Source organism: Microbacterium sp. (assembly GCF_003248605.1).
In the GTDB taxonomy this organism is placed as follows: domain Bacteria; phylum Actinomycetota; class Actinomycetes; order Actinomycetales; family Microbacteriaceae; genus Microbacterium.
Window position 1 is genome coordinate 1 of record NZ_QFPF01000007.1, and the last position, 55,533, is coordinate 55,533.

At 71.3% G+C, this 55,533-nt stretch carries 58 protein-coding genes; 41 read left to right on the forward strand and 17 right to left on the reverse strand.

Annotated features, from left to right (window positions below; all coding sequences use genetic code 11):
- The 5 genes from DI573_RS01980 to DI573_RS02000 all read right to left on the reverse strand — a co-directional run.
- Nucleotides 1-1,307: aminomethyl transferase family protein (locus DI573_RS01980; protein ID WP_292810079.1), on the reverse strand; the 1,307-nt coding region annotated here is incomplete at its 3' end.
- Between the two features lie 24 nt (nt 1,308-1,331).
- Nucleotides 1,332-2,204 (reverse strand): formyltetrahydrofolate deformylase, encoded by an 873-nt coding sequence (purU, locus tag DI573_RS01985; protein ID WP_292810082.1) that lies wholly within the window; start codon nt 2,202-2,204, stop codon nt 1,332-1,334.
- Nucleotides 2,205-2,214: 10 nt separating this feature from the next.
- Complete coding sequence (locus DI573_RS01990; RefSeq protein ID WP_292810191.1) at nt 2,215-3,021, reverse strand: methylenetetrahydrofolate reductase; 807 nt, start codon at nt 3,019-3,021, stop codon at nt 2,215-2,217.
- Nucleotides 3,022-3,266: 245 nt separating this feature from the next.
- Complete coding sequence (locus tag DI573_RS01995) at nt 3,267-3,818, reverse strand: MarR family winged helix-turn-helix transcriptional regulator (RefSeq protein ID WP_292810084.1); 552 nt, start codon at nt 3,816-3,818, stop codon at nt 3,267-3,269.
- A 97-nt stretch (nt 3,819-3,915) separates the two neighbouring features.
- On the reverse strand, nt 3,916-5,412 hold the full coding sequence (locus DI573_RS02000) for an aldehyde dehydrogenase family protein (protein WP_292810086.1): 1,497 nt from the start codon (nt 5,410-5,412) through the stop codon (nt 3,916-3,918).
- A 318-nt stretch (nt 5,413-5,730) separates the two neighbouring features.
- Here DI573_RS02000 and DI573_RS02005 point away from each other — a divergent pair, with 318 nt between their 5' ends.
- From DI573_RS02005 to DI573_RS02050, 10 genes are all read left to right on the forward strand, one after another.
- Complete coding sequence (locus DI573_RS02005; protein WP_292810087.1) at nt 5,731-6,606, forward strand: transketolase; 876 nt, start codon at nt 5,731-5,733, stop codon at nt 6,604-6,606.
- Nucleotides 6,606-7,565, forward strand: coding sequence for a transketolase C-terminal domain-containing protein (locus tag DI573_RS02010; protein ID WP_292810089.1), 960 nt, complete (start codon nt 6,606-6,608; stop codon nt 7,563-7,565). The genes DI573_RS02005 and DI573_RS02010 overlap by 1 nt, the downstream gene beginning before the upstream one ends.
- 31 nt (nt 7,566-7,596) lie before the next feature.
- Entirely contained in the window at nt 7,597-8,043 is a 447-nt protein-coding gene (locus DI573_RS02015; protein ID WP_292810091.1) for an alcohol dehydrogenase catalytic domain-containing protein, read from the forward strand.
- Nucleotides 8,043-8,600 carry a zinc-binding dehydrogenase gene (locus DI573_RS02020; RefSeq protein WP_292810093.1) on the forward strand — a complete coding sequence of 186 codons (558 nt, stop codon included), beginning with the start codon at nt 8,043-8,045 and terminating at the stop codon, nt 8,598-8,600. Before DI573_RS02015 ends, DI573_RS02020 begins: the two co-directional genes overlap by 1 nt.
- Nucleotides 8,597-10,129: a sugar ABC transporter ATP-binding protein gene (locus DI573_RS02025; protein ID WP_292810095.1), complete on the forward strand. Its 1,533-nt coding sequence runs from the start codon at nt 8,597-8,599 to the stop codon at nt 10,127-10,129. Before DI573_RS02020 ends, DI573_RS02025 begins: the two co-directional genes overlap by 4 nt.
- The gene (locus DI573_RS02030) at nt 10,126-11,001 is read left to right on the forward strand and encodes an ABC transporter permease (protein WP_292810097.1); all 876 of its coding nucleotides are present in this window, start codon (nt 10,126-10,128) and stop codon (nt 10,999-11,001) included. Before DI573_RS02025 ends, DI573_RS02030 begins: the two co-directional genes overlap by 4 nt.
- 84 nt (nt 11,002-11,085) lie before the next feature.
- Nucleotides 11,086-12,072, forward strand: coding sequence for a sugar ABC transporter substrate-binding protein (locus DI573_RS02035; protein WP_292810099.1), 987 nt, complete (start codon nt 11,086-11,088; stop codon nt 12,070-12,072).
- An 81-nt stretch (nt 12,073-12,153) separates the two neighbouring features.
- Nucleotides 12,154-12,933, forward strand: a complete 780-nt coding sequence (locus tag DI573_RS02040; RefSeq protein ID WP_292810101.1) for an SDR family oxidoreductase — start codon at nt 12,154-12,156, stop codon at nt 12,931-12,933.
- 9 nt (nt 12,934-12,942) lie between these two features.
- On the forward strand, nt 12,943-13,866 hold the full coding sequence (locus tag DI573_RS02045) for a sugar phosphate isomerase/epimerase family protein (protein ID WP_292810103.1): 924 nt from the start codon (nt 12,943-12,945) through the stop codon (nt 13,864-13,866).
- Nucleotides 13,867-13,926: 60 nt separating this feature from the next.
- The gene (locus DI573_RS02050; RefSeq protein WP_292810105.1) at nt 13,927-14,331 is read left to right on the forward strand and encodes a glucose-6-phosphate dehydrogenase; all 405 of its coding nucleotides are present in this window, start codon (nt 13,927-13,929) and stop codon (nt 14,329-14,331) included.
- Nucleotides 14,332-14,348: 17 nt separating this feature from the next.
- On the opposite strand, the gene DI573_RS02055 is transcribed toward DI573_RS02050, so the two are convergent.
- The gene (locus DI573_RS02055) at nt 14,349-15,560 is read right to left on the reverse strand and encodes an MFS transporter (RefSeq protein WP_292810107.1); all 1,212 of its coding nucleotides are present in this window, start codon (nt 15,558-15,560) and stop codon (nt 14,349-14,351) included.
- Between the two features lie 159 nt (nt 15,561-15,719).
- Here DI573_RS02055 and DI573_RS02060 point away from each other — a divergent pair, with 159 nt between their 5' ends.
- From DI573_RS02060 to DI573_RS02125, 14 genes are all read left to right on the forward strand, one after another.
- On the forward strand, nt 15,720-16,490 hold the full coding sequence (locus tag DI573_RS02060; RefSeq protein ID WP_292810109.1) for an IclR family transcriptional regulator: 771 nt from the start codon (nt 15,720-15,722) through the stop codon (nt 16,488-16,490).
- 81 nt (nt 16,491-16,571) lie between these two features.
- Nucleotides 16,572-17,435, forward strand: a complete 864-nt coding sequence (gene pcaH / locus DI573_RS02065) for a protocatechuate 3,4-dioxygenase subunit beta (RefSeq protein WP_292810111.1) — start codon at nt 16,572-16,574, stop codon at nt 17,433-17,435.
- Nucleotides 17,435-18,007, forward strand: coding sequence for a protocatechuate 3,4-dioxygenase subunit alpha (pcaG, locus tag DI573_RS02070; protein ID WP_292810113.1), 573 nt, complete (start codon nt 17,435-17,437; stop codon nt 18,005-18,007). The genes pcaH and pcaG overlap by 1 nt, the downstream gene beginning before the upstream one ends.
- Complete coding sequence (locus DI573_RS02075; protein WP_292810115.1) at nt 17,997-19,334, forward strand: lyase family protein; 1,338 nt, start codon at nt 17,997-17,999, stop codon at nt 19,332-19,334. The genes pcaG and DI573_RS02075 overlap by 11 nt, the downstream gene beginning before the upstream one ends.
- Entirely contained in the window at nt 19,331-20,119 is a 789-nt protein-coding gene (locus DI573_RS02080; RefSeq protein WP_292810117.1) for an alpha/beta fold hydrolase, read from the forward strand. The genes DI573_RS02075 and DI573_RS02080 overlap by 4 nt, the downstream gene beginning before the upstream one ends.
- Nucleotides 20,116-20,514, forward strand: a complete 399-nt coding sequence (gene pcaC / locus DI573_RS02085; RefSeq protein WP_292810119.1) for a 4-carboxymuconolactone decarboxylase — start codon at nt 20,116-20,118, stop codon at nt 20,512-20,514. The genes DI573_RS02080 and pcaC overlap by 4 nt, the downstream gene beginning before the upstream one ends.
- 14 nt (nt 20,515-20,528) lie before the next feature.
- Nucleotides 20,529-20,765, forward strand: a complete 237-nt coding sequence (locus DI573_RS02090) for a prevent-host-death protein (RefSeq protein ID WP_292810121.1) — start codon at nt 20,529-20,531, stop codon at nt 20,763-20,765.
- The gene (locus tag DI573_RS02095) at nt 20,762-21,151 is read left to right on the forward strand and encodes a type II toxin-antitoxin system VapC family toxin (RefSeq protein WP_292810123.1); all 390 of its coding nucleotides are present in this window, start codon (nt 20,762-20,764) and stop codon (nt 21,149-21,151) included. The genes DI573_RS02090 and DI573_RS02095 overlap by 4 nt, the downstream gene beginning before the upstream one ends.
- 47 nt (nt 21,152-21,198) lie before the next feature.
- Complete coding sequence (locus DI573_RS02100) at nt 21,199-22,242, forward strand: acyl-CoA thioesterase (RefSeq protein WP_292810125.1); 1,044 nt, start codon at nt 21,199-21,201, stop codon at nt 22,240-22,242.
- 126 nt (nt 22,243-22,368) lie between these two features.
- Nucleotides 22,369-23,130 carry a 3-oxoacid CoA-transferase subunit A gene (locus DI573_RS02105; protein ID WP_292810127.1) on the forward strand — a complete coding sequence of 254 codons (762 nt, stop codon included), beginning with the start codon at nt 22,369-22,371 and terminating at the stop codon, nt 23,128-23,130.
- Nucleotides 23,127-23,774 (forward strand): 3-oxoacid CoA-transferase subunit B, encoded by a 648-nt coding sequence (locus tag DI573_RS02110; RefSeq protein ID WP_292810129.1) that lies wholly within the window; start codon nt 23,127-23,129, stop codon nt 23,772-23,774. Before DI573_RS02105 ends, DI573_RS02110 begins: the two co-directional genes overlap by 4 nt.
- Before the next feature lie 19 nt (nt 23,775-23,793).
- Entirely contained in the window at nt 23,794-24,963 is a 1,170-nt protein-coding gene (locus DI573_RS02115; RefSeq protein WP_292810131.1) for a thiolase family protein, read from the forward strand.
- A gap of 112 nt (nt 24,964-25,075) precedes the next feature.
- Nucleotides 25,076-25,867, forward strand: a complete 792-nt coding sequence (locus DI573_RS02120) for an IclR family transcriptional regulator C-terminal domain-containing protein (RefSeq protein WP_292810133.1) — start codon at nt 25,076-25,078, stop codon at nt 25,865-25,867.
- A 192-nt stretch (nt 25,868-26,059) separates the two neighbouring features.
- On the forward strand, nt 26,060-27,067 hold the full coding sequence (locus DI573_RS02125; RefSeq protein ID WP_292810135.1) for a sugar phosphate isomerase/epimerase: 1,008 nt from the start codon (nt 26,060-26,062) through the stop codon (nt 27,065-27,067).
- A 15-nt stretch (nt 27,068-27,082) separates the two neighbouring features.
- On the opposite strand, the gene DI573_RS02130 is transcribed toward DI573_RS02125, so the two are convergent.
- Nucleotides 27,083-28,522 (reverse strand): MFS transporter, encoded by a 1,440-nt coding sequence (locus tag DI573_RS02130; protein ID WP_292810137.1) that lies wholly within the window; start codon nt 28,520-28,522, stop codon nt 27,083-27,085.
- 98 nt (nt 28,523-28,620) lie between these two features.
- Complete coding sequence (locus DI573_RS02135; RefSeq protein ID WP_292810139.1) at nt 28,621-29,946, reverse strand: peptide synthetase; 1,326 nt, start codon at nt 29,944-29,946, stop codon at nt 28,621-28,623.
- A gap of 55 nt (nt 29,947-30,001) precedes the next feature.
- Between DI573_RS02135 and DI573_RS02140 the strand changes: the two genes are divergently transcribed.
- From DI573_RS02140 to menC, 3 genes are read left to right on the forward strand one after another with little or no spacing between them, the layout of a single operon-like run.
- On the forward strand, nt 30,002-30,781 hold the full coding sequence (locus DI573_RS02140; protein ID WP_292810141.1) for an alpha/beta hydrolase: 780 nt from the start codon (nt 30,002-30,004) through the stop codon (nt 30,779-30,781).
- 57 nt (nt 30,782-30,838) lie between these two features.
- Nucleotides 30,839-31,534: a GNAT family N-acetyltransferase gene (locus tag DI573_RS02145; RefSeq protein WP_292810143.1), complete on the forward strand. Its 696-nt coding sequence runs from the start codon at nt 30,839-30,841 to the stop codon at nt 31,532-31,534.
- A 4-nt stretch (nt 31,535-31,538) separates the two neighbouring features.
- Nucleotides 31,539-32,675 carry an o-succinylbenzoate synthase gene (gene menC / locus DI573_RS02150; protein ID WP_292810145.1) on the forward strand — a complete coding sequence of 379 codons (1,137 nt, stop codon included), beginning with the start codon at nt 31,539-31,541 and terminating at the stop codon, nt 32,673-32,675.
- 24 nt (nt 32,676-32,699) lie between these two features.
- Here menC and DI573_RS02155 read toward each other — a convergent pair whose 3' ends face one another.
- Nucleotides 32,700-34,151, reverse strand: a complete 1,452-nt coding sequence (locus tag DI573_RS02155) for an NAD(P)/FAD-dependent oxidoreductase (protein WP_292810147.1) — start codon at nt 34,149-34,151, stop codon at nt 32,700-32,702.
- Nucleotides 34,152-34,273: 122 nt separating this feature from the next.
- Between DI573_RS02155 and DI573_RS02160 the strand changes: the two genes are divergently transcribed.
- Nucleotides 34,274-35,659: a glycine--tRNA ligase gene (locus DI573_RS02160; RefSeq protein ID WP_292810149.1), complete on the forward strand. Its 1,386-nt coding sequence runs from the start codon at nt 34,274-34,276 to the stop codon at nt 35,657-35,659.
- A 304-nt stretch (nt 35,660-35,963) separates the two neighbouring features.
- Here DI573_RS02160 and DI573_RS02165 read toward each other — a convergent pair whose 3' ends face one another.
- The 3 genes from DI573_RS02165 to DI573_RS02175 form a co-directional block, all read right to left on the reverse strand.
- Nucleotides 35,964-36,389: a DUF1801 domain-containing protein gene (locus DI573_RS02165; protein WP_292810151.1), complete on the reverse strand. Its 426-nt coding sequence runs from the start codon at nt 36,387-36,389 to the stop codon at nt 35,964-35,966.
- Nucleotides 36,390-36,393: 4 nt separating this feature from the next.
- Nucleotides 36,394-36,966 (reverse strand): HhH-GPD-type base excision DNA repair protein, encoded by a 573-nt coding sequence (locus DI573_RS02170; RefSeq protein ID WP_292810153.1) that lies wholly within the window; start codon nt 36,964-36,966, stop codon nt 36,394-36,396.
- Nucleotides 36,967-37,241: 275 nt separating this feature from the next.
- Nucleotides 37,242-38,588 carry a glutamyl-tRNA reductase gene (locus tag DI573_RS02175; protein WP_292810155.1) on the reverse strand — a complete coding sequence of 449 codons (1,347 nt, stop codon included), beginning with the start codon at nt 38,586-38,588 and terminating at the stop codon, nt 37,242-37,244.
- Between the two features lie 102 nt (nt 38,589-38,690).
- Here DI573_RS02175 and hemE point away from each other — a divergent pair, with 102 nt between their 5' ends.
- The 11 genes from hemE (at nt 38,691) to cofD (ending at nt 48,599) form a co-directional block, all read left to right on the forward strand.
- The gene (gene hemE, locus DI573_RS02180; RefSeq protein ID WP_292810157.1) at nt 38,691-39,731 is read left to right on the forward strand and encodes a uroporphyrinogen decarboxylase; all 1,041 of its coding nucleotides are present in this window, start codon (nt 38,691-38,693) and stop codon (nt 39,729-39,731) included.
- Nucleotides 39,728-41,242 (forward strand): protoporphyrinogen oxidase, encoded by a 1,515-nt coding sequence (gene hemG / locus DI573_RS02185; RefSeq protein ID WP_292810158.1) that lies wholly within the window; start codon nt 39,728-39,730, stop codon nt 41,240-41,242. The genes hemE and hemG overlap by 4 nt, the downstream gene beginning before the upstream one ends.
- A 115-nt stretch (nt 41,243-41,357) precedes the next feature.
- On the forward strand, nt 41,358-41,747 hold the full coding sequence (locus DI573_RS02190; RefSeq protein WP_292810160.1) for a hypothetical protein: 390 nt from the start codon (nt 41,358-41,360) through the stop codon (nt 41,745-41,747).
- Complete coding sequence (locus tag DI573_RS02195; protein ID WP_363331326.1) at nt 41,740-42,159, forward strand: phage holin family protein; 420 nt, start codon at nt 41,740-41,742, stop codon at nt 42,157-42,159. Before DI573_RS02190 ends, DI573_RS02195 begins: the two co-directional genes overlap by 8 nt.
- Complete coding sequence (locus DI573_RS02200) at nt 42,149-42,451, forward strand: hypothetical protein (protein WP_292810162.1); 303 nt, start codon at nt 42,149-42,151, stop codon at nt 42,449-42,451. Before DI573_RS02195 ends, DI573_RS02200 begins: the two co-directional genes overlap by 11 nt.
- Nucleotides 42,452-42,513: 62 nt before the next feature.
- Nucleotides 42,514-43,233, forward strand: coding sequence for a hydrogen peroxide-dependent heme synthase (gene hemQ, locus DI573_RS02205; protein ID WP_292810164.1), 720 nt, complete (start codon nt 42,514-42,516; stop codon nt 43,231-43,233).
- 19 nt (nt 43,234-43,252) lie between these two features.
- Nucleotides 43,253-44,284, forward strand: a complete 1,032-nt coding sequence (hemC, locus tag DI573_RS02210) for a hydroxymethylbilane synthase (RefSeq protein ID WP_292810166.1) — start codon at nt 43,253-43,255, stop codon at nt 44,282-44,284.
- A complete protein-coding gene (locus tag DI573_RS02215; protein ID WP_292810168.1) occupies nt 44,281-45,081 on the forward strand; it encodes a uroporphyrinogen-III synthase in 801 nt (266 codons plus the stop codon). Before hemC ends, DI573_RS02215 begins: the two co-directional genes overlap by 4 nt.
- Nucleotides 45,078-46,061 carry a porphobilinogen synthase gene (hemB, locus tag DI573_RS02220; protein WP_292810170.1) on the forward strand — a complete coding sequence of 328 codons (984 nt, stop codon included), beginning with the start codon at nt 45,078-45,080 and terminating at the stop codon, nt 46,059-46,061. Before DI573_RS02215 ends, hemB begins: the two co-directional genes overlap by 4 nt.
- A 223-nt stretch (nt 46,062-46,284) precedes the next feature.
- Nucleotides 46,285-47,616 (forward strand): glutamate-1-semialdehyde 2,1-aminomutase, encoded by a 1,332-nt coding sequence (gene hemL / locus DI573_RS02225; protein WP_292810173.1) that lies wholly within the window; start codon nt 46,285-46,287, stop codon nt 47,614-47,616.
- A complete protein-coding gene (gene cofD, locus DI573_RS02230) occupies nt 47,613-48,599 on the forward strand; it encodes a 2-phospho-L-lactate transferase (RefSeq protein ID WP_292810175.1) in 987 nt (328 codons plus the stop codon). The genes hemL and cofD overlap by 4 nt, the downstream gene beginning before the upstream one ends.
- 198 nt (nt 48,600-48,797) lie before the next feature.
- Here the strand turns inward: cofD and cofC are convergent, their stop codons facing one another.
- Genes cofC through cofG form a run of 4 tightly spaced genes read right to left on the reverse strand, consistent with a single transcriptional unit; the run spans nt 48,798 to nt 53,630 of the window.
- On the reverse strand, nt 48,798-49,451 hold the full coding sequence (cofC, locus tag DI573_RS02235; RefSeq protein ID WP_292810177.1) for a 2-phospho-L-lactate guanylyltransferase: 654 nt from the start codon (nt 49,449-49,451) through the stop codon (nt 48,798-48,800).
- Nucleotides 49,448-50,461 (reverse strand): glucose-6-phosphate dehydrogenase (coenzyme-F420), encoded by a 1,014-nt coding sequence (fgd, locus tag DI573_RS02240; RefSeq protein ID WP_292810179.1) that lies wholly within the window; start codon nt 50,459-50,461, stop codon nt 49,448-49,450. Before fgd ends, cofC begins: the two co-directional genes overlap by 4 nt.
- Nucleotides 50,458-51,948 carry an NAD(P)/FAD-dependent oxidoreductase gene (locus DI573_RS02245; protein ID WP_292810181.1) on the reverse strand — a complete coding sequence of 497 codons (1,491 nt, stop codon included), beginning with the start codon at nt 51,946-51,948 and terminating at the stop codon, nt 50,458-50,460. The genes fgd and DI573_RS02245 overlap by 4 nt, the downstream gene beginning before the upstream one ends.
- Nucleotides 51,945-53,630 carry a 7,8-didemethyl-8-hydroxy-5-deazariboflavin synthase CofG gene (cofG, locus tag DI573_RS02250; protein ID WP_292810183.1) on the reverse strand — a complete coding sequence of 562 codons (1,686 nt, stop codon included), beginning with the start codon at nt 53,628-53,630 and terminating at the stop codon, nt 51,945-51,947. The genes DI573_RS02245 and cofG overlap by 4 nt, the downstream gene beginning before the upstream one ends.
- 115 nt (nt 53,631-53,745) lie before the next feature.
- Here cofG and DI573_RS02255 point away from each other — a divergent pair, with 115 nt between their 5' ends.
- Complete coding sequence (locus tag DI573_RS02255; RefSeq protein WP_292810185.1) at nt 53,746-54,168, forward strand: hypothetical protein; 423 nt, start codon at nt 53,746-53,748, stop codon at nt 54,166-54,168.
- 17 nt (nt 54,169-54,185) lie between these two features.
- Here the strand turns inward: DI573_RS02255 and DI573_RS02260 are convergent, their stop codons facing one another.
- Nucleotides 54,186-55,004: a coenzyme F420-0:L-glutamate ligase gene (locus DI573_RS02260; protein ID WP_292810187.1), complete on the reverse strand. Its 819-nt coding sequence runs from the start codon at nt 55,002-55,004 to the stop codon at nt 54,186-54,188.
- A gap of 89 nt (nt 55,005-55,093) precedes the next feature.
- Between DI573_RS02260 and DI573_RS02265 the strand changes: the two genes are divergently transcribed.
- Nucleotides 55,094-55,533 (forward strand): hypothetical protein (locus DI573_RS02265; protein WP_292810189.1); only part of this gene is annotated, 440 nt, incomplete at its 3' end.

Sequence of the window (55,533 nt, forward strand, 5' to 3'; positions counted from 1 at the left end):
GGCTCGACGGACGCCTTCGAGGTGCCGCCGTTCGGCTCGCCCCAGACGACCTTGAGCTCGGTGCCCTCGGGCACGTCATGGTCGACGACGCCGAGCGACAGGCCGCGACGCTCGTTCGCGCTGTAGCCGGTGAACATCGAGAGTCCGACGACGGTGCCGTCCGCATCCACGACCGAGTCGTAGTTCGCGGAGCCGTAGTTGGCCAGCGGCAGGTCGAAGAACTTGTAGTTCGGGCCATCGACGTTCAGCAGCGACGTCCACACCTTGCCGAGGTCCTCGGCATCCCACGCGAGCGTGACCTTCTTGCGCTGCGAGGACGGGTCCACCTTCTCGAGTGCGTCGCGGCCGATGAAGTCGTGGTCGAACTTCACGAACGAGCCGTAGCCGAGCTCCCACGGGGTGAGGTAGTAGTCCTCGATGTTGTCTGACACGAACGAGCCGGCGAGAGTGCCGGTCGCCTCGTAGCTGTCGGCGGGCAGCCACTCGCGGTAGGCCTGCTCTTCGGCGCCGGTGTAGATGGCGGGCAGCGGCGAGGGGATCCAGCCCGACTCGAGGGTGTTCGACGGGTAGGCCCGGGACCCCACCGGCACCAGGCCGAACTCGACGCCCGCCTCGACGATGAGGTCGCGGATCCGGTGGTGGTCGGCGTAAGGGCCCCAGATCTCGAGGCCGGGAGCGCCCGCCATGCCGTGGCGCAGCGTCCGCACGTTCATCCCGGCGATCTGCATCGTCGACATGTTGAAGAAGCCGAGCTTCTCGAGCGGCCCGCCGTTGAGCTTCTCGATGACGGCCCAGGCGTTGGGGCCCTGGATCTGGAAGCGGTAATACCTGCGCGAGACGGCGTCGCCGTACGGGCGCGAGGGGGAGCGGCGGTCGACCTCGATCTCGAGGTTCTGGTATCCACCCGTCTCGCCGTGGAACATCAGCCAGTTCGACGCGGGCGCGCGGCCGACGTAGACGTACTCGTCCTCGGCCTCGCGGAACAGGATGCCGTCACCGATGACGTGCCCGGATGCCGTCGTGGGAACGTACTGCTTGGCCTTGTTGACCGCGAAGTTCGCCACCGAGTTGATCGCGGTGTCCGAGATCAGCCTGATGGCGTCGGAGCCCCGGAGGAAGACGTTGTCCATGTGGTGCGACTGGTCGTAGAGCACCGCGGTGTCGCGCCACGCCTTCTGCTCCTTGATCCAGTTCTGGAAGTCGGCGGGAACGACGGGGTAGATGTACGAGCCGATCTGCGAGTTGCGCAGAAGCTCGACGGGTGAGCCCGCCTGGTCGATGACTTCCTGCAGATTCTTGGGTGCCACGATGAACCTCTCTGTTTGGTGTGGTCAGAAGACGATGGTGTGGTTGCCGTGCCGGATGACCCGGTCCTCGGCGTGCCACTGCACGGCGCGCGAGAGCACCGCGCGCTCGACGTACGCCCCGCGGGCCTGCAGGTCGGCGGCAGACATCGAGTGGTCGACGCGGGCGACGTCCTGCTCGATGATCGGTCCCTCGTCCAGGTCCTTCGTCACGTAGTGCGAGGTCGCGCCGATGAGCTTGACCCCGCGCTCCTTCGCCTTGCGGTACGGGGCTGCCCCGATGAAGGCGGGGAGGAAGGAGTGGTGGATGTTGATGACCGGGACGCCGACCTCGTCGAGGAAGCCCTCGGAGATGATCTGCATGTAGCGGGCGAGCACGACGAAGTCGACGTTGCCCTGCACCAGCTCGAGGATCCGCGCCTCCGCCGCGCTCTTGTCGGGCCCCTGCGAGGGCACGTGGAAGAACGGCACACCGAAGGAGCGGACGTCCTCGGCGACGTTGGTGTGGTTGGAGATCACCATCGGGATCGTCACCGGCAGCTCGCCGCGGCGGTGACGCCACAGCAGCTCGAGCAGGCAGTGGTCGGACGTCGAGGCGAGGATCGCCATGCGCTTGGGCACCGACTGGTCGGTGAGCTGCCACTCCAGGCCCATCGCGCCCACGGTCTGGACCAGGTCGACCTCGATGTCGGGCATCGCGGCGGCCAGGTCGGCACGGTGGAAGACGACACGCTGGAAGAAGGCGCCGCCGTCGGCGTTGTCGGAGTACTGATCGAGCTGGACGATGTTGCCCTTGTTGCGGGTGATCAGCGCCGACACGGCCGCGACGATCCCGGGCTTGTCGGGACCGTGCACGATCAGGCAGGCGTGGTCGCGCAGGGCATCGTTGTGCAGGGTCATCGGAGGCTCCTCAGGACTGAGCGGCGGCGTACTGCCTGGCCCACTCCGAAGTGGCGAGCAGCCCGCCGAATGTATAGAAATGCAGTTTGACACTTCCTGACGACGCATCCTGCGCCAGCAGGCCGGCCAGGTCGGTGACGAACTGATCGGGTCCCGCGGTGCCCATGAGGTTGGTCAGCGAGAAGCCGTACTTCTTCACGATCATCGCGTTCGCGCCGATGCCGAAGCGGCGGGCGAAGCCCAGCAGCCGCTTGATGCCCGCGGGGCCCGGGGTTCCGATGCGGATCTGGGTGTTGATCCCGCGCGCACGGACCTGATCGATCCAGGCCATGACGGGGTCGGTGTCGAAGGCGAACTGGGTGAGGATGACAGCATCCAAACCCTGCTCTTCGAGGGCTGCCGATTTGTCTTCGAGGTGGCGCCACAGCACCTCGCTCGAGATGTCGGGGTGGCCCTCGGGGTACCCCGCGATGGAGACCTCGCGCACGCCGTACTTCTGCAGCAGACCCGAGCGGATCACCGAGAGCGAGTCGGGGTAGGGCCCCTCGGGCTCCGCGGGATCGCCGCCGACGGCGAAGACGTGCTCGGTCGCGCCGACCTCCTGCAGCCGCCCGAGGAACTCCTCGAGCTGGTCCTGCGAGGCCAGGCGGCGGGCCGAGATGTGCGGCACCGGGATGAAGCCGGCCTCGAGCACCGCTTTGGAGGCGGTGACGCGCATGTCGAGGTCTTCGTTGCCGAGGAACGTGACGTTGATCTTGGTCCCCGCGGGGATCGCGTGCGTCGCCTCGAGGAGCCCCGGCACATCCTTGCCGGTCATCTCGAGCGAGAAGTCGCTCACGAGCTGGAGGGCGGCCGCCTTGTCGACGGGCACGCGGGTGGGTTTCGACACTGATCGTGGTCCTTTCCGCTCTCAGTCGGTGCGCTTCTCTGCGCCTCCGAGAGGCACTTTACCTATCGCCATAGGGAATGTCCATAGGTAAAGCGGAAACGCGCCGAACAGGGTGATCTCCAGTCTCGCGCGCAGTTCGTGCGGGCACCGGGCCGCTTCGACTCAGCGGGAGTTCAGCGCCCGGCGGTGGGCGTGCCCGTCGTCGCCGGGGCCTCGATGACGACATCGGCCGGCGCATCGCGCACCTGCTCGATCATGCGTCGCAGCAGCGCGTTCAGCTGTTGGATGTGCTCGGGGTCGAGTCCCTCGTGGATGAGGTGCTGGCCGCTCATCGAGATCGGGAGCATGTCGTGATGCATCTGAGCGCCCGAGGGGGTGAGGAACATGGGGCGCGAGCCGCGAGGGCCCTCGACGAGACGGATCAGCCCGCGGGCCTGCAGGGTGGTGACGCTCTTGGAGACGACCGCCTTGTTCACCCCGATGAACTCCGACACCTCGGTGGCCGAGGAGCCCGGCCGCAGGGCGAGCACGGAGATCACCCGCCAGTCGTTGGTGCCGAGTCGGAATCGCCGCCTCAGCTCGTGCGACTCGCGCCACACCAGGGCGTTCGAGAGCAGGGCGAGCAGGCGCGGGGTGAAATTCTCCGGGTCGATGATCTCTCCGAGGGGCTCGGTGACGATGTCGTCGTCCTGCGAGGTGGCGCGTGTCGGTGTGCTTCCGGCCATGCTGCTCCCCTCCGTTCGATCGAGTGTGCCAGACGAACGCGGGATCCGACCGCAGCGGCGGCCGGATCCCGCGTATGGGTCCGAGTGGACGGCGCGGTCAGTGCGCCATGGCGGCCAGCGCCTCGGGGTCGATCGTGGCGATCGACCGGGTGTCCTGGAACGCGCGGATGCCCTCGATGCCCTGCTCGCGGCCGATGCCCGACTGCTTCATACCGCCGAACGGCGCGCGAAGGTCGAGACGGGTGGCGCCGTGGTCGTTGACCCAGACGTAGCCGCAGACCAGCTGCGAGCCCACGCGCTGCGCCGCCTCGGGCGATGCGGTCCACACCGAACCGCACAGTCCTCCCCAGGTGTCGTTCGCGAGCCGGACGGCTTCCTCCTCGGTGTCGAACGGGATGAGGGGGATGACGGGGCCGAACTGCTCCTGCGTGACCACGCGCAGCTGCGGGTCGGGATCGACGACGAGTGCGGGACGCAGGAAGTTGCCGCCCGCGAGGTCGCCGCCCGGAAGCTCGCCGTACTCGCGCACGTCGGCTCCGGCATCCTTCGCCTCCTGGATGATCTCCTCGACGAAGGCCTTCTGCGCCGCCTGGTGCAGGGGGCCCATCGTCGTGCCCTCGTCGAGGCCGTAGCCGATCTTCACCTTCTCGAGGCGGGCCGCAAGGCCTGCAACCAGCTCGTCGAGCCGCGAGCGATGCACGAAGACGCGCTTGGCGTTCATGCAGATCTGGCCCGTCGTGTCGTAGATCGCCGCAAACAGGCGGTCGAGGTGCGCGTCGTCGAGGATCGCGTCATCGAGGAACACCGCCGCGTCGTTGCCGCCGAGCTCAAGGGTCACGCGCGTGAGCGTCTTCGAGGCCATCTCCATGATGCGCTTGCCGCCGTTCACCGATCCCGTGAAGCACACCTTCGCGATGTCGGGGTTCTGGATGAGACCCGCCATGTTCTCGTCGCGCCCCGTGACGACGTTCAGCACGCCCGGCGGAAGCTTCGCGGCGACGCGCTGGACGACGCGCGTCGTGGCCAGGGGCGCCGAGGGCGGCGGCTTGACGATCGCGGTATTGCCCGCGAGCAGCGCGTGCGGAAGGGATGCCCCGAGGATGGCGATCGGCCAGTTGAACGGGACGATGACGGTGACCACGCCGAGGGGCTGGTAGGCCACCTCGGTCGAGACCGGGATGTGCCGGGGAACGACCGGCAGGGTCTTGGTGGCATCGACCTCGTCGGCGTGCATGAGGGCGAGATTCCAGCGGATCTCGAACACGAGGGCGTCGATGAAACCCTCGAACGCGATCTTTCCGTTCTCCTGCGACAGGATCGCGGCGTCGTCGCCGCGTTCGTCGGCGATGCCCGCGATCGCCTCGGCCATGGCGGCCGCGCGCTCCTGCGGGGTGAGGGCGCTCCACGCCGGGAACGCCGCGTTCGCGGCGGCGACGGCGTCGGCGACATCCTCGGTCGACGCGGCCGCGGCCTCGCCCACCACGACACCGGGTTTTGCGGGATCGGCGATCGACAGCACGTCGTCCGTGAACCGCTCCTCACCCCCGATGAACAAACCGGTCCGCACTCCCGCGGCCGTGACGGTCTCGCTCATTTCGACATTCCACCTCTCTGTGTGTGTCTTGATTCTCGCCGATGCCGAAGCACCTGCACCCGTGTGTCCCGGATCTCGGACACACCGGCTCGCGACGCCGTCGCAACAGGAAGAATCCCTGTGTCTCCGGTCGTCGCTGACCCCAGAAGATACCTATCTGCGTCGGTAAACAAGTTTAGAAGCATTCCTGTTTACTTGTAAATAGGACCGTGCTACGGTCGCACCACCGAGACGCCCCGCGGGGCGGACGACGACGACGTCGACCGGTGCGCACAGCGCCGGATTCGACATCCGTGTCATTCAATGAGGAGGCATGTGATGAGTACGCAGACCCTGCACGCGGGCGAGCGACACAGCGTGGCCGAGCTCGAGGAGCTGGCATTCGAGCTGCGCGCGAAGCTGCTGCACCTGTGCGGCACCTACGAGGGGGCCGTGCACATCGGCGGCGACCTGTCGTCGGCCGACATCCTGACGGCGCTGTTCCACTACGGGCTCGAGGTCGACCCGAGCGACATCGCCAACCCGGCGCGCGACCGGTTCGTGCTGAGCAAGGGCCACGCCGCGGTCTGCATGTACATCGCGATGGCGATGCGCGGATTCTTCTCCTACGACGGCATCGTCGACACCTACGGGCAGCTCGACTCCGCCTACGGCATGCACCCGTGCAAGGTGCAGCTGCCGGGTGTCGAGGCCTCGACGGGCTCGCTCGGGCACGGTCTGCCCCTCGCCGTCGGGATGGCGCTGAGCGCGCGCGGGCGCGGCGAGACCCACCGCGTGGTCACCCTCATGGGCGACGGCGAGACCGGGGAGGGATCGGTCTGGGAGGCCGCGCTCGCCGCGAGCTCGAACAGGCTGGGCAACCTCGTGGCCGTCATCGACCGCAATCGGCAGCTGATGACGAGCTTCGATGAGGAGCGCGTCACGCTCGAGCCCTACACCGACAAGTGGGCGGCCTTCGGCTGGAACGTCGTCCACATCGACGGCCACGACATGGGCGCGCTCGTCTCCGCGATCGACGGGCTGCCGGCGACCGACAGCGACAAGCCGACCGTGATCGTCGCCGAGACGATCAAGGGCAAGGGTGTCGACTTCATGGAGCACAACCTCGCCTGGCACGCCGGCTCGCTCGGCGCCGCCGATCTCGAACGAGCGATGGCGGCGTTGAACGCCACGCGAGAGAAGGAGTCCCTCTGATGCCCGTCACCTTCACCTTCGGAGACTTCCTCGGCGCGCGGTCCGTCATCGGCACCACGCTCGCCGAGCTCGGCGAAGAACACGAGAACCTCTGGGTCCTCACCCCCGACATCGGGGCGACCCTCGTCGAGTTCCGCGACACGTACCCCGAGCGCTTCCTCGACGTCGGCCTGTCCGAGCAGGCCTGCGTCGGTATCGCCGCCGGCCTCGCCTACGACGGCAACATCCCCGTCGTGTCGGGGATGCTGCCCTTCCTCTCCATGCGGGCCCTCGAGCAGGTGCGCACCGATGTCTGCTACCCCAACCTGCCCGTGAAGATCATCGGCACGCACGGCGGTCTGGTGGGCAACGGCGGGTCCACGCACTACGCGGTCGAGGATCTCGCGCTGATGTGCGCACTGACGAACATGACGGTCACCTCGATCGGCGACCCGCTCATGGTGGGGGAGATCATCCGACAGTCGATGGCGATGAGCGGGCCGATCTACATCCGCCTCGCCGTCGGCAAGAAGGACAAGGTGCTCTACGAGCCCGGTCAGCACGAGGTGCGCATCGGCAAGGGCATCGTCGCACGCGAGGGCACCGACGCGACGATCTTCACGCACGGCACGGTCGTGGCGCAGGCCCTCGATGCGGCCGACGAGCTCGCGAAGGACGGTCGCAGCATCCGCGTCGTCGACATGTTCACCCTCAAGCCGATCGACGAGGAGCTCATCGTGCGCTCGGCAGCGGAGACCGGCGGGCGGTTCGTCGTGCTGGAGGACCACCTCGCCTACGGCGGCCTCGCCTCGCGCGTCGCCGACGTCGTCGCCGACCGCGGGGTCCGGCTGGAGGCGTTCGAACGCCTCGGCATCCCTCAGGTGTACGCGGGCTTCGGCGAGGACGAGCAGCTGCGCGACAAGCACGGGTACGGGCTCGCCGCGACGGTCGCCGCCCTGCGCCGGGTCATCGCGGCCTGAGCTTCCTGCCCCGCGCTCAACGGAGAGACGAATGAGAACAGTAGCCGTCACCAAGATCGGCAGCCTGCGCGATCCCGACGAGACCCGGCGCGGCCGGATCGGCGTCGTGGACTTCCCCGACCAGCCGCTCGGGCCCGAGGACGTGCGCATCCGCGTCGCGTACTCGGCGATCTGCGGATCCGACCCGCACCTCGCGGAGGGTTTCTTCGGCACCGACGTGCCGATCGGGCTCGGACACGAGCTGTCGGGCGTCGTGGAGGCGCTCGGTGAGCGCGCGCACCGCAACGGGCTGCGGATCGGCGACCGCGTGGCCGGCAACTTCCTGCGCTTCTGCGGCACGTGCCGTCCCTGCCAGGAGGGCAGGCAGCAGTTCTGCGAGCACATCCAGGACTACAACCGGCCCGGCATGGCCGAGACCGTCACCTGGCACGAGTCCCAGGTCTACCGGCTGCCCGACGAGGTCTCGCTGCGCACCTGATGAGGATGAACGGCGCGACGAGCCTCACGATGATCGAGCCGATCGCCGCCCGTCGCGACATGGCGCGCCGGCACGGCGCCGAGCATGTCATCGACCCCGTCGGCGAGGACCAACGCGCGCGCTCCGAAGAGATCACCGGCGGGCGCGGGTACGACATCGTCATCGACGCCTCGGGGTCCACGCGCGCCGTGCGCGGGCTGCTCGACATCGCGGCCAAGGGGGCGACCGTGATCTACGGAGCGATGTATCCCCACGATTTCGAGATGCCGCTCAACCTCTCGGACCACCTGTACCTGAAAGAGCTGACTCTCACCGGCGTGTTCGTCTCGCCCTACGCCTTTCCCCGAGCGCTGCAGATCCTCCCGCACCTCGCCGTCGACGAGCTGACCGCCGCCGTGTTCGACCTCGACGACGCCACCGAGGCCTTTGCGGTGCACGTCAGCGGCGCACACCCCAAGGTCTTGATCCGCTGCAACCGGCTGGAGGACGGCATCCACGATTCGGCGTCGACGGCGGATGCTGTCGACGAGGTGTTCGCGGGGGGAGGTCTGGCATGAGCGCCGCGACCGAACCGTCGCCCGCGATCGCCCCGGCTGTGCCGGCGCTCGAGGCCCGCGACATCGTCAAGCGGTTCGACGGTGTGCACGCGCTCAGCGGCGCCGGCCTGTCGGTGCTGCCGGGTGAGATCCACGCACTGCTCGGCGAGAACGGGGCCGGCAAGTCGACGCTGATCAAGGTCGTGACGGGACTGTACGCGCCGGATGCCGGGACACTCTGGCGCGACGGCGAGAGCGTGGAGTTCGCCAACGTCCGGGTCGCCAACCGCGCGGGCATCGTCGCGCTTTACCAGGAGCTGTCGATCATCCCGTCCTTGAGCGTCGCCGAGAACATCCTCCTCGGCGAGCAGACCCCGCGCCGAGGCGGCATCGTGCAGTGGCGCGCGCTGCGTCGCCGCGCGAAGGCGCAGCTGGAGCGCATCCGGCAGCGGATCCCGCTCGGCAAGCTCGCCGGCGAACTCTCCCCCGTGCAGCAGACGATGGTGGCCTTCGCCCGCGCGCTCGCCACCGATGCCCGCGTGCTCATCCTCGACGAACCCACCGCCTCTCTCACCGATGTCGAGATCACGGAGCTCTTCGCCGTGCTGCGCCGCCTGCGGGACGAGGGGGTTGCGATCCTCTACGTCTCGCACCGGCTCGAGGAGGTCTTCGAGCTGTGCGACCGGCTCACGATCATGCGCAACGGCGAGACGATCGTGACCAAGGACGTCGCCGACTCCCACATCGACGAGGTGATCTCGCTGATGGTCGGCCGCGCCGGCGGTGAGCTGTATCCCGAGCGCACGACCGCCACGGAGGATGTCGCACTCGTCGTCGAGGGGCTGGATGGGCGCCGCGTGAGGCACGTGTCGTTCGTGGCCCACCGCGGCGAGGTGCTCGGGATCGGGGGACTCGCCGGCTCCGGCCGCAGCGAGCTTCTGCGCATCCTCGCCGGTGCGCAGAAGCACAAGGGCGGAACGGTCACCGTCGACGGCGCGACGCTGCCGCTCTCGCCCGGCGTGGGCAGAGCGCTCGAGGCGGGGATCGCGCTCGTGCCCGAGGAGCGGCGCGCTCAAGGAGTGATCCTCGGCATGTCGATCCGCGACAACATCGCCCTCGCCAACATCCCCGCCGTGAGCTCTGCGGGCGTGGTCTCGGGTGCGCGCATCTCGGACATCGTCCGCAAGGGCATGGCCGACCTCCAGATCAAGGCGCGCGGCGCCGGGCAGTATGTGGGCGAGCTGTCGGGCGGCAACCAGCAGAAGGTCGTGCTGGCCAAGATGCTCGCCCGCAACCCCGCCGTGCTCCTGCTCGACGAACCCACCCGCGGAATCGACGTCGGCACGAAAGCCGAGATCTATCGACTGATCAGGCAGCTCGTCGCCCAGGGCACGACGGTGATCGCCGTCAGCTCCGAGCTGCCCGAGCTCATGGGCATGAGCGATCGCGTGCTGATCATGCACGAGGGCCGGATCTCCGGCGAGGTCCGCGCGGAGGACGCGGACGAAGAGCTGCTGCTGTCGTACTGCTACGGAAAGGCCGACCGATGACCACCACACGCAACCCCGGACTGGAGGATGCCGCCGACGCACCAGGTGACCAACCAGCCGCCGCCGCTGGTGGACCACGACGTCTACACCGGCGACCTCGCCCTGGCCGAGACCGTCCGCCGTTCGACCTGTCGGTCGCGGCGACATCAGCGCTCGCGGGGGCGGTCGCGGCATCCCTCATGCTCGGGGGGATGCCCGTGGCGCTCGCCATCCTGATCGCCATCATCGTCGGCACGCTCATCGGTCTGGCCAACGGCCTGTTGGTGGCGTACCTGAACCTGTCGGCGTTCGTGGCGACGCTCGCGACGCTGACCTCGGTCACGGGCCTGGCATTCCTCGTCACCAACGGCACGACCCTCTTCAACCTCCCCGCCGAGTTCAACGTGCTCGGCCAGGGCCGCTTCCTCGAGATCCCGCTGCCGGTCTTCTTCGCCATCGCGATCTCGCTCGTGCTGTGGTTCGTGCTCCGCTACACGACCCTCGGCCGGCGCTGGTACGCCACGGGCGGCAACGCGGAGGTGTCGCGTCTGTCGGGTGTCAACGTGCGGGTCGCGCGGCTCACCGCCTTCACCGTCGCGGGGATGGTGTCGGCGATCGGTGGCATCCTGCTCGCCGCCCGGCTCGGCAGCGCGAGCGCGGTGCAGGGCGAGGACAACCTGCTCTTCTCCGTCGCCGCGGTCTTCCTCGGCATGACGGTCATCCGCTCGGGCGCCGCGAACATCGTCGGCACGATGGTGGGCGTCGCGATCATCGGCGTCATGAGCAACGGGCTGAACATCCTCGGCGTCAACGCGTACGTGCAGCAGGTCGTGACGGGCCTGATCATCATCGCCGCCGTGACCCTGTCGTCGTTCAAGAACCGGGAGCGGTAGCCGCCCGGCACCCCTCCCACCGGGCGCCCCCCACGTGTGCCCGGGCACCAGGAAAACACGCAACTGCAACAAAGGAGTGGACAAGTGCGTACGTCATTCAAGGCGATGGTGGCTGCGGCCGCCGTGGCGACACTGGCATTGACCGGATGCTCGACGGGATCCGGCGACGACGCCGGCGGAGGCGACGACCCCTTCAAGGTCATCGCGTTCACCTCGGGCAACCAGACTCCGATCGGGGCCTGGTGGGTCAAGGCCGTCGAGGAGCAGGCCGAGGAGCTCGGCTGGGATCTGACGATGATCCAGGGCGACTTCGACTTCCAGAAGATGAACCCCGCCGTGGAGAGCGCCATCGGCCAGGGCGCCGACGCGATCTTCAACGGGTACACGGACGTGGCCTCGATCGGCTCGATCGTCACCGCGGCCAAGGATGCCGGCATCCCGATGTTCGCGATGGATGCCGCGACCGAGCCGACCGACGCGTTCGCGGTGAACATCACGACCGACCAGCAGGGCATCGTCGATCAGACGGTCGGGGCGCTCGATGAGGCGCTGGGCGGACTCGACGGCAAGACGATCATGGTCATCGGGCACGACCCGCACCCCGGCATCCGCCTGCGCGCGGGCCTCGCGGAGGAGAGCCTGATCGAGGCCGGCGCGACGATCGCGGGCGGCTCGATCCAGAAGGTGGCCTCACCGGCGACCGGCCGCACCGAGGCGCTCGCCCTGGTGCAGGACTTCCTCACCGCGAACCCGGGCGGCCTCGACGGCGTGTGGGTCGGCTGGGACGACGCGGCGCTGGGTGCCGCGCAGGCGATCACCGAGGCCGGCGCGGACGCCAAGGTGACGGGCGTCGACGCCACCAGCGAGGCGATCGCCGGCATCGAGGCGGGCGGCGCCTTCCTCGCGACGATCGAGCAGCCCTGGCCCATGATCCTCGACTCGGTCCTCGAGCAGATCGTCGCCTTCCAGGAGAGCGGCACCATGCCCGACCCCAACTACGAGGCGGTCGACACGACGCTCGTGACCATCGACAACGCGGCGACCATCACGCCGTCCGACCAGCTGGGCTGAGCCCCGCACCGGGGAGGCGGGGCGCTCCGCCTCCCCGGTCACCACCACCCCGCGTCGGCACCGACGCGTCGAAGGAGAATCATGCGCCTCAAGGACAAGGTCGCCCTCATCACGGGCGGTGCCAGCGGCATCGGCCTCGCGACCGTCGAGAAGTTCGTGGCCGAGGGGGCCAGGGTCGTCGTCGCCGACATCAACGCCGACCGAGCCGCGGCCGTCGCCGCCCAGCTGAACGAGACCACGCCCGGCAGCGCGTCGTCGGCGGGAGTCGATGTCGCCGTCTTCGCCGAGGTCGAGGCGGCCGTGGCCCACGCGGTGGAGGCATTCGGCCGCCTCGATGTCATCTTCAACAATGCGGGGATCGCGGGCGGCAAACCGCTGCTCGAGCATGATCCCGCGGTCGACTACGCACCGATGATCCGCGTCGACCAGGACGGCGTCTACTACGGCATCCTCGCCGCCGGCCGTCAGTTCCGCGCGCAGGGCGGGGGCGGCGTCATCATCAGCACGTCCTCCATCTACGGAGAGCAGGCGGCCGAGCTCTCCTTCACCTACAGCGCCGCCAAGGCGGCCGTCATCTCGTTCACACGCTCGGCGGCGTACGAGCTCGCGCAGTACGGCACGCGCGCGGTCGCGATCACCCCGGGTCGTGTGGGCACCGCGATCATCAATCAGTTCTCGGACGATCTGAAGGCGACCTTCGCCTCGGAGCAGCTGCGCGGCACCATGACCGAGCCGTCCGAGATCGCGGATGTCGTCGCCTTCCTCGCCTCCGACGAGGCGAACGTCATCAACGGCACGGTCGTGCACGTCGACGACGGCTACTCCGTCTTCAAGAAGCGACTCGATCTGCCGGTGTTCTGAGGTGACCCGATGACGACGCTCGATTCCGACGGCGCCGACCTCGATGTCGCCTGTCACCTCAACGTGCTGCTGGCCGCAGCATCCTCGGATCTCCTTCCCGCAGCGCTGGGGGCTCTGGTCGAGGCGGGCTACCGCCGCGTGGTGCTGCCCCCGCTCGATCCGCAGGCGACGGATGCCGCGGGCCTTGCGAACCTGTTCGCCGCCCACGATGTGCACCCGATCACGATCGCCGGACAGGCCCCGGGGGCGGACGTGTCCTCGGCCGACCCCGACGAGCGCGCGGCCGGCGCGGCGATGCTGCGTGCGGCGCTCGATCTGACGGTCGCTCTGCGCGGCGACCAGATGAACGGCGTGCCGTACGGCGTGTTCGGGCACCCCGCCCGGCCCACCGACCCGGCGGCCTTCGAGCGCGCGGCGATCGAGGTGGGCCGCGTCGCCGACGAGGCCCACGAACGCGGCGTGATGATGACCTTCGAGGTGCTCAACCGCTATGAGACGTCCGTGGTGAACACGGCGGCGCAGGCGATGGAGTTCGTGGCGCTCTCGGGCTCGGAGCACCTGCGCATCCACCTCGACACCTTCCACATGGCGGTCGAGGAGGCCGACCTGGCGGCCGCGATCACGGCGGCGGCCCCTCGGCTGGGCTATCTCGAGCTGGGGCAGTCGGGGCGCGGGATGCTGTCGGGTGGGGCGGTCGACATCGAGGCGCTCGTGCGCCATGCCTTCGACACCGGCTGGACGGGGCGTCTGGGCGTCGAGGCGTTCTCGCGCGCGGTGCTCTCGCCCGGCGCGAGCGACATGCTGGCGATCTGGCGGCAGCCGTACGTCGACGGCGTGGGCGTCGCCCGCGATGCCATGCGGGTCATCCGACGCGGGTTCGCCTCCAGCGTCGAGGGCCGCCGCGCCGCTCGCCTGTCCCGCGTCGGCGGGTAGCGCGCGGTAGTGCGCGGGGGCGGGGCCGCGAAGCAGCTCCCGCGCGGGTAGCGTGGGAGGGTGAAGATCACCGCGAGTTCGGACTGGCGCGACGGCCTGGCCTACGACATCCCCGTTCTCGTCGCCGACGTCATGCCCGGTGACCCGACCCGGTGCTTCGTCTGCGGTCCCGTCTCGGAGCCGCGCGAGCGCACCGAGCTCTGGGCGGTCAAGCATCGGCATCCCAACAACCACGCGGGCGTCGTGCGCTTCTACTGCCTGGAGCACCGCCCGCAGCCGCCGCGCGTGACCGAACCCGCGGCCGGCCCATCCCGACCCGCGCGGGCGCCTCGTTCCTCGTCCGCCGCTCGACGCACGCCGCGACCGGCGTCGGCGCCGGAGCGGGTGGCGGCGGTGTGTCCGACGTGCTTCATCGAGATTCCCGCGACCGGCGTCTGCGGTATGTGCGGCGAGCGCGTGGGCTGAGAGCGCGCGGGCGTGTCTCAGCCGCTTCCGCGTGCTTCGAACACGTGGCGGTCGCGGCCCGCGAAGAGACCGACCACACCCTGGGCGATGAGCACGACGGCGAGCAGCACGAGCGACCACATCCAGGAGCCGGTCGCCGTGTGCACCCAGCCGAACATGACGGGTCCGAGCGCCGCGACCAGGTAACCGACCGATTGCGCCATGCCCGAGAGGGCGGCTGCCGAGTCGTGATCGCGGGCGCGCTCGGCCATCAGCGTCAGCGCCATGCTGAGGGACGCTCCCGAGGCCAGGCCGATCGGCAGGACCCACGCCGTCACGCCGGCGGGGACCGCGATGAGACCGATGACACCGGCGATGCCGAGCACCGGCAGGGCGGCGGGTACCCAGCGACGAGCGCGGCCCCTCAGCAGCAAGGGCACGACGAACGGCCCGGCGATCGTCAGAACCTGAAAAGTCATGACGTCGAAACCCGCGGCGATCTCGCTGCGTCCGATCGACACCGAGATGCTGGCGAGCCATGTGAGCATCATGTAGAAAGTCGCGGCTTGAAGGCCCATGTAGCAGGCGACCAGCCAGGCCACGGGTTCGGCCCATATTCCGCGCCGCGATAGTCCGTCGCCGGGAGCCGCGAGGTGGGCGGCGTGGTGACCACGGGTCGCGAGCGCCCACGCCCCGATCGCGAGCGGGAGCAGGGCGGCGCCTGTCACGAGTAGCGCGATGCGCCATCCGGAGGCTGCATCGCCGAGCCGTGACAGCGGCACCGCGACACCCGAGGCGACGGCGCCGACGCCGCCGAGCAGGGCGGTGTAGAGGCCGAGCATCAGCGGGACGCGGTGTGGGAAGTCCCGCTTGACTACGGCGGGCATCAGGACGTTGGCGATCGCCAGGGCTACTCCGATCAGCACCGTGCCGATCCAGAGTCCCGCAATCGGGGTGACGAGAGAGCGCACGAGAGTGCCGGCGAGCAGCAGGAACAGCGAGCCGAGCACGACACGCGACATCCCGAATCGGCGGCTGAGCTGCAGGGCGAACGGCGACACGAGGCCCCACGCCGTGAGCGGCACAGCGGCGAGCAGTCCGAGTGCCGCGACCGAGAGTCCCGTGTCGCCTCCGATCTGGTCGATCAGAGGCCCGACCGCTGTGATCGTCGGCCGCATGTTCGCGGCGACGAGGCACACGGCGACGAACAACAGGATGCGGGGGGCCGCAGCATCCCGTGTGATGGTCACGAGTACGGGACTATACCCGGCGAGGTGCTTGCGGGCGGCGCCGATACTCACCCACCGGGAGGGCTGCGACCGCGAGGCCGCAGTGCCCTGCACCTCGTGCGCTGAGCGGAGCCGCGCGCTGCGGCCCGACGTTGGGTACGGTCGAGGCGGAGGGTGTGGATGCAAGAGCACGACGCGGTAGGGGCCGGCGTGCTCCGGCGCGTCATGTCGATTCTCGAGTGCTTCGGCGACGACGAGCCCGCGCTGACGGCCGCGGAGCTCGCCGCGCGCACGGGGCTGGCGTCCTCGAGCCTGCACCGCCTGCTCGCGCAGCTGCTGCAGCACGGCCTTCTTGCGCGCGCTCCCGGACACCGGTACACGGTGGGCGCGCGGCTCTGGGAGCTCGGCGAACTCTCCCCGCTGGCCCTGCGCCTACGCGAGACGGCGCTGCCGCACATGTCGCGCCTGTACGAGGCGACGGGCGAGAACGTGCATCTCGCGGTGCTCGATGCGCCCAGCCCCGAGACCGCGGCCGCGCTCTTCGTGGGTCGGATCTCGGGGCAGTCCTCGTTCCCCACCCTCAGCCGGATGGGCGGCCGGCATCCACTGCACACGACCGGCGTCGGCAAAGCGCTGCTGGCGACGCGCGACGAGGAGTGGCTCGCCCGCTTCTTCGCGACGCCCCTCGAGCGCGAGACCACGCACTCCATCACCGCCGAGTCGGATCTGCGTGCCGATCTGGCGCGCGCGCGAGCCCGCGGGTACGCCACGACACGGGAGGAGATGTCGCTCGGCACCGTCTCGGTGGCGGCTCCCCTCGGTCGTGTCGACGGTCTGCCCCGCGGGGCGCTGGGTGTCGTCGCGCGGCTGGAGGGTGTGGACGAGCGACGTCTCGGCGCTCTCGTCACGCAGACCGCCGGCGACCTCACGCGCGCGCTGCGTCCCGTCTGATTCCCATTCAGCGGGACTGAAGGGGTGGCGTCGCGGGTCCCGCCGTCATCCTGGACAGACGTCCTCGTCGAAGGAGACACGATGTCCACACCCGCGAGCTCGGAGGCGGTCGACCCGGCCCTCGAGAACACGCCACCCGCGAAGCAGTTCGCGGCCCCCGAGACGCTGCTGGCCGCACCCGACCAGGCCACGCAGGCGCAGATCACCGACGAGATCCGTGGTATCCACGCCGACGCCGAGCGTCGGATCGCCGCCGGCGAGAGCGTGCCGACGACCCTGTACGACTTCGCGCCGTATCGCTCGAGCGTCCTGCGTCATCCGACGAAGAACCCGCGCCTTGTCGACCCCGAGACGATCGAGCTGCACTCCCCGGCCTTCGGGCAGCGCGACGTCGCGGCGATCGAATCCGACCTCACCCTGCAGCACCGCGGCGAGCCGCAGGGCGAACGCATCACCGTCAGCGGTCGCCTGCTCGACTCGTGGGGACGTCCGCTGGCCAATCAGCTGGTCGAGGTCTGGCAGGCCAACGCCGCCGGCCGCTATATCCACCAGCGCGACCAGCATCCCGCCCCGCTCGATCCGTACTTCACGGGCGCGGGGCGCACCGTCACGAACGACGCGGGGGAGTACTTCTTCACCACGATCAAGCCGGGGCCCTACCCCTGGAAGAACCACGTCAATGCGTGGCGACCCGCCCACATCCACTTCTCGGTGTTCGGCTCGGCCTTCACGCAGCGCATCATCACGCAGATGTACTTTCCGGGCGACCCGCTCTTCGCGCTCGACCCGATCTACAACACCATCCGCGACCAGAAGGACCGCGACCGGCTCGTCTCGGTCTACGACCACGATCTGACGGTTCCCGAGTTCTCGATGGGCTACCGCTGGGACATCGTGGTCGACGGTCCCGATGCGACCTGGTTCGAATCCGAGGGAGAGCACTGATGGCGACGACACCGGCCCGCGGACCGCGCACACTGGCCCCGACATCCGGCCAGACGATCGGCCCGTTCTTCGCCTTCGGTCTGGTGTATCCCAAGATGCACGAGGTCGCCTTTCCGCACACGCCCGGGTCGATCGTCCTCGGCGGCACGGTGTTCGACGGCCAGGGATCCGCGGTCCCCGACGCGCTCATCGAGATCTGGGGGGCCGACAGCGACGGCACCGTGCCGTCGGCGCGAGGCTCGCACCGGCGCGATGACCACACCTTCACGGGATTCGGCCGTGCCGCGACGACCGACGACGGGCACTACGAGTTCTGGACCCGCAACCCCGGCTCGGTCTCGGGTGAGGCGCCGTTCTTCGCCGTGGTCGTCTTCGCCCGCGGTCTGCCGAACAAGCTGCACACCCGCATCTATCTGCCCGACGACGAGCAGGCGCTCGCCGCCGACCCCCTGCTCTCGCAGCTCGCGCCCGACGAGCGCGCTACGCTCGTCGCAACGCGCACGCCCGAGGGTCACCTGGTGCACGACATCTGGTTGCAGGGCGAGAAGGAGACCGTCTTCCTTGACTTCTGACGCAGTCCCCGATCGGTCAGCGGCACCGGTGGATGCGGGATTGCTGTCGCCGGTCACCGCGGGTCTCGACGGCCCGGTGACGGATGCTGCCGTGGTGAGCGCGCTCGTTCGGGCCGAGATCGCGCTGGTCAGGGCATACGCGCGGCTGGGCGTCGCCCCCGGGGAGGCCGCCGATGCCGCCGATGCGCTCGCGGACATCGAGATCGACGCAGCCCGGCTCGCCGCCGACGCCGTGGCGGGGGGCAATCCGGTCATCCCGCTGGTCGGACTGCTGCGGGCGCAGTCGCCCGCGCCGGTGCGCCCGTGGGTGCACCGCGGCGCGACCAGCCAGGACATCGTCGACACCGCACTCATGTGCGTCGCGCGCGACGCCGTGCAGACGGCGCTGATCGCGCTCGCGCGCGCCTCGGCCGCCCTGCGCCTGCTCGCACGCACTGAGCGCACCACCGTGGCCGCCGCCCGCACCCTCACCCAGCATGCGGTGCCCACGACCGTCGGTGCCCGCGCGGCGACGTGGGCGCGCGGCATCGACAGAGCGGCGTCCCGGCTCGAGGCCGCCCGGCAGGCCCTGCCCGCGCAGCTCGCGGGTGCGGGCGGCACGCTCGCGGCGTTCGTCGAGATCGCCGGCGCCGAGGGTGCAGCATCCCTGCCCGCCCTCTTCGCCGCCGACCTGGGGCTCGCCGCCCCCGACGGGTCGTGGCACACCCGGCGCTGGCCGGTGACCGAGCTCGGCGATGCCCTCGTGCAGGCCGTGGACGCGGCGGGCAAGTTCGCCACCGACGTGGCGACGCTCTCGCGCACCGAGATCGGCGAGGTGTCCCAGGCCTCGGGCGGGGGATCGTCGGCGATGCCGCAGAAGCAGAATCCCGTCGAGGCCGTGCTGATCCGCTCCGCCGCCCTGCGCGCGCCCCAGCTCGGTGCGACGCTGCACCTGGCATCCGCGCTCGCCGTCGACGAGCGACCCGACGGCGCGTGGCACGCGGAGTGGCCGACGCTGCGCGAACTGCTGCGCCTCGCCCTCGGCGCGAGCGCCCACGCCGCCTCGCTCGCCGAGGGCCTGCACGTCGACCGGGATGCTGTCGCCCGCAATCTGGCGTCGACCCGGGGTCTGATCATGGCCGAGCGCCTCTCGCTGGTGCTGGCTCCCGTGATCGGCGCGGAGCGCGTCGCGGCGCTGGTCGCCGAGGCCACACGGGGAGCGGACCTCGCCGACCTGCTGCGGGCGCTCCCGGAGGCGCCCTCCATCGACATCGTCACGCTGCTCGACCCGGCGGCGTACATCGGAACGGCCGCGGCGAGCGCCGACGGCGAAGGGAGCCCCCCATGACCCGACCCGAGATCGCGATGACCGCGCCGGAGGGCGCGGCCCTCGGCCCCCTGCTCGTGCTGGGGCCCTCGCTCGGCACCTCCACCATCCTCTGGGAGGACGCGGTGCCCGCCCTGAAGGAGCGGTACCGTGTGGCCGCGTGGGATCTTCCCGGCCACGGCCGCGCGCCCTCACCGGGGGAGGGATTCTCGGTCGGGGAGGTCGCGGACGCGGTCGCCGACGCCGTTCGCGGACTCGGTGAGCAGCGCGTGCTCTACGCGGGGGTCTCGCTCGGCGGGGCGGTGGGCCTGGAACTCCTGCTCCGCCATCCAGATATCGTCACCGCCGCCGCGATCGTGTGCTCGGGAGCCAAGCTCGGCGAGGCCGCGGGATGGCATGACCGCGCGCGCCAGGTGCGCGAGCAGGGCACGGCCAGCCTCGTATCCGCATCGGCGGGACGGTGGTTCGCCCCGGAGTCGATCGCCCGGCGCCCCGAGCTCTCCGGACGACTGCTGCACGCGCTTCGCGATGCGGACGACGAGGGCTACGCCCGGTGCTGCGAGGCGCTGGCCGACTTCGACGTGCGCGACCGGCTGTCGACGATCGCGGCGCCCGTGCTCGCGGTGTGGGGGGAGTGCGACGCCGTCACCCCCGAGGCGTCGGCGGTCGAGATCGCGTCCTCGGTGCAGGAGGGTCGCGCCGTGCGGATTGCGGACGCCGCCCACCTCGCTCCTGCCGAGCAGCCCGAGGCTGTCGCGCGCGAGCTCGTCGAGTTCTTCGACGCCGCCGACGGGGCGAAGCGATGACCCGCCCCGCCGGCGAGGGTCTCAGCGACGGCGCACGCTACGACCAGGGGATGGTGGTGCGCCGCGAGGTGCTCTCGGATGCGCACGTCGACCGGGCGAACGCCGGCACGACGCCGCTGACGGGGGATTTCCAGGACTTCATCACCCGCGTCGCGTGGGGCGATGTGTGGTCGCGACCCGGCCTGGATCGCCGGTCGCGATCGGTCGCCGTCCTCACCGCGCTGATCGCGCTCGGCCACCACGATGAACTGGCGATGCACCTGCGGGCGGCGCTGCGCAACGGCCTCACCGTCGACGAGGTGAAGGAGGTCATCCTGCAGTCCGCGATCTACTGCGGGGTGCCGGCGGCCAACACGGCCTTCCGGATCGCGAACGAGATCTACGGGGTTGGCTAAGCTAGACTAAGTCGATGCCGCAGGTCAACGTGCACGAAGCCAAGTCGCAGCTCTCCGCGCTGATCGCTCGCGTTCTCGCCGGGGAGGAGATCACCATCGCGAGGGCCGGCGTTCCGGTCGTCGATATCGTGATCCACCGTGATGCCCACGTCGTGTATGGACTCGGGGCCGGTGAGCCGCCGCACGATCCCGACCTCTTCGACGGCGTCGATGACGAGGCGGCCGCGCTCTTCTACGCGACGCGCTCATGATCCTGCTCGACACGAATGCGGCGCTGTGGCTGTACCACGACAGCCGTGATCTCGGCGCGCTCAGCAGGAGGCGCATCGGCAGGGCGACCCGCGTGTTCTATTCCGCGGCGACGGTACTCGAGATCACCATCAAGCACATGCTCGGCCGCCTCCCGCTGCCCGGCGGCCAGGACTTCCCATCCGTCTTCGAAAGCTCAGGTCTCGTCGAGTTGCCCCTGACGGCGCGGCATGCGGTGATGCTCGCAGCATTTCCGGCGCTGGCACGACACGACCCTTTCGACCGTATGCTGCTCGCGCAGGCGCGCGCAGAGGGATTGGATCTGATCACCTCCGACGCGACGATGCTGTCGCTCGACGAACCGTGGATCATCGACGCCCGCAGGTGACCACGTCTCGCACCGATTCGAGGGGATGCTGTCGCTAGGCTGACGCCGTGACCTCGACGCCGATCACGCCGCCGCCCGTGGATGCCGCGCCGGATTCCGGCCCTCCGCGTTCCGCCGGACGCGACGACCGCATCACGCTGCGGTTCCTCGCCACGCCCGCCGACACCGCCGCCGGAGGCCGATCCGTCGCCGCGGGCAGCGTGATGGAGTGGATCGACAAAGCCGGCTACGCCTGTGCCGTGGGCTGGGCCGGGGCCTACTGCGTCACCGCGTACGTGGGCAACGTGCGCCATCGTCGGCCGATCCCGCCGGGCAGTCTCGTCGAGGCCGAGGCCCGCATCATCCACACGGGCCGCACGAGCATGCACGTGCTGGTCACGGTGTCCTCGAGCGAGGTGAACGAGCACCGGTACCGGCCCGCAACGACGTGCATCCTGGTCTTCGTCGCCAAGGGGGCCGACGGTCGCCCCGCCGAGGTGCCCGCGTGGCAGCCGCGCTCCCGCGCCGACCACAAGCTCGCCATCGCAGCGATCGAGCGGATCCCCGCCCGCGCCGAGATCCGGCGGCTCATGCTCGAACAGGCCTATACCGACGACACGACCGCCCCGCGCGCCACCCTGCGATTCCTCGTGCCCACCGGCGTCGTCAACTTCGGGGGCAAGGCGCACGGCGGCACGGTCATGCGCTGGATCGACGAGGCCGCCTACGCGTGTGCGGCATCGTGGAGCCGTGACGGCGACACGGCCAGCGAAGCGGTCGCGGTCTATTCGGGCGGCATCCACTTCTTCGCGCCGGTGCGCATCGGAGACCTCGTCGAGGTCGATGCGCGCCTCGTGCACACCGGCGCGCACAGCATGCACCTCAGCATCCGGGTCTCCTGCGCCGATCCGCGTTCGCCGGGAGAGTGGGTGCTGACGACGCAGTGCATGAGCGTGTTCGTCGTGCCGGGGCCCGCCGGGGTCGCTCTGCCGGTGCCCGCGTGGACGCCGCAGACACCGGAGGACGTGCGCCTGGATGCGCACGCGCGCGAGCTCATCGCGCTGCGCGAGCACATCGTGCCGATCCCCGCATCGCTCTCGCTCGAGCCCTGACCCGCGGTCGGCGCTGCGTCGTGTTGGCGCGCCTCCGGACGCCGGGGTGGTGGCCGGCGTCCGGGCGCGCTACGATGGCCGCATGGCGTACGTGTGTGCGCAGAGCGAACAACGCGAGGAGGCGGCGTGATCGACAAATCCGTGCCCGACGTCGAGGCGGCGGTCCGCGACATTCCCGACGGAGCGACCGTGATGATCGGCGGGTTCGGCCGGGCGGGGCAGCCCGTCGAGCTGATCGACGCGCTCATCGCCCACGGTGCGCGAGACCTCACGATCGTCAACAACAACGCCGGCAACGGCGACACCGGGCTTGCGGCGCTTCTTGCGAACCGGCAGGTGCGCAAGATCCTGTGCTCCTTTCCGCGGCAGCACGACTCGTGGGTGTTCGACGGCCTGTATCGCGCCGGCGAGATCGAGCTCGAACTCGTCCCGCAGGGCAACCTCGCCGAGCGCATCCGGGCGGCGGGTGCCGGTGTGGGCGCGTTCTTCTCGCCCACGGGCGTCGGCACGCAGCTTGCCGAGGGCAAGGAGGAACGCGAGATCGACGGGCGCCGATATGTGCTCGAATACCCGATCAAGGCGGACTTCGCGCTGATCGGCGCGCTGCGGGCGGATCGCTGGGGCAACCTGGTCTACCGCAAGACGGCGCGCAACTTCGGTCCCATCATGGCCGCCGCGGCGGCGACCACGATCGTGCAGGTCGATGAGATCGTCCCCCTCGGCGAGCTCGACCCCGAGGTCGTCGTGACTCCCGGCATCTTCGTCGACCGCGTCGTCGCGGTGGGTGAGCGGGCCTGGCTGAGCGAGCGCGCGTTCGTCGGAGGCGTCGACATCGAGGGGCGCCCGGCCGAGGCCGCGCCCGTCACCGCAACGGAGGCAGATCAGTGACAACTCGCATCACCCGCGACGAGCTCGCGCGCCGCATCGCGGCCGACATCCCCGAGGGGGCGTACGTCAACCTCGGTATCGGAGCGCCCACGCTCGTGGCCAACTTCCTGCCCGAGGGCCTCGAGATCATCCTGCACACCGAGAACGGGCTGCTCGGAATGGGGCCGGCGCCCGAGCCCGGCCGGATCGACCCCGACCTCATCAATGCTGGCAAGCAGCCCGTCACCGAGCTGGCCGGCGCCGCCTACTTCCACCACGCGGACTCCTTCGGCATGATGCGCGGCGGTCACCTCGACGTGTGCGTGCTCGGCGCCTTCCAGGTGTCGCAGAACGGCGACCTCGCCAACTGGTCGACCGGCGCGTCGGGCGCGATTCCCGCAGTGGGAGGCGCGATGGACCTCGCCATCGGGGCGAAGGACGTCTACGTCATGACGGACCTGCTGACCAAGCAGGGCGAGTCCAAGCTCGTGACCGCATGCACCTACCCCTTGACCGGCGTGGGCTGTGTCAGCCGCGTCTACACCGACCACGGCGTCTTCGACGTCACGCCCGACGGGTTTGCGCTCCGCGAAGCCTTCGGAGACAACACACTCGACTCGCTCGCCGAGCTGACGGGGCTGACCCTCGTCCGCTCGACAGACTGATCGGCAGAAAGGCACTTCCATGACCGCCAGCTTCATCTTCGATGCCGTCCGCACGCCGTTCGGTCGTGCCGGCGGCGCCCTCTCGGGCGTCCGGCCCGACGACCTCGCCGCCGTCGTCATGCGCGCCGCAGTCGAGCGCACCGGTGTCGATCCGGCTCGGATCGAGGACGTCATCTTCGGCGACGCCAATCAGGCCGGCGAGGACAACCGCAACGTCGGCCGCTTCGGTGCGCTGCTCGCGGGGTTCCCCACCAGCGTCACCGGGGTCACGGTCAATCGACTCTGCGCATCGTCGGTCGAGGCGGTCATCCAGGGCTCGCGCGCCGTCGAGGCGGGCGACGCCGACATCATCCTCGCGGGTGGCGTGGAGTCGATGAGCCGTGCCCCGTTCGTGGTCGAGAAGTCGCCGAAGCCGTGGCCGAGTGTCGGCAATCAGACCCTGTGGAACACCTCGATCGGATGGCGCATGGTCAACAAGGCGCTCCCGAAGCACTGGACGATCAGCAACGGAGAGTCCGCCGAGAAGATCGCGGGCGAATGGGGCATCTCGCGCGAGGCTCAGGACGAGTTCGCGGTGCGCTCGCACCGCCTGGCCGCGGAGGCCTGGGCCGCCGGCGTCTACGACGGCGAGATCGTCCAGGTGCCCGGGGCCGAGCTGGCGCGTGACGAGGGTATCCGCGACGAGACGTCGGTCGAGAAGCTCGCCGGTCTGCGTGCGCTGTTCGCCGCCGACGGCACGGTCACGGCGGGCAACTCGTCCTCCATCAACGACGGCGCCTCCGCCGTGCTCATCGGCCGCGAGGGGGCGCTCGAGGCGGAGCCGCTCGCGCGGATCGTCGGGCGGGCCTCGCACGGGGTCGACCCCGACCAGTTCCCGATCGCGCCGATCGAGGCGGCCAACAAGGCGCTGGCCCGTGCGGGCAAGACCTGGGCCGATGTCGATCTCGTCGAGCTGAACGAGGCCTTCGCCTCGCAGAGCCTCGCGTGCCTCGCGGGATGGCCCGACCTGGATCCCGACAAGCTCAACATCCACGGCGGGGCTCTGGCGATCGGGCACCCGCTCGGCGCCTCGGGCGGCCGCATCATCGGGCACGCCGCACACGAGCTCAAGCGCCGGGGCGGCGGAGTCGCCGTCGCGGCGATCTGCATCGGCGTGGGCCAGGGGCTCGCGGTCGTCCTCGAGCGCTGAGAGCACGCACGCCGTCGGGAAGCGCCACGCGCTCTGATCCCGGGCGCGCCCTGATCCCGGACGCGCCCTGACCCCGTCGAAGGGCGCGTCCCGCGAATGAGAGGATGACGCGGTGACCGATCCCGGACCCGTGGAGGATGCTGCCGCGTCGGGCGACTTCGTCCAGTCCCTCGCCCGCGGGCTCGCGGTGATCCGGGCGTTCGACGCCCAGCATCCCGAGCTGAGCCTGAGCGATGTCGCCCGTCGCACGGGGCTGACCAGGGCAGCATCCCGCCGTTTTCTGCTGACGCTCGCATCCCTCGGCTACGTGCGCAGTGACGGCCGCGACTTCGCGCTGACTCCGCGCGTGCTCGAGCTGGGTTTCAGCTATCTCTCCTCGCTGTCGCTTCCCGAGGTCGTGCAGCCGCACCTCGAGCGTCTCTCGCGCGAGGTCGACGAGAGCGTGTCGGCGGCGGTGCTCGACGGCGCCGACATCGTTTACGTCGCCCGCGTGCCCACTCGTCGCATCATGAGCGTGCGCATCACGATCGGCACCCGTTTTCCGGCATACGCCACGAGCCTGGGCCGGGTGCTCCTGGCGGGCCTCCCGGACGCCGAGGCGGATGCCGTGTTGCGCGCGGCGCCGCTGGACGCGCTGACCTCACGCACGGTTGCCGATCCGACCGCCCTCGAGAGCGAGCTCGACCGGGTGCGCGCCCAGGGGTGGTCGCTCGTCGACGGCGAGCTCGAGCAGGGCCTGCGCTCCGTCGCGGCGCCGGTGCACGACCGGGCGGGACGGGTGATCGCGGCCATCAACGTGTCATCGAGTGCGACCCGCGACACGGTGGAGCACCTGATCGAGCGGTACGTCCCCGCCGTGCTCTCGACCGCCGCCGCGATCGATTCGGAGCTGCGCCTGGTCTGATCGGGCGAGCGGCTCGCGGGCCCGCCCGTCCGCCGCCCGTCCTCGAACCCACACTTTTGCAGCGAGCCGACGATCGTCGCGTGGTGGTTCGCTGCAAAAGTGTGGGTTCGGGTCGCGACCGCGGCCGGTAGCGCGGCAGCGAACACGGGCCCTGATCACCCTGCGGACCCCGGGCATGGAAAGCTCGTTGTCATGACACAGCATCCCGTCACTCTGTTCACCGGCCAGTGGGCCGATCTTCCGTTCGAGGAGGTCGCGCGGCTGGCGGCGTCGTGGGGGTACGACGGGCTCGAGGTGGCGGCATCCGGTGATCACCTCGATCTGCGGCGTGCTGATGAGGACGACGCGTACCTGCGGTCGCGGCTCGAGATCCTGGATCGGCACGGGCTGGGGATCTTCGCGATCTCGAACCATCTCGCCGGGCAGGCGGTGTGCGATGCGCCGATCGATTCTCGTCACGAGGCGATCCTGCGTCCGTACGTGTGGGGCGACGGGGATGCCGAGGGTGTCCGGCGGCGGGCCGCCGACGACATGGCCCGCGCCGCGCGCGTGGCCCGCAAGCTCGGCGTCGACACGGTCGTCGGTTTCACGGGCTCCTCGATCTGGCCGTACGTGGCGATGTTCCCGCCCGTGCCCGAGGCGGTGATCGACGCCGGCTACGAGGACTTCGCGGCACGCTGGAACCCCATCCTGGATGTCTTCGACGGTGAGGGCGTGCGATTCGCGCACGAGGTGCACCCGGGCGAGATCGCGTACGACTACTGGACCAGCGTGCGCGCGCTCGAGGCGATCGAGCATCGCGAGGCATTCGGATTCAACTGGGACCCCAGCCACATGATGTGGCAGAACATCGACCCCGTCGGATTCATCTGGGACTTCAAGGACCGCATCTACCACGTCGACTGCAAGGACACCCGCCTGCGCCCGCACAACGGCCGCGCCGGCGTCCTGGGCTCCCACCTGCCCTGGGGCGACCCGCGCCGCGGATGGGACTTCGTCTCCACCGGACACGGCGACGTGCCGTGGGAGGACTCCTTCCGCGCCCTCGACGCGATCGGCTACACCGGCCCCATCTCCATCGAATGGGAAGACGCGGGCATGGACCGCCTGCACGGCGCAGCCCAGGCCCTGCAGTACGTGCGCACCCTGCTCTGGGACCCACCCGCAGCATCCTTCGACGCCGCCTTCAGCACGCAGTAGCCCGGCGGCCCGGGCCTACTCCGGGATCGAGGGATGCCGCATCGGCGACGCGTGCTTGGGGATGAACAGCGTGAGCACGAGCGCGACCACCGCGGCGCCCCCGGCCAGCCAGAAGCTGAGCTGGAACGCCTGCGGGGTGGGCACGGGCACGCCCTCGAAGGGAGCGGACATCGAGGCCAGGACCGCGCCGAGCACGGCCGCGGCGCTGCTCGTTCCGACGGAGCGGAAGAGCGCGTTGAGGCCGTTGGAGGCGCCGGTCTCCTCGGCGGGGACGGCGCGCATGATGAGCATCGGCATGGCCGCGAAGCTGAGACCGATCCCGACGCCGACGAGCGCGTTGGAGACGACGATGTGCCAGACCTCGCTCGAGAGCAGGAGCACGAAGGCATAGGCGCACACGACCGCGACGGTTCCGAGGGTGAACAGCAGCCGCGGGCCGAAGACGCGGGAGAGCCATCCGGCGGCGGGGGAGAGCAGCATCATGATCAGGCCCGCCGGCATCACGACGAACGCGGCCGCGATGAGGGAGAGCCCGAAGCCGGAGCCCGACTCGACCGGCAGCTCGAGCATCTGCGGGAACACGATGTTCGAGCCGAAGAGGGCGAATCCCATGCCGATCGAGGCGAGATTGGTCAGCAGGACGGGGCGACGTCCGGCGACCCGCAGATCGAGGAGGGGTTCGGCCGTGCGCAGCTGGTAGCGACCCCACACGAGCAGCACGACGACCCCGCCGAGGCCGCTGGCGAGCGTGGCGGGCGAGGCCCAGCCCCACTCATTGCCGCGGGAGATGGCCAGGAGCACCCCGATCAGGCCCGCCGCGAGGCCCGCCGCGCCGAGGTGGTCGAAGCGCCCGGCGACCCGCAGCACGCTGACCGGGACGATCCACAGCACGAGCACGAAGACGACCACGCCGAGGCCTGCGGCGAGCCAGAACAGCACGTGCCAGTCGGCGCGCTCGGTCACGATCGCGCTCACGGGCAGGCCGATCGCGCCACCCACGCCCATGGTCGCGCTGATGAGCGCCACGGCGGTGCCGAGGTGGTCGTGGTGCAGCACGTCGCGCAGGATCGAGATGCCGAGGGGCACGACACCCGTCACCGCCCCCTGCAGCGCCCGGCCCACGATGACGCCGCCGATGGAGGTCGACAGTGCCGCGATCAGCGATCCGAGCACGAGCAGCGCCAGCAGCACGAGCACGATGCGCCGCTTGCCGTACATGTCGCCGAGGCGCCCGGAGATCGGTGTCGCGACCGCCGCGGTCAGCAGGGTGACGGTGACGACCCAGGCGGTGTCTTCGCGGGGCGCGTCGAGCAGTTCGGGCAGCTTCGCCTGGATGGGCACGACGAGCGTGTACATGAACGATGCGCAGAGTCCGCCGAGGGCGAGCACCGCGACGATCGCCCACTGCGGGGTCCGGCGGGTGAGGCGACGTCTGTCATCCTCATCCGAACCCATCCGCTCAGGCTATCGGGGGCCGTCGGGTACGCGGGCCGCGTCTGCCGGAGGCCGGGACGAGACGCCCGCGGCGCTCCGGGATGCCGGCGCCCGGCACCTCAGCTCGACAGCAGGCCGCGCAGCCCGTGCTCGACCCCGTCCAGCCACGTCCCGACGCTCGCGCGCGCCTCGGGGGTGTCGGGGTAGCGGCAGCGCAGGTGCAGCCCCTCGTCGTTGACGATGAACCAGATCATCACGCCGTCGGTGTCGATCACCGCCGAGACGTACTGGATCGACATCCCGGGGCGAACGGCGGGGAGTCGCCGCGTGTCGAGCCACGAGATGGCGAACATGCCCGGCGCCTGCGGCATGCCGCCGTAGGGGGCGAGCAGGGGTGCCAGGGGGTGCGAGCCGAGGGCGAGCGCCTCTTTCACGGCTGCGGCCCCGGCGTGCGGGGTGGGGTCTTCGATCTCGATGACGGAGTTGGTGATGAACCAGCCGACCGAGTCGTGCCAGCGCGGCTCGTGCCGGCTGTGCACCGGAAAAACCGCGCGCAGCGGGGCATCGGCCAGACGCCGGGTGACATCCGCGATCACCGCCAGGGCGCACGCCGTCATGCGCACCCCGTGCGCCCTGGCGTGCTCCTCCAACAGCGCCGTCTCGTCGGCGTCGAGCACGTCGCGCACCTCGACGATCTCGCGCCGCGGCACCGAGAGGTCGCCGAGGGGCAGGGGGAAGCGGGGCATCAGCCCGTCACCCGCCTGCAGGATCTCGGCCCAGCGCGAGCGCACGTCCTCCGGCGCGGCGGGCATCGCCTCGAGCAGCTGCGAGTGCTCGGCGAACGACGCGGCCCGCTCGGCGGCGCCGCCGTCGTCCTCGAGCATCGCGACGACGTCGCGGGCGAGCACGAGCAGCGACCACATGTCCACGTGCGCGTGGTCAGCGCCCAGCACGACGACCGGGCGCTCGTCCGCCGCGTCGATGTCCCCGTCCTCGTCCCCCGGTCGGTGACCCGGCTCGGGCAGCACGACGCACAGCCGATGCGAGGGCTCCGCGAACGGCGCGCACGCGCCATCCAGCACCGCGCGCAGCGCATCTCTCGTCGACGCTCCCGACGGCACGGGATGCTGCCGCCACTCCCCGCCGACGATCTCGGTCTCGTGCAGGGTCAGGCCCCCCGCGTCGTCGCGTGCGAAGACGGTGCCGAGCGTGCCGTGCCGTGAGATCACCGCGTGCCACGCGACCGCGAGGGCGTCGGGATCGGTTCCGATCGGCGCCCGGAACGCGATCGCCATCCACGATCCGGGCCGATCACCCTCGCCCACGTGTCGGCGCTGATCGAACGAGAGCGGCAGGGCGCGGCCGCGCACACCGGACGTGCGCACGGCGTAGCTGTGCAGCGTGCCCTGCGGCAGGGCCATCTGGGCGACATTCGTCAGGCGCATGGCGCCGTAGTCTAGGGGTCTTACATCTCGCGCTCATGACGCAAACGGAGGTCCCGTGCCCCAGCTCGCCGTCGGGGATGCCATGCTCGATTTCGATGTGACGGGCGATTCCGGCCCCCTTGTGGTGCAGCTGCACGGACTCACCTCCTCGCGCGCCCGTGACGCGCAGCTCGGCCTCGATCTCGGTCGCGCGCTGCGCGGGCATCGTGTGCTGCGCTACGACGCGCGGGGTCACGGCGGATCGACCGGCAGCGGCGAGGCCGACGACTACCGCTGGCATCGTCTCGCCGACGATCTGCTCGCCCTCGTCGACCATGTCGCACCGGGCGAGCGCGTGCACGGCGTCGGTCCGTCGATGGGCACCGGCACGCTGCTGCACGCGGCGCTGCGCGATCCCGAGCGCTTCGCGAGCCTCACCCTCGTCGTGCCCCCCACCGCCTGGGCCTCGCGTCGCGCACAGGCGGCGACCTACCTCGAGAACGCCCGGCTGGTCGAGCAGGAGGGGCTCGGCGCGTTCGTCGAGCAGGGCAGCACCGCCCCCGTGCCGCCGGCTCTTGCCGATGCGCCGCTCACGCGCCCGGCCGTGCCCGAGCACCTGCTGCCGACGGTGCTGCGCGGCGCCGCCGCGACCGACTTCCCGACGAAGGCCGCCGTGGCGGGCATCGTCGTGCCGACGCTCATCCTCGCGTGGATCGGCGATCGCACCCACCCGGTGAAGACGGCCAACAAGCTGCACGAGCTCATCCCGCGCAGCCGCATCGCGATCGCCCGCACGCCCTACGGCGTGATGGCCTGGCCGGGGCTTTTCGCCGAACACGTCGCGACGGCCGGCTGAGCACATCCCGCTCGGGTCGGAGGTGCGCCCGCGGGCGCGGCGCGACAGACTGGCATCATGCGATCGGTCCGGGAACTGACGACGATGGACGAGATGATCGAGGCCTCGATCATGCTCGAGCGGGTGTGGGGCGGAGGCCGCGATGTGATGCCGGCATCGGTGCTGCGCGCCCTGCAGCACTCCGGCAACTACGTCGTGGGCGTCTTCGACGACGACGACATGGTGGGCGCCTCGGTCGGCTTCTTCGGTGCTCCGGCGCTGCGCGCGATGCACTCCCACATCACCGGCGTCGTACCCGACCATCAGGGTCAGGGCTGGGGGCGTCTGCTCAAGGGTCATCAGCGCGAATGGGCGTTCGCACGCGATGTCGGCCACATCACGTGGACCTTCGACCCGCTCGTGGCCCGCAACGCCCACTTCAATCTGCGTGTGCTCGGAACCCGCGCGGTGGAGTACCTGGTCAACCACTACGGCGCGATGGACGACGGCCTCAACCGCGGCGACGAGACTGATCGGCTGATGGTCACCTGGGCGCTCGCGGCGCCCCCCGCACCGACTCCCGCGGACGATGAGATCGTGGCGACCGTGCCGATCCCGCCCGACATCGAGGCGGTGCGGCGCGGCAGCGAGGCGGCGGCCGCCGATTGGCGGGTCCGGGTGCGCGAGGCCATCCTCGGACATCTCGGCGACGGGCTCGTCATCGGCGGGTTCGACAGCGCCCGAGGTTACCTCTTCACCCGCCCCGCGCGCTGACGCCATGACCGATCCCGCGGCCCTGCCACCCGTCGCCCTCGATGCGATCGAGTTGCGGGTGCTGCACCTGCCCCTGGTCTCGCCGTTCACGACGTCGTTCGGCACCGAGGCCGTGCGCGAGGTCATCGTCGTGCGCGCTGTGAGCCCCGACGGCGAGGGCTGGGGCGAGATCGTCACGCAGGCCGCTCCGCTGTACTCGAGCGAGTACACGCAAGGGGCATGGGATGTCTGCATACGTCACCTCATCCCGGCACTGTTGAGCGAGACCGCGGTCCCGCCACACGATGTCGGCCGCGTGCTCGAGCCCTTCGTGGGACACCGCATGGCCAAGGCGGGTCTCGAGCTCGCCGTGCTCGACGCGTCGCTGCACGCCGAGGGCGCAGCGCTCGGCGCGTATCTCGGTGCCGTCGTCGATCGGGTGCCCTCCGGGGTCTCGGTGGGGCTGCAGCGCGATCCCGCCGCCCTCGTCGACGCCGTTGCGGGCTACCTCGACGAGGGCTACCGGCGCATCAAGATCAAGATCAAGCCCGGTCGCGACATCGGCGACACGGCCGCCGTCCGGGCGGCCTTCGGCGACATCCCTCTGCAGGTGGATGCCAACTCGGCCTATACGCTCGGCGACACCGCCACGCTGGCCGAGCTCGACGCGTTCGGGCTGCTTCTCATCGAGCAGCCGCTGCAGGAGGACGACCTCGTCGACCACGCCACGCTCTCCCGGACGCTGCGCACCCCCGTGTGCCTCGACGAATCGATCACCTCGCGCAAGGCCGCCGTGGACGCGCTCGCGTTGGGCGCGGCATCCATCGTCAACATCAAGGCGGGGCGGGTGGGGGGATATCTGGAGGCGGTGCGCATCCACGACCTGTGCCAGGCCGCAGGGGTGCCGGTGTGGTGCGGCGGCATGCTCGAGACGGGTATCGGACGGGCGGCCAACGCGGCGCTGGCGGCCCTGCCCGGCTTCACCCTGCCGGGCGATGTGTCGGCCTCGTCGCGCTTCTACCTGCGCGACATCGTCACCGAGCCCGCGGTGCTGGAAGACGGCCACGTGCGGGTGCCGTCCGGGCCGGGGATCGGCGTCGAGATCGACGCTGTCGCCCTCGACGAGGTCACGGTCGCGCGCGAGATCGTGCGCCGCGGCTGAGCGGGCCCGCCGGCACGGGGTCGGTCAGGACGAGAGCGCCGTCTCTCGTCCGAGCTCCTCGAGCAGGCGCAGCCAGACCTCGCTGAGGGTGGGGTACGCGGGCACGGCGTGCCAGAGCCGATGGATCGGCACTTCGCCGACCACGGCGATCGTCGCCGACGACAGCAGCTCGGCGACATCCGCCCCGGCGAAGGTCGCACCGACCACGACCCCGCGCTCGGTGTCGATCACGAGCTTCGCGCACCCGACGTAGCCCTCGGCGTGCACCGTCGCGCCTGCGAGCCACGACATGTCGTACTCGACGGCACGCGTCGGGATGCCGGCATCCCGTGCCTGCTGCTCGGTCAGGCCGACTGCGGCCACCTCGGGATCGGTGAACACGACCTGGGGGACGGCCGCGTGATCGGCCGTCGCGACGTGGCGGCCCCAGGGGGCGTCGTCGACGTCGCCTCCCGTGGCCCGCGCGGCGATGACGTCACCCGCCGCCCGCGCCTGGTACTTGCCCTGGTGGGTCAGCAGCGCCCGCCCGGCGGCATCGCCCGCCGCATAGAGCCAGTCGATGGGCTCACCGTCGGGGCCGAGCACGCGCAGGGTGTCGTCGGTGGAGAGCGCGGCGCCGGGCTCCAGCCCGATCGTCTCGAGCCCCAGCGACTCGGTGCGCGGGCGGCGCCCCGTGGCGACGAGCACCTCGTCGGCGACGATCTCCTCGCCGTCGGTCAGGGTGAGGTGCACGCCGTCGTCCGCGCGGCGGACGGACGTCGCCTCGGTGTGGGTGCGGATGCCCACGCCGGCCTCGCGCAGGGCCTGGGCGACCAGCTCGCCGGCGAAGGGCTCGTTGCCGGTCAGGAGCGTCCCACCGCGCACGAGCATCGTCACGGCGGAGCCCAGGGAGGAGAACGCCGTCGCGAACTCGGTGGCCACGACCCCCGCCCCGATCACGACCAGGCGATTCGGCACCCGCTGCGCGGCAGCGGCCTCGCGGTTCGTCCACGGTGCCGCCTCCGACAGGCCCGGGATGCCGGGGATCATCGCCGCGCTGCCGGTGCACAGGGCGACGGCCGAGCGGGCGACGAGGGTCGAGGTCTCGCCCGCCGCGGTCGTGACCTGAACCCGGCGCTCGCCGTCGAGCGTCGCGTGCCCGCGGACGAGCTCGATGCCCGCACCCTCGAGCCACGACACCTGTCCGGCGTCGCTCCACGAGGACGTCGCACCGTCGCGGAAGCGCAGCGCCTGCGTCGCATCCGGCAGACCGTCGAAAGCCTCGCGCGCCCCGGGCACACGCCGCGCCGCACGCAGGGCCGAGCCCGGGCGCAGCAGCGCCTTCGTCGGCATGCACGCCCAGTACGAGCACTCGCCGCCGACCAGCTCGGCTTCCACGATGGCGACCGACAGGCCCCCCTGCACGGCCCGATCGGCGAGATTCTCCCCCACCGCTCCGGCACCGACGACGATCAGATCGAACTCGCGCTCCGTCATGCTCTCGATGCTAGGGGCGACGCGGGCGCTGAGGGGCCGACGGGTAGGATCGAACGGTATGTCGCGGCGCTCGCCGCGCCCGCGAATCCGCGAACCCCAGCATCCCGACCATTGGAGCCACCGTGGCCGAGCAGTCCCGCCTCGACAAAGTGATCGCCCTCGCCCGCCACCGCGGGTTCGTCTTCCAGGCGGGCGAGATCTACGGCGGATCGCGGTCGGCGTGGGACTACGGGCCTTTGGGCACCGAGCTCAAGGAGAACATCCGCCGCCAGTGGTGGCAGACGTTCGTGCGCGGCCGTGGGGACATGGTGGGGCTGGATTCCTCGATCATCCTGCCCAAGCGCGTGTGGGAGGCGTCGGGTCACGTCGCGACGTTCACCGACCCGCTCGTGGAGTGCCTGCAGTGCCACAAGCGGTTCCGCGCCGACAACCTCGTCGAGGACTTCGAGGCGCGCAAGGGTCGCGCGCCCGACGGGGGACTCGCCGGGGTGCCCTGCCCGAACTGCGGCACGAAGGGGCAGTACACCGAGCCCAAGGCGTTCTCGGGCCTCATGAAGACCTACCTGGGCGTCGTCGACGACGAGTCCGGACTGAACTACCTGCGCCCCGAGACCGCGCAGGGCATCTTCGTCAACTTCGGCAATGTCGTCACCGCGTCGCGCAAGAAGCCGCCCTTCGGCGTCGGCCAGGTCGGCAAGGCCTTCCGTAACGAGATCACTCCCGGAAACTTCATCTTCCGCACCCGCGAGTTCGAGCAGATGGAGATCGAGTACTTCGTGCCCCCGGCCGAGGCGCAGGAGTGGTTCGAGCACTGGGTCGAGGCCTGCTGGAACTGGTTCATCGACCTCGGTGTCGACCCGGCCCACATGCGCCGGTACGACGTGCCGGAGGGGGACCGCGCCCACTACTCCGCGGGCACGATCGACGTCGAGTACGCCTTCGGGTTCCCCGGCAAGCAGTGGGGCGAGCTGATGGGCATCGCCAACCGCACCGACTACGACCTCTCGAGCCACGCCGAGGCGTCCGGACAGAACCTGTCGTACTTCGACCAGACGACCGGCGAGAGATACGTCCCGTACGTCATCGAGCCCTCGTTCGGCCTCACCCGCGCCATGATGGCGTTCCTCGTCGATTCGTACCGTGAGGAGGAGGTGCCCAACGCAAAGGGCGGCACCGACACGCGCACGGTGCTGGGCCTTGACCCGCGCCTCGCGCCCGTCAAGGTCGCGGTGCTTCCGCTCTCGCGCAACGAGCGGCTCTCGCCCCTCGCGCGCGAGGTCGCCGACGACCTGAGGGGCGACTGGAACATCGACTTCGACGACGCCGGAGCGATCGGCCGCCGCTACCGTCGGCAGGACGAGATCGGCACGCCGTTCTGCGTCACGATCGACTTCGACTCTCTCGAGGACCGCGCGGTCACCGTGCGTGATCGCGACACGATGAACCAGGAGCGCGTGCCCCTCGAGGCACTGCACGGCTATCTCGCCGAGCGCCTGCGCGGCGCCTGAGCTGCAGCATCCATCGCCCGCTCGCCGGGCTCGCGGTGCGTCGGCCGCCCCTGTCTCTTGCGTTGGGGCGTTGAAATCACCGTGGGGCGTGCTGCTGCGCGCCCCGCGGTTGCGCTGACGCCCCACCGCGGGGTTGGGCGCGTGCTGACGTCCCTCGCCGCCCCGGTCTTCGCGGGTTGGGGCGTTGAAATCACGTTGGGGCGTGCTGCTGCGCGCCCCACGGTTGCGCTGACGCCCCACGGCGGGCACGTCGCGCGCGCCGACGCCCCAAAAGTGGGTGGGCACGTCGGGGCGCGCCGGCCCGTCAGGCTGTGACGGTGAGCTGCGCGTAGTCCCCGCCGCCGCCGGTGACGAAGGCGTGCGACGCCGCGACGATCTCGCGCAGCACCGTCGGGTCGACGGCGGCGACGTCGGACAGGTACAGGCATCCGACCCCGGTCGAGTGCGGACCCAGCTCGGCCAGCCGCTCGCCGTGCGCCTGGATGCCGTCGAGCAGGTACAGCGTCGAGGCCTGCTTGCGCGGGGCAAACGCGATGATGGGCGAGTCCCCTTCGGTGCCTGTCGGGTAGCGGTAGTGACAGCTGCCGAAGCCGATGATCGTGCCCCACAGCTCGGGCTCACGCCCGCTGACCTCGCGCATCAGGGCGAGCAGCGCCTCGGCGTCGCGGCGGCGCGCCGCGGGGGTTACCTTTGCGACGAACGCGTCGACGTCGCCTCCGGTGATCTTCATGCAGTCAGTCCTTCTGCTTCGCGGCGGCTTTCATCGCCTTCTTGAATTCGCGCACCTTGGCCAGCGATTCGGCGCTTGTGATGTCCGCGACGCTGCGATGCGAGTCCTCGTCGCCGTAGGGGGCGGATGCTGCGCGCCAGCCTCCGCCCGCATACCCGTACTGCTTGCCGAGCAGCGCCAGAAAGATCTTGGCCTTCTGGTCGCCGAAGCCCGGCAGGGCCTTGAGGCGGCGCAGCACCTCGGGGCCGTCGGGTTCGCCGCGGGTCCAGATCGCGGCGGCGTCGCCGTCCCACTCATCGGTGATCGCCGTGCACAGCGACTGCACGCGCGCCGCCATCGAACCCGGAAAACGATGCACCGACGGCGTCTGGCGGAAGACCTCGACGAACGCCTCCGGGTCGTAGGACGCGATCGCGGGTGCCTCGAGGGCGCCGACCCTGTCGCGGATCTCGGCGGGTCCGGCGAACGCCGCCTCCATCGTGATCTGCTGATCGAGCAGCATCCCGATGATCAGGGCGAGGGGGTCGGTGCTCAGCAGCTCGTCGGCTGCCGGGTCTCCGGTGATGTGCAGCGGCATGGGTCAAGTCTGGCACCGCCCGCGGCGGCACAGAACTCCGGAGGATCGCGATGATCCGCGCGCTGTGGCTGCGGGAACGGCGTCGAACCGCCCGACCTTCCGGAGTGTTGTGCAGAATCGGCCGGTGGGAGCCGATCGGTGCCGGGCCGCCGAGCGGGGCAGGCGCCGAGCGGGGCAGGCGCCGAGCGGGGCAGCCGCCGACCGGATCAGGCACCGACCGGAGCAGCCGCCGAGCGGAGCAGGCACCGACCGGGATCAGCACCAGCCCTGCCGGCTCAGGCCGTTGCGGCGTCCACGGCCACGGCGGGCTCTGCGGGCGCAGCCGGCGCGACGTCGATGCCGAAGAGCGTGCCGAGCGCCGCGACGTAGTCGGCGGCGCGGCCCTGCGCCGCGAGATCGTGCGCACGCGAGGTGGGGGTGTGCAGCAGACGGCCGACGAGGTGACGCATTGCCTGCTCGGTGCGGCCGTCATCACCACGGGCCCGCACGCGCGAGATCTCGTCCTCGAGTACGCCGAAGACGTGCTCGCGCAGGGCGACGACCGCGGGCGCGAGGCTCTGGCGCTCTCCGTGCGCCACGAAGCGCCGGGCCGCGTCGCGCACGATCTCGCGGGCGGCATCGGTCGCCTGCAGCTCTTCGAGGGGCGCGTGCAGACGGATGGTCTCGAGATCGAGCAGGTCGATGCCCGACACCGTGGCCACATCGGGGTCGACGTTGCGGGGCAGCCCGAGGTCGACGACGAGGCGGCGAGGCCCCTGACGCGCGATCGGGCAGCCTCCGGCGGCGGCGAGGGAGATCGGGGCCTCGGCGGCGGAGTCGGCGCGACCCCGGCGCAGCACGCCCGCATCGAGCACGTGGTGCTCGGCCGTGGTGCACGTGATGATGAGGTCGGCGTCCGCCGCGGCGCGCGGATAGGCGTCGCCGTCGACCCAGGCGAGACCGTGCTTGGTCGCGAACTTGTGGCCCCGACCCGAGGGGGAGAAGACGGTGATGCGCTCGGCGCCGCGGTCGCGCAGCGCGGCGAGGGTCGCGGCCGCGTAGGCGCCGGTGCCGACCAGCAGCACGTCGAGGGCGGCCCAGTCGGTGACGCGGCTGTCTGCGAGGTCGAGCGCGAGCCGCACGAGCGAGCGGCCGGCGCGACCGAGGGCGGTGGCGTTCTTGACTCCGCGCTGGGCCTCGCTCGCGCGCTGGAAGAGGCGCTCGAGCTCGCCCGAGGACGTACCGTGCTTGCGTGCCTCGCCGAGGGCGCGCCGCACCTGCCCGGCGATCTCGCCCTCGCCGACGACGACGGACTCCAGGCCGGACGCGACCGCGAACAGATGCTCGGCGACACTCTCGCCGACGACCACGCGATAGGAGCCGTCGAACTCATCGGCCGCCACTCCGGTCGCGGCTTCGACGGCGGTCAGTGCGGCTTCGACGCCGACGGCGCCTGCCGCCGTGACCGGCTCGTCCATGTCGATGTAGGCCTCGAAGCGGTTGCAGGTCGCGAGCACGACGGCACCGCGTACGCACGAGTCATGCTCCGCGATCAGGGGAGCGATGTCGGTCGTGTGTACGCTCAACCGTTCGAGGAGATCGAAGCCGGCGGTCTTGTGACTCGCCGTGACGCACAGCAACACACACCCAGTTTACCCCCTGGTCCCGAATGTCCGCCGGGGATCGTTCGTGATCGAGCTACCGCGACGGGTGCGCGCGCCGGTGCGGATGGGAGGATGGAGGGCATGCCCCACACCGATGCGCCCTTGTTGCGCGCCCTGCGCGGCGAACGACCCGAGCGCACCCCCGTCTGGTTCATGCGTCAGGCCGGACGTTCACTGCCCGAGTACCGTGACCTGCGCGTCGGCACGCGGATGCTGGATGCCTGTCTCGATCCCGACCTCGCATCCGAGATCACGCTCCAGCCGGTGCGCCGGCACGGCGTCGACGCGGCGATCTTCTTCAGCGACATCGTCGTCCCGCTGCGCCTCGCAGGGGTGCAGGTCGAGATCGTGCCCGGCCGCGGTCCCGTGTTCGATGACCCGGTCCGCACGGCCGCCGACGTCGACGCGCTCACGGCGAGAGATCCGGCTGAGGTGTCGGCTGCGGCGTCGCCCGTCGCCGAGGCGATCGCGCGCATCACCGCCGAACTCCGAGACACTCCCCTCATCGGCTTCGCGGGCGCGCCGTTCACGCTCGCGGCCTACCTCGTGGAGGGTGGGCCCTCGAAGGAGCACCTACGGGCCCGCGCGATGATGCACGCCGACCCCGTCAGCTGGCATCGGTTGGCCGACTGGCTGGCCCGTGTCGCGGCGGCCTTCCTCGATGTGCAGGTGCGCGCGGGCGCCCGTGCGGCGCAGCTGTTCGACTCCTGGGCGGGTTCGCTCTCCCCCGAGGACTACCGCGCGTTCGCGGCGCCGCACTCGCGCACGGCCCTGGGCGGCGTGCACGGTCGGGTGCCGCTGATCCACTTCGGCGTCGGCACGGGACCGATCCTGCCCGACATGCGCCTGCACGGGCTCGCCGACGCCGTCGGCGCCGACTGGCGGGTGCCGCTGGATCAGGCGGCCGGGATGCTGGGACCCGACACGACGGTGCAGGGCAACATCGACCCGGCCCTGCTGCAGGCCCCGTGGCCGGTCCTCGAGGCGCACGTGCGGGATGTGCTGCACCGCGGACGCGCGGCGCGCGCGCACATCGTGAACCTCGGCCACGGCGTGCCCCCCGATACCGACCCGGACGTGCTGACGCGCATCGTCGAGCTCGTGCACGCCGAGGCGTCGTGACCGAAGCGCAAGACTCCGTCCCCGACGCCGCGGCGCTGCGCGCCCGTGCCGCCGAGACCCACGTCGTCGTCGTCGGCGGGGGCGTCTCGGGCATGGTCGCCGCCCTCGAGTGCGCGAAGGTCGGCATGCGGGTCACGCTGCTCGAGGCCGCTGAGCGGCTGGGCGGCGCGATCCGGACTGCGGATGTCGGGGGTCTGACCCTGGACGTCGGCGCCGAGAGTTACGCGACCCGCGGCGGCTCCGTGAGCGCCCTCATCGCCGAGCTCGGGCTCGCCGACCGGGTCGTCGTGCCCGCGGGCGGGCGGGCGTGGTTGGCCGGAATCCCCGGGGTGGGGGCGGCTCCGATGCCCGCGGGCGGCGTGCTCGGCATCCCGGAGAACCCCTTCGCGCCCGAGGTTCGTCGCGTCATCGGCTGGTCGGGCAGCTGGCGCGCGTATCTCGATCGGCTGCGTCCGGTGCTCACCATCGGACACGAGCACAGCCTGGGTGCGCTCGTGCGCTCGCGGATGGGGCGGGCGGTGCTCGAGCGACTCGTCGCCCCGGTCGTGCAGGGCGTGTACTCCGCCGAGCCCGACACGATCGACGTCGACGCGGCCGCCCCGGGACTGAACGCCGCGCTGACCCGGGTGGGCTCGTTGAGCGGCGCGGTCGCCGTGCTCCGGGGCGAGCGCGATCCGGCCCTCGCGCCCGGGTCGGCCGTCGAGGGTCTCGTCGGCGGGATGCGGTCGCTCGTCGACGCGCTGCACGCGCGACTCGTCGGACTCGGTGTCGACATCCGCACCGGCGCGCGCGTCGACGGCCTGAGCGCAGCATCCGGCGCAAATGACCGTCCCGGGTGGAGCGTGACCGTGCTCGAGGATGCGCCGGAGAACCGCGACGCCGCTGCCCCGGCGATCGCCGCCGACGCCGTCATCGTCGCGACCGAGGAGATCGTCGCGCGAGCCCTCCTCGCACCCGCGGTGCCGGGCCTTGCCCCGCAACCCGACCATGAGCCGCCGGTCGTCGATGTCGTCACCCTCGTGCTCGACACCCCCGCCCTCGACGCCGCGCCGCGGGGATCCGGGGTGCTCACCGTCCCGGGTTCGCACCGCGCCAAGGCCTTGACGCACGCGAGCGCCAAGTGGGCCTGGGTCGGCGAGTCCGCGCGCGCGGCGAGGCCGCATCGGCACGTCGTGCGCGTCTCGTTCGGCAGCCAGGGTGAACCTCCGGCGACGGCGGACCTCGACGGGGCCGCAGCGATCGAGCTGGCCCGCGAGCAGGCCGCACAGCTGCTCGGCGTCGATCTTTCCGCGCGGGACGTCGTCGCAGGCCACATCGAGCGGTACGCCCAGAGCCAGCCGGCATCGGTCATCGGTCGCGCCGCCCGCGTGGCCGCGGCGCGCACGCAGGTGCACGCCGTGCCGGGGCTCGCGGTCGTGGGCGCCTGGATCGCGGGCACGGGGCTCGCCCAGGTCGTCCCCGACGCCCGCGATGAGGCTGAACGCACGCGCGCACAGCTGCTCTGGGGATGAACCCGCCCCCCACGAAGCGCCCGCTGTCAAGGGTGGATGCCGAAATCGGCATACGGGGCTACGCTGGAACGACCGAACGACATTTCCGGCGAAGAAGAGCGTGAGGAGGCCCTCGATGAAGGGCAAAGCAGGACTCGTGATCGGCCTGGCTGCGGGCTACGTGCTGGGGGCCCGTGCGGGCCGCGAGCGGTACGAGCAGATCAAGGGCCAGGCCCAGAAGGTGTGGAACCTCGCGCCGGTGCAGAACCAGGTCGACCGCGCGAAGGACTTCGCGAAGTCCGCCGTCGCCGCCGTTCCGGTGGCCGTCTGGGACGGCGCAGTCAAGGTGACCAAGGCCGCGGCGCAGAAGGGTTCCCCGTCCGAGCGCGTCGACGCGGCGAAGACGGCCGGCAAGAAGAGCGCCGCGGATGTGAAGAAGGCGGCGCAGAAGACGGCCGACGACCTGGCCGACAAGGCCGCCGAGGCGCTCGACGAGGCCGAGGGCGTCGCCCGCGGCGGTGCCTGAGGTGGCGGGCCGCGGCGGCCTGCGCGATCGCGCGGACGACAGTCTGTTCACCCTGCTCGGCGACGTGCCCGAGCTGGTGCGCAATCTGGTCGTCGCCGAGGTCGACCAGGCGAAGTCCTGGGTCGCGAAGACGGCGAAGGACTACGGCATCGGCTCCGGCTGGTTCGTCGGAGCCCTGTTCGTGCTGTTCTGGTCGGTCCCGGTCTTCGGGACGGCGGCGATCGCGGGTCTTGCCACGGTGTGGCCGGTCTGGCTGTCGGCACTGGTCATCGGCGCAGGAATGCTGCTGATCATCGCCGTTCTCGTGCTGCTCGGCCTCGCCCGCTTCCGCAAGGCCTCACGCCGAGAGAGTCCGCTGCACGCGGCCAAAGAAGACGTGAGCATCGTCCGGGAGGTTCGCGATGAGTTCTGACAAGCCCCGCCCCGACTCCCTGCTGGTGTCGCTGCCGCGCACGCTCGTGCCGCAGTTCGACAACCCGGTCGAGCAGGCGCGCGCCGAGCTGAAGGCCGCGCTCGCGGCGATCGAGGAGAAGGCGAACGTCCCCCGTCGGCTGCAGCGGGCCTCGGACCGCGCCGTGACCAAAGCGCGAGCGTTCACTCAGCGCAACCCGTCGGCGGCGACCGTCGTCGTGGTGGGTGTCGCCGTCGTGGTGGGCGTCGCGGTCTGGGGCGCCGTGCGGGCCTACACCGCGCCGCGGCACTGAATCCTGCGCGCCGCGCGGCGCAGCCGTTTGGCGCAGACGGTCGTGTGCGTGAGACTGGACTGATGACGGAGAGCTCTGCGCCCGAACCGACCTCCCTCCCGACTCCCGCCGATGATCCCGTCGAAGGACCGTCGGGTTACGCCCTGTGGGCGGTCTGGCGACGCAACCCCGACCGACCGGTCGCCGAGGTCGACGCCACCGAGCTCGAAGACATCGTCCGTCTCATCGAAGAGGGCGGCGTCACGGTCCGCGGGTTCTACGACGTCAGCGGCCTGCGCGCCGACGCCGACCTGCTGGTGTGGCTGCACGGCGACACGGCAGAGGCGCTGCAGCGGGATCTGCGCCGCCTCCGTCGCACCGAGCTGCTGAAGAACCTGCTGCCCACGTGGAACGCGATGGGCGTGCACCGCGACGCGGAGTTCAACCGCCAGCACGTCCCCGGGTTCCTGCGCGGAATCGATCCCAAGGGGTGGCTCTGCCTCTACCCGTTCGTGCGCAGCTACGAGTGGTACCTGCTTCCCGAAGAGGAGCGGCGTCGCATGCTCGCCGAGCACGGACGCAAGGGCGCCGCCTTCCGCGGGGTCCTCGCCAACACCGTCGCGTCCTTCGCACTCGGCGACTACGAGTGGATGCTGCCGCTCGAGGCCGACGATCCGATCGAGCTGGTCGACCTCATGCGCGACCTGCGGGCCACCGAGGCGCGTCGCCATGTCCGCGAGGAGGTGCCGTTCTTCACCGGACGCCGGCTTCGCCTCGACGAGGTGCCCGAGGTGCTCCAGTGATCCGCGGACGGTCGAGCCGGTGACCCTACGGCTCGGCACCCGGCGCAGCGCGCTCGCGCTCGCCCAATCCGGGCATGTCGCCCAGGCGATCACCGCGGCCACCGGCATCGCGGTCGAACTCGTGCCCATCGTGTCCGAGGGTGACGTCAACCGCGCCTCCCTCGCGCAGCTGGGCGGCACCGGGGTCTTCGCGACCCGTCTGCGCGAGGCGCTGAGCGCGGGGGAGTGCGATCTGCTCGTGCATTCGCTCAAGGACCTGCCGACAGCATCCGCCCCCGGCCTGCGCATCGGCGCGACCCCGGTGCGCGAAGACCCGCGCGATGTGGTCGTCACCCGCGGGCCCTCGCTCGGGGAACTTCCCGTCGGCGCGACGGTGGGCACGGGATCGCCGCGACGGGTCGCGCAGCTGCACCGTCGCGCCCCGCGGGTCGACATCCGCGATCTGCGCGGAAACGTCGATTCGCGGCTCGGTCGAGTGCGCGAGGGCGATCTCGACGCCGTGGTGCTCGCCGCCGCGGGACTCGCGCGGCTCGGGCTCTTCGTCGACGCGGGGGCGGGCGGGCCGGTGCCGGGCGCCGGATCCGCCGCCGATCTGCACTTCGAGCCTCTGGGACTGGCGGAGTGGCCGACGGCCGCGGGACAGGGCGCGTTGGCCGTGGAGATCCGCGACGACGCACCCGCCGCCGTCCGCGATGCGGTCGCCGCCCTCGAGCACGCCGACACCCGCACCGCCGTCACGATCGAGCGCGCCGCGCTCGCGGGCATCGAGGCGGGGTGTCACGCCCCCGTCGGCATCCACGCCGCCGTCGACGGCGACGAGGCGCGGGTGCGCGCCGTCGTCTACGCCCCGGGGGGAACCGCACGCATCGGCCTCGACCGAACGGAGTCCCTGACGAAGGGGTATATTCGAGAATCGAGCGACGGCAATGGCGCGAACGTCGCCGACAGCGCGGACCCGACCGCGCATGCTGCGCTGATCGGGTCGGCGATCGCACGCCGACTCCTCGAACGCGGGGCCGGCGACTTCGTGTCACGAGAGTCATCGCTATGAACGCACAGGTCGACCACAAGGCGGGAAAGCCCCTGAGCGGATGGCGCGTGCTCGTTCCCCGTGGCGGTCCGTGGGGAGACGGTGTCGCAGCCTCGTTGCGGGCGCAGGGGGCGACGCCCGTCGTGGCGCCGCTGATCAACTTCGCGCCCACGAGCGACCAGGCCACTCTCGACACGGCTCTCGAAGACCTGCGCGCCGGGCACTTCGACTGGCTCACCGTGACGAGCGCGACGACCGTCGACGTGCTCTACGCCCACCGGGTCCAGATCCCGGTCGACACGCGCATCGCGGCGGTCGGCGAGACCACCGCCGCAGCGCTGCAGGCGGTCGGATACCGCGTCGACCTCGTGCCCGAGCGCGACAACTCGGCGGCCGGCATGGCCGAACAGATGATCGCGCTCGAGCCGGAGGCCCGCCGCATCCTCACGCTGCGCAGCGAGATCGCCAAGCCCGTGCTCACCCGCATGCTCGTCGAGGCCGGGCACGATGTGCGGTCGGTCGTCGCCTACCGCACGGTCGGGGTTCCGGTCACCGATCGCATCGCGAGGGACGTCGCGAGCGGTCGCATCAACGCGATCCTCGTCACGAGCGGATCGGTCGCCGAGCAGGTGCACCTGCAGTTCGCCGACATCCCCGCGCAGACGGTGATCGCCGCGATCGGTCCCCGCACCGCGAAGGACGCCCGACGGGCCGGGCTCGACGTCGACGTGATCGCCGAGAGGCAGACGGTCGGCGCGCTCATCGAGGCCGTGTCCCGGCTCGCCCTGCCCCACGCCGCCGACGAGGTGCAGCTGTGACGTTCCCGACGCATCGTCCTCGGCGTCTGCGCCAGTCGCCCGCGGTGCGCCGGCTCGTTCGCGAGACGCACGTGCTGCCCTCCCAGCTGATCCTGCCGATGTTCGTGCGCGAGGGCATCGACGACCCGCAGCCCGTCTCGTCCATGCCCGGAGTCGTGCAGCACACCCTCGACTCCCTGCGCGGGGCGGTCGCGGATGCCGCAGCCGCCGGCATCGGTGGAGTCATGCTGTTCGGGGTGCCGGCCAAGCGCGACGCCGTGGGCTCATGTGCGGACGACGAGCGCGGCATCCTGAACGTCGCCACCCGTGCCGTCGTCGCGGAGGTCGGCGACGCGCTGGTCGTGCAGACCGATCTCTGCCTCGACGAGTTCACCGATCACGGGCACTGCGGGGTGCTGGATGCCGCAGGCCGTGTCGACAACGATGCGACCCTCGAGCGCTACGCGTCGATGGCGCTGTCGCAGGCCCGCGCCGGCTCGGCCATGCTCGGCCTGTCGGGCATGATGGACGGTCAGACGGCGGTCGTGCGCCAGGCGCTCGATGGCGCGGGCTTCGCCGACACGCTGATCCTGGCGTACTCGGCCAAGTACGCGGGTGCGTTCTACGGCCCCTTCCGCGAGGCCGTCGACTCGCAGCTCACCGGTGACAGGCGCACCTACCAGCTCGACCCGCCGAATGCGCGGGAGGGTGTGCGCGAAGCGCTCGACGACGTCGAGCAAGGTGCCGACATCGTGATGGTCAAACCCGCCCTGCCCTACCTCGACGTGCTCGCCGACGTGCGTGCTGCCGTCGACGTGCCGGTGTGGGCGTACCAGGTGTCGGGAGAGTACGCGATGATCGCCGCCGCGGCCGCCAACGGGTGGATCGACGGGCGCGGTGTGATGCTCGAGTCGCTGCTGGCGATCCGGCGCGCGGGTGCTGACGCCATCCTCACCTACGCCGCCGTCGAGGCCGCGGGCTGGCTGCGCGAGTCGCTCTAGCGGGTGTGTGCGCCGGCGCCGCCGGACCCGGCCGCGTCCGATTGTCTGCGTCCGTGTCGTTGGGGCGTCAGAACTGCGTTGGGGCGTGCTGCTCCGCGCCCCAACGTCGCCCCGACGCCCCAACGTCGCCCCGACGCCCCAACGGCGCCCCAACGTCGCCCCGACGCCCCAACGTCGTCGCCGACGGGCATTCGAGCGCGTGCGGCGGGGGAGAATGGAACCCATGACCGACCGCAATGACGAGTTGTTCGCGCGCGCCCGCACCGTGATCCCCGGCGGGGTCAACTCCCCCGTCCGGGCGTACGGATCGGTGGGTGGGGCGCCGCGGTTCCTCGCGTCGGCGCGCGGTGCGTATGTGACGGATGCCGGGGGCCGCGAGTTCGTCGATCTCGTCGCATCGTGGGGCCCGGCGCTGCTCGGTCACGCGCATCCCGCCGTCGTCGAGGCGGTTCGTGAGGCCGCGACCCGTGGGCTGTCGTTCGGCGCCCCGACCGAGGGAGAGGTGGAACTGGCCGACCTGATCGCCCACCGCGTCTCGGTGGGCGAGGATCGCCCCGTCGAGAAGGTGCGCCTGGTCTCCACAGGCACGGAGGCCACGATGACGGCCATTCGCCTGGCCCGCGGCTACACGGGCCGCGACCTCCTCATCAAGTTCTCCGGCCACTATCACGGCCACTCGGACGGGCTGCTCGCCGCCGCGGGATCGGGCCTTGCCACCCTCGGCCTTCCCGGCTCCGCGGGAGTGCCCGCCCCGGTCGCGGCGCAGACCCTCGTGGTGCCCTACAACGACCTCGGCGCCGTGCGCGAGGTGTTCGCGGTGCACGGCGACCGGATCGCCGCGATCATCGTCGAGGCCGCCGCCGCCAATATGGGCGTCGTCGCCCCGTTGCCGGGCTACAACGCCGCCCTCGCCGACATCGCCCACGAGCACGGGGCCCTGCTCATCATCGATGAGGTGCTGACCGGCTTCCGGGTGCACCCCGCCGGCTACTGGGGCCTCCAGGCCGAAGCCGGTGAGCGGTACACCCCCGATCTGTTCACCTTCGGCAAGGTCGTCGGAGGGGGCATGCCGCTCGCGGCGCTCGGTGGGCGGGCCGATGTGATGGACCGCCTCGCCCCGCTCGGACCCGTCTACCAGGCGGGCACCCTCTCGGGCAATCCACTCTCCGTCGCGGCGGGTCTTGCGACACTTCGTCACGCCGACACCGGGGTGTACGCGCGGGTCGACGCGGCAGCATCCACCGTGGCCACTGCTCTCGGCGAGGCCCTCTCGGCCGCCGGCGTCGAGCACGTCGTGCCGCGGGCCGGCAGCCTCTTCGGTGTCGCCTTCGCCGCGGTCGCGCCGCTCGACAACGACGGCGTGCAGGCGCAGCAGGCATGGCGCTATCCGGCGTTCTTCCACGCGATGCTCGATGCCGGCGTCTCGCTGCCGCCGAGCGTCTTCGAGGCGTGGTTCCTCACCGCGGCGCACGATGACGAGGCCCTGGAGCGCGTGCTCGGCGCCCTGCCCGCCGCCGCGCACGCGTCCGCCGCCGCAACCCCGCCCGCAGCATGAGCCGTCGGATCGTGGTGCTCGCCGGCGGCGTCGGTGGGGCGAAGTTCTCTGTCGGGCTGCGGGGCCTGCTGCGCGCCGCCGAACCCGATGCGCGCATCACGATCATCGCCAACACGGGCGATGACATCTGGATGACCGGGGTGCGGCTGCAGCCCGACATCGACTCGCTGCTCTACGCCCTCGCCGGTGTCAACGACGCCCAGCGCGGGTGGGGTCGGGCGGGCGAGAGCGAGCGGGTCGCCGAGGAACTGCACGCGTGGGGGGCCGGGTGGCCGTGGTTCACGCTCGGCGACCTCGACCTGGGAACCCATCTCGCGCGCACCGGCTGGCTGCGCGAGGGCATCGGCGCCGCCGAGGTCGCCCGCAGGCTGAGCGCGCGCTGGCCGCTCGGCGCGGAGATCCTGCCGATGACCGAGGCGGAGGTCGACACGATCGTCACGGTGCGCGAGGGTGCACAGGTGCGCGAGATGCACTTCCAGGAGTGGTGGACGCGCCATCGCGCGGCGCTCGAGCCCGTCCGCTTCGACAACCCCGGGATCGCGGCCGCGCCGCCCGCACCGGGTGTCGCCGAGGCGATCGCGCAGGCCGATGTCGTGCTCGTCGCCCCCTCGAACCCCGTGGTCTCGATCGGTCCGATCCTGGCCGTGCCCGGCATCCACGAGGCCCTGCGCGCCACCTCGGCCGCGGTCGTCGGGGTGTCGCCGATCATCGGGGGCTCGGCTGTGCGCGGTATGGCCGAGGTCTGCCTGCGGGCGGTCGGCGTGGAGTGTTCGGCGTCGGGCGTCGCCGGCATGCACGGGGCCCGCTCGGTCGGCGGGGTGCTGGATGGGTGGCTCATCGCCGAGGAGGACGCGGAGCTCGCACCCGCGGTCGAGGCCCTCGGCATCCGTTCGCGTGTCGTGCCGCTGTGGATGTCGGATGCCGACACCTCCGCGCGGCTCGCGGCCGACGCCCTCGCGCTCGCCGCGGATCTCGCGCGCTGACGCCCGCCGCGCCGCGCTGCACTCGCTGACGCCGCGCCGCGCTGCCCGCCCATCCCCCGCGGCACACGTCCCGGGTCTGTCGCGGCCGCTGCGGGGCCGAACCCACATTTTTGCAGCGAGCCACCACGGGACGAATGGTGGCTCGCTGCAAAAATGTGGGTTCGCATGCGGACCGCTGGCGCGGGCCGCGGGCGGCCGTCAGGCCGCGGCAGCCCGGGCGAGCAGCCCCGCGGTGTGCTCGCCCAGCCCGAACTCCGCCGCTCGGGCGAGGTGTGCGGCGGTGTCCACGTCGCGGCGCAGCGTCGACTGATGATCGATCGGCAGCGCGGCGCATCCGAGCGCGAGGTGCCGGGCGTACGAGTCCGCACCGAATGCCGTCGCCAGATCGACGCCGACCGATGCGGTGACGAGGGTCGATCCTGTGCCCTCGGCATCCGCCACCACACCCCGCGAGCGCGCGGCGGCGAGGGTCAGCGCCTCGTCGAGATCGGAGGGTCGCAGCGCCGGGAGATCGCCCAGCAGCACGGCACGCGGCCGCGCCGGATCGATGGATGCCGCACCGCGTTCGATCGCGCCGGCAAGGCCCCGCGCACCTTCTTCGGCGACGACCCGCACTCGCGGCAGCGCCTCGACACCGCGGGTGAGCGGCGCGTCGTCGGTCACGACGACGACGTCGGCGACCCGCGTCGCTGCAGCCGCCGCGCGCACCGTGTCGATCGCGATCGCGCGCACCAGCTCGACGCGGTCGATCGAGCCGGCACCCAGCAGCGACACATCGAGCCGCGATTTGCCCAGCAGCGCGGGCTTGACCGGAACGACGATCGACCAGGCCGCGCGGCGCGCGGTCGTCATGCGCCGATCCGGGCCCGCAGCCGGGGCAGCACCTCCGCGCCGTAGCGGCGCAGGAAGCCCTCCTGGTCGTGGCCGGGGTCGTGGAACACCAAGTGCCGGAAGCCCAGGTCGAGGTAGCGCTCGATCGCGGCGACGTGCTCCTCGACGTCGTCCGAGACGATGAAGCGGGATGCTGCTCGCTCGATCGGCAGCTCGCCCGCGAGCCGCTGCATCTCGATCGGATCATCGACCCCCATCTTCTCCTCCGGCGACAGCGCGAGCGGGGCCCAGAAGCGGGTGTTCTCGAGGGCCTGCGCGCGGTCCGGGTGCAACGAGACCTTGACCTCGATGAGCGTGTCGATGTCGTCGCGCGTGCGTCCGGCTTTGCCCAGACCCTCATCGAGCGCGGGCAGCAGGGTCTCGGTGTACAGCTCGGGCTTCTTGCCGCTGGTCGTGATGTAGCCGTCCGCGATGCGGCCGGCGAGGCGCGTGGCGGCGGGCCCGGAGGCGCCGATGTAGATCGGCACGGGGTTCTGGGGCCGGTCGTAGATCGTCGCGTTCGCGGTGGAGTAGTAGGTGCCGTCGAACGTCACGCGATCCTCCGTCCACAGCTTCTGCATGAGGGTGATCGCCTCCTTCATGCGCTGGAACCGCTCCGGCGGGTCGGGCCAGTCGAGCCCGAGCGTCACCTCGTTGAGGGCCTCGCCGGTGCCGACGCCCAGGATGACGCGGTCGGGGTAGAGCGAGCCGAGGGTCGCGAACGCCTGCGCGACCACTCCCGGGTGATAGCGGAAGGTCGGAGTGAGCACCGACGTGCCCATCAGGATGCGCGAGGTGCGCGAGCCGAGGGCGCCGAGCCACGGGATCGCCGCCGGGGCATGGCCGCCGTCGTGCATCCACGGCTGCATGTGGTCGGAGACGAAGACGGAGTCGAAGCCCATCTCCTCGGCGAGCACCGAGAACTCGAGCAGGTCCCGCGGGGTGAACTGCTCGGCCGAGGCCTTGTATCCGAAGCGGATGGGAACGCTCATGATGCTCCTTCCAGAAGCCCCGACGGGGCGGGTTCGAAGTCGTCGGCGCCGATGCGCGCCAGACGGTCGCGGAACGCCTGCACGGTGCCGGGCCACAGCAGTGTGAGCCGGCCGCTGCGTTCGTCGACGTACCAGTTGCTGCAGCCGTCGGCGACCCAGGGGGTGCCGGCGCTGCGGCTCTCGATCTCGCGCGTGTAGGCGCGCTCTGCCTCGGGGCGCACCCGCACGGGGGCATCGCCGCGGGCCGCGAGGCGGCGCACGACGAATCCCGCCTGCTCCTCGGCCATCAGGACCGCGGAGTTGTGTCCGAGCGAGGCGTTGGGGCCGTTCAGCACGTAGAGATCGGGAAAGCCGGTGACAAGCGTCGAGCCGAGAGAGGTCATCCCGCCCGACCAGTGCTCGGCGAGGGTCAGGCCGCGCTCGCCCTCGACGAGGTCGGCGTAGGGCTGCCGGGTGGTCTCGAATCCCGTCGCGAGCACGAGCGCGTCGGCCTCGTAGGCCGCACCGCCGGCGGCGATGAGCGTGTGCCCCTCGACGCCGACGAGGGCCGAGGCCTCGAGTGCGACCGCGCCCGACGCGAGCGCGGGGTAGAAGTCGTCGGAGAGCAGCACGCGCTTGCAGCCGAACGGATAGCGCGGGGTGAGCGCATCCCGCAGCGCGCGGTCGGGCACCTGCGCGGCCAGGTGTGCGAGGGCCGCGGCGCGGGCGCGCGAGGCGGCCTCGGCATCGCCCGAACGAGAGGCGAAGCGGGCCTCTCCCTCGATCAGCAGGTCTTCGCGGAGGCGAGCGAGGGCGTCGGGATCGCCGGCGAGCGCCCGCTGCTCTGCGGGGCCGTAGGCGGCTCCGCCGCGGGGGAGGATCCAGGCCGGCGTGCGCTGGAACAGTGTCACGCGCGCGCCCCGGCGCACGAGTTCGGGCACGAGCTGCACGGCGCTGGCGCCGGTGCCGACGACGGCGATGCGCCGCCCGGCCAGCGGCATGTCGTGATCCCAGCGTGCCGTGTGCACGACGGGGCCGGGGAACGAGGCGAGGCCCGGCAGGTCGGGCAGGCGCGGCTGGGTGAGACGACCACACGCGAGCACGAGCGATTGCGCCTCGAGCGTGCGGGGTCGGCGCGCGCGCGTTCCGTCGCCGCCGATCTCGATGCGCCAGGCGTCGCCGGTCCAGCGGGCGCAGCGCAGCGGGGAGCGGAACCGGATGCGCTCGTGCAGTCCGCTCTCGTGCGCGACCGCGCGCAGGTACTCCTGGATCTCGCCGCCCGGGGCGAAAGTGTGCGACCAGTGCGCGCGCGGATGCTCGGCGAAGCGATAGAGATGCGCGGGCACGTCGCACGCGATGCCGGGGTAGGTGTTGTCGCGCCACGTGCCGCCGACCTCCTCGGCGCGCTCGAGCACGGTGTAGGACCCGTGGCCCGCCCGCTGCAGGGCGAGGGCCATACCGAGGCCGGCGAAGCCCGCCCCGACGATCGCGACGTCGACGTCGGTCATGACGACCCGCCCGCCCGCACGGGCTCGCGGTAGTCGGTCGTCCGCACCCGCAGCGGACGGAAGAGACCGCCGCTGATCCGCGCCGCCCGCTCCAGGGTCATCTCGCGCCCGTACTCGACACCGACCCGCGGCAGCACTCGGCCATCGCGTAGCGTGCCGCCGAGATCGTCTGCGCCCGAGCGCAGCAGGGTCTGCACGGTGTCGTCATCGAGGCGCGGCCACGGCACCTGCACGTGCGGGATCGTCCCCGACAGCATCAGCCGCGCGACCGCGAACATCGCGCGATGCTCGTCGATCGCCGGGCGTCCGGGAACGAGGGCGACACCGTGCCCCGGCAGGGGGATCGGCACGATCTCGGTGAAACCGCCGGTTTCGGTCTGGATCGCCATCAGCCGACGCAGGTGCGCGACTCGTTCGGCAGCCGTCTCGACGTGGCCGTAGAACAGCACGGATGTCGAGCGGAATCCTGCGCGGTGCGCGGCCGTTATCACCTCGACCCAGCGCGGGGTGGCCAGGTCGTCGGGCGCGACGAGGGGGCGCACCCGCTCGCTGAGGATCTTCACGCCCGTGCCCGGCACGGTGTGCACTCCCGCCTCCCGCATCGCCGCCAGGGCGTCATCGAGACCCATCCCGGTGCGCCGGGCGAGATCGTCGATGTCGGCGGGGCGGAACGCGTGCAGATGGATGCCGGGCCCGGCGTCGCGGATCGTCCGGGCGATCTCGAGCGCGGCATCCGGGGCCTCGCGCGGGTCGACCAGGCCCTGGACGCAGAGCTCGCTCACGCCGAGGTCGCGTGCGTCGCGGACGATCCCGGTGAGATCGCGCAGGTCGAAGGTGTCGGGCTCGCCGGCGGGCCTCGCGCGATAGGCGCTCGAGGACACGTTGCGGTTGTCGACGATGCTCACCGCCTCTCCCGCCGTGAACCGCCGGAGTTGGTCGGCCGTCTCGGCCAGCGCGTCGAGCGCCGTGCCCGTCGCCTCGAGCAGCGCCACCCATTCGGCGTCGTCGAGGGCCGCGGGATCGTCGGCGGCGCGCGAGACCAGGTCGGCCGTTCGGCTCGCGGGGTCACCGCGGCCCGCGCGAGGGGCGCGGCGTGTGGCTGTCGAGGCGGGCGCGTCCTCGGCCGCGAGCCCCGAATCGGGATCGGCGAGAGCGAGGGTCGCGGGGATGATCTCGGGATCGAGCCAGAGGGCGGCATCCCGGATGTACTCGGGGTGGGCGGTCAGGCGTTCGCGCAGGACGAACCCCAGGTCGGCCGTGCGTGCGGTGAGGTCGTCGAGGTGCGGCCAGGGGCGCTCGGGATTGACGTGGTCGGCGGTGAGGGGGGAGACGCCACCCCAGTCGTCGGCTCCCGCGCGGACGAGGAGCTCGAACTCCGCCGGGTCGGAGAGATTGGGCGGCACCTGGATGCGCATGTCGGGCCCGAGCACCAGTCGTGCGACGGCGATCGCCGCGGCGTATTCGCGCAGATCGGCGTCGGGTGCGCCCTGCATGGCGGTGCGGGGCTTGGCGCGGAAGTTCTGCACGATGACCTCTTGCACGTGCCCGTGCCGCTCGTGTGCGTCGCGGATGGCGATGAGCGACTCGGCACGATCCCGCAGGGTCTCGCCGATGCCGACGAGGATGCCGGTGGTGAAGGGCACGCGGGCGGTGCCGGCGTCGTCGATCACCCGCAGTCTCACGTCGGGATCCTTGTCTGGGGAGCCGAAGTGCACCTGCCCCGGCTCCTCGCAGGCCGGTCTCGCGACGCACGAGCCGGGCCATCGCGGCGACGTAGTCCAGCGTCGAGGCGTAGCCGTGGGCATCGAGCCAGGTGCGGGCCTCGGGCCACCGCTGCTCGGGGCGGTCGCCGAGCGTGAACAGCGCCTCCTTGCAGCCGAGGGCGGCGCCCCGCCGCGCCACGGTCAGCACCTGCTCCGCGCTCATGTAGAGCGGCTTGTGGGCCCGCAGCAGCTGCCCGGGGGTGTCGACGAAGACGCAGTAGTGGCAGCGGTCCCGGCAGAGCGTCGTGACCGGGAGGAACACCTTCCGCGAATAGGTCAGCACCCCGGGGCGCCCGGCCCGGCGCAGTCCCTCGTCGCGGACGGCTGCCGCCGCGTCGAGCAGTGCATCGAACTCGTCGCCCGCGGCGGTCAGCAGTGCCTCCGCGTCGGCCGCGTCGAGGCGGCGCGTTGCGAGGGATTCCATCGCTCCATCCTCTCACCGCACGGTCATGTCTGACGCGTATGTGACGACCGTCAGATATGCGTCACAGAAATGTCATGGCGGGGAAACGCCCCCGACACCTCGTCCGCTCGCTCCGTCGGCATCGAGCGCATCGCCGCGGCGTAGCCCTCGGCATACGCCTCGGCGGCGCCCTGGCGGAACATGTCCTTCTCCGGAGGGCGGACGATCGAGCGCGCGCCCGGCAGATCCAGATCGCCCACAAGGTCCGCGCGTCCCCGCACCACCGCGACGGGCCGCCCCGAGGTCTTGCCCTTGACCAGATCGGTCGCGGCGGCGAGTTCGTCGGCGACGCACGGCTGGGTGACCACGAGGGCCCGCCCCTGTGCGTCGACGCCGCCGCGCAGGTCTTCGAACACGTGCACCCCCGCCGCCCCGATCGCGCTGTCGGTCTGCCCCTCGCGCCACGCGCGGCCGAGGGTGTCCGAGATCAGCACGCCCACGGTGACGCCGCGAGCGGAGCGCAGCCCCTCCGCCAGGCGGCGGGCGGACGCATCCGGGTCTTCGGGAAGCAGGAGGACGGTGCCCTCGGGTGTGTTGCTGGCATCGACGCCCGCCGCGGCGGACACGATCCCCAGGTGATTCTCGACGATGCGGGTGGTGTGCTCGCCGTGCGTGCGTGCGGCGACAAGGCGCACCGTCTCGGCGGTGATCGCGTGCTCGCGGTCGGTCGCCTCGACGAAGCGTCCCTCCGCCTTCGACACGATCTTGGACGTGACCACGAGGATGTCGCCATCGCGCAGATCGGGCCCGGCGGCGTCCGCGATGAGGGCGACGAGATCGGCACCCGCCGCGATCTCGGGGATGCCCTCGAGGGCCCAGACCTGCAGCACGTGTCGACTCTACGGGGCGGTGGGGGATCGTTGCCGCACTGTGAGGAAATCGAACAGTGCGCCAGGGCGGGCGCTGGCAGACTGGAGTCATGGTGACCCTGCTGCTCGATTCGGAACGGCTCGAGGTCGCCCTCTCACCGGCCGAGCGGGCGCTTTCGAGGCATCGCGGCAACGTCTACGTCGACCGCGCCCACATCGCGAAGGTCATGCTGACCGACGACGCGTGGATCTGGCTGCGGGGGGTGCCGAGCCCCGGAACCGCCGTACCGAGCGTGCTGGCGATGGGCACCTGGACCTCCGGCACGGGTCAGGATTTTGCCGTCATCCGCGGTCGGCGGCCGAGCGTCGTGATCGACCTCGAGGGTCACGAGAGCTTCGAGCGCATCGTGCTCACGACGCGACACGGAATGCAGCTGATCCAGGCGCTGCGGCTGGACGGCGCCGAGGTGGCCGAGGACGTCGCCGACATCGCGAAGCCGAAGCCGAAGCCGGCCAAGGCCAAGACCCGACCCACGTCGCGACCCGCGGC

Bases quoted from the DNA above. Each gene is read 5' to 3' on its own strand.
- purU (WP_292810082.1), bottom strand. From the start codon at position 2,204: ATGACCCTGCACAACGATGCCCTGCGCGACCACGCCTGCCTGATCGTG.
- DI573_RS01990 (WP_292810191.1), bottom strand. From the start codon at position 3,021: ATGACCGGCAAGGATGTGCCGGGGCTCCTCGAGGCGACGCACGCGATC.
- DI573_RS01995 (WP_292810084.1), bottom strand. From the start codon at position 3,818: ATGGCCGGAAGCACACCGACACGCGCCACCTCGCAGGACGACGACATC.
- DI573_RS02000 (WP_292810086.1), bottom strand. From the start codon at position 5,412: ATGAGCGAGACCGTCACGGCCGCGGGAGTGCGGACCGGTTTGTTCATC.
- DI573_RS02005 (WP_292810087.1), top strand. From the start codon at position 5,731: ATGAGTACGCAGACCCTGCACGCGGGCGAGCGACACAGCGTGGCCGAG.
- DI573_RS02010 (WP_292810089.1), top strand. From the start codon at position 6,606: ATGCCCGTCACCTTCACCTTCGGAGACTTCCTCGGCGCGCGGTCCGTC.
- DI573_RS02015 (WP_292810091.1), top strand. From the start codon at position 7,597: ATGAGAACAGTAGCCGTCACCAAGATCGGCAGCCTGCGCGATCCCGAC.
- DI573_RS02020 (WP_292810093.1), top strand. From the start codon at position 8,043: ATGAGGATGAACGGCGCGACGAGCCTCACGATGATCGAGCCGATCGCC.
- DI573_RS02025 (WP_292810095.1), top strand. From the start codon at position 8,597: ATGAGCGCCGCGACCGAACCGTCGCCCGCGATCGCCCCGGCTGTGCCG.
- DI573_RS02030 (WP_292810097.1), top strand. From the start codon at position 10,126: ATGACCACCACACGCAACCCCGGACTGGAGGATGCCGCCGACGCACCA.
- DI573_RS02040 (WP_292810101.1), top strand. From the start codon at position 12,154: ATGCGCCTCAAGGACAAGGTCGCCCTCATCACGGGCGGTGCCAGCGGC.
- DI573_RS02045 (WP_292810103.1), top strand. From the start codon at position 12,943: ATGACGACGCTCGATTCCGACGGCGCCGACCTCGATGTCGCCTGTCAC.
- DI573_RS02060 (WP_292810109.1), top strand. From the start codon at position 15,720: ATGCAAGAGCACGACGCGGTAGGGGCCGGCGTGCTCCGGCGCGTCATG.
- pcaH (WP_292810111.1), top strand. From the start codon at position 16,572: ATGTCCACACCCGCGAGCTCGGAGGCGGTCGACCCGGCCCTCGAGAAC.
- pcaG (WP_292810113.1), top strand. From the start codon at position 17,435: ATGGCGACGACACCGGCCCGCGGACCGCGCACACTGGCCCCGACATCC.
- DI573_RS02080 (WP_292810117.1), top strand. From the start codon at position 19,331: ATGACCCGACCCGAGATCGCGATGACCGCGCCGGAGGGCGCGGCCCTC.
- pcaC (WP_292810119.1), top strand. From the start codon at position 20,116: ATGACCCGCCCCGCCGGCGAGGGTCTCAGCGACGGCGCACGCTACGAC.
- DI573_RS02090 (WP_292810121.1), top strand. From the start codon at position 20,529: ATGCCGCAGGTCAACGTGCACGAAGCCAAGTCGCAGCTCTCCGCGCTG.
- DI573_RS02095 (WP_292810123.1), top strand. From the start codon at position 20,762: ATGATCCTGCTCGACACGAATGCGGCGCTGTGGCTGTACCACGACAGC.
- DI573_RS02115 (WP_292810131.1), top strand. From the start codon at position 23,794: ATGACCGCCAGCTTCATCTTCGATGCCGTCCGCACGCCGTTCGGTCGT.
- DI573_RS02125 (WP_292810135.1), top strand. From the start codon at position 26,060: ATGACACAGCATCCCGTCACTCTGTTCACCGGCCAGTGGGCCGATCTT.
- DI573_RS02130 (WP_292810137.1), bottom strand. From the start codon at position 28,522: ATGGGTTCGGATGAGGATGACAGACGTCGCCTCACCCGCCGGACCCCG.
- DI573_RS02135 (WP_292810139.1), bottom strand. From the start codon at position 29,946: ATGCGCCTGACGAATGTCGCCCAGATGGCCCTGCCGCAGGGCACGCTG.
- DI573_RS02145 (WP_292810143.1), top strand. From the start codon at position 30,839: ATGCGATCGGTCCGGGAACTGACGACGATGGACGAGATGATCGAGGCC.
- menC (WP_292810145.1), top strand. From the start codon at position 31,539: ATGACCGATCCCGCGGCCCTGCCACCCGTCGCCCTCGATGCGATCGAG.
- DI573_RS02155 (WP_292810147.1), bottom strand. From the start codon at position 34,151: ATGACGGAGCGCGAGTTCGATCTGATCGTCGTCGGTGCCGGAGCGGTG.
- DI573_RS02165 (WP_292810151.1), bottom strand. From the start codon at position 36,389: ATGAAGATCACCGGAGGCGACGTCGACGCGTTCGTCGCAAAGGTAACC.
- DI573_RS02170 (WP_292810153.1), bottom strand. From the start codon at position 36,966: ATGCCGCTGCACATCACCGGAGACCCGGCAGCCGACGAGCTGCTGAGC.
- hemE (WP_292810157.1), top strand. From the start codon at position 38,691: ATGCCCCACACCGATGCGCCCTTGTTGCGCGCCCTGCGCGGCGAACGA.
- DI573_RS02190 (WP_292810160.1), top strand. From the start codon at position 41,358: ATGAAGGGCAAAGCAGGACTCGTGATCGGCCTGGCTGCGGGCTACGTG.
- DI573_RS02200 (WP_292810162.1), top strand. From the start codon at position 42,149: ATGAGTTCTGACAAGCCCCGCCCCGACTCCCTGCTGGTGTCGCTGCCG.
- hemQ (WP_292810164.1), top strand. From the start codon at position 42,514: ATGACGGAGAGCTCTGCGCCCGAACCGACCTCCCTCCCGACTCCCGCC.
- DI573_RS02215 (WP_292810168.1), top strand. From the start codon at position 44,281: ATGAACGCACAGGTCGACCACAAGGCGGGAAAGCCCCTGAGCGGATGG.
- hemL (WP_292810173.1), top strand. From the start codon at position 46,285: ATGACCGACCGCAATGACGAGTTGTTCGCGCGCGCCCGCACCGTGATC.
- cofD (WP_292810175.1), top strand. From the start codon at position 47,613: ATGAGCCGTCGGATCGTGGTGCTCGCCGGCGGCGTCGGTGGGGCGAAG.
- cofC (WP_292810177.1), bottom strand. From the start codon at position 49,451: ATGACGACCGCGCGCCGCGCGGCCTGGTCGATCGTCGTTCCGGTCAAG.
- fgd (WP_292810179.1), bottom strand. From the start codon at position 50,461: ATGAGCGTTCCCATCCGCTTCGGATACAAGGCCTCGGCCGAGCAGTTC.
- DI573_RS02245 (WP_292810181.1), bottom strand. From the start codon at position 51,948: ATGACCGACGTCGACGTCGCGATCGTCGGGGCGGGCTTCGCCGGCCTC.